Origin of the sequence: Acinetobacter sp. SM1B, assembly GCF_003289665.1 — a bacterium.
In the GTDB taxonomy this organism is placed as follows: domain Bacteria; phylum Pseudomonadota; class Gammaproteobacteria; order Pseudomonadales; family Moraxellaceae; genus Acinetobacter; species Acinetobacter schindleri.
The window spans coordinates 1,089,073-1,146,743 of record NZ_QMBM01000001.1 but is presented as its reverse complement, the minus strand read 5'-3'; the positions used below and the strand labels follow the sequence as shown (position 1 = coordinate 1,146,743).

The 57,671-nt window shown below is 42.9% G+C and carries 45 protein-coding genes, 1 tRNA gene and 3 pseudogenes (1 of these 49 running past the window's edge); 24 read left to right on the top strand and 25 right to left on the bottom strand.

Annotated elements, in window-relative coordinates; all coding sequences use genetic code 11:
• From bamA to rimO, 8 genes are all read right to left on the bottom strand, one after another.
• On the bottom strand, positions 1–2,481 hold the 5' portion of the coding sequence (gene bamA / locus C8322_RS05410; RefSeq protein ID WP_034592579.1) for an outer membrane protein assembly factor BamA. 27 nt of this gene lie to the left of the window's left edge; only the first 2,481 of its 2,508 coding nucleotides appear in the window; its start codon is at positions 2,479–2,481; the stop codon falls past the left edge of the window.
• A gap of 40 nt (positions 2,482–2,521) precedes the next feature.
• Positions 2,522–3,877, bottom strand: coding sequence for an RIP metalloprotease RseP (gene rseP / locus C8322_RS05405; RefSeq protein ID WP_004812654.1), 1,356 nt, complete (start codon positions 3,875–3,877; stop codon positions 2,522–2,524).
• A 3-nt stretch (positions 3,878–3,880) separates the two neighbouring features.
• Positions 3,881–5,077, bottom strand: a complete 1,197-nt coding sequence (gene ispC, locus C8322_RS05400; RefSeq protein WP_004812652.1) for a 1-deoxy-D-xylulose-5-phosphate reductoisomerase — start codon at positions 5,075–5,077, stop codon at positions 3,881–3,883.
• Entirely contained in the window at positions 5,078–5,902 is an 825-nt protein-coding gene (locus tag C8322_RS05395; protein ID WP_004812650.1) for a phosphatidate cytidylyltransferase, read from the bottom strand.
• A gap of 3 nt (positions 5,903–5,905) precedes the next feature.
• Positions 5,906–6,658, bottom strand: coding sequence for a polyprenyl diphosphate synthase (gene uppS, locus C8322_RS05390; protein ID WP_004812649.1), 753 nt, complete (start codon positions 6,656–6,658; stop codon positions 5,906–5,908).
• A gap of 7 nt (positions 6,659–6,665) precedes the next feature.
• A complete protein-coding gene (gene frr, locus C8322_RS05385; protein ID WP_004812648.1) occupies positions 6,666–7,220 on the bottom strand; it encodes a ribosome recycling factor in 555 nt (184 codons plus the stop codon).
• 77 nt (positions 7,221–7,297) lie between these two features.
• Positions 7,298–8,026: a UMP kinase gene (gene pyrH / locus C8322_RS05380; RefSeq protein ID WP_004812647.1), complete on the bottom strand. Its 729-nt coding sequence runs from the start codon at positions 8,024–8,026 to the stop codon at positions 7,298–7,300.
• A gap of 40 nt (positions 8,027–8,066) precedes the next feature.
• Positions 8,067–9,410 (bottom strand): 30S ribosomal protein S12 methylthiotransferase RimO, encoded by a 1,344-nt coding sequence (gene rimO, locus C8322_RS05375; RefSeq protein ID WP_004812646.1) that lies wholly within the window; start codon positions 9,408–9,410, stop codon positions 8,067–8,069.
• A 351-nt stretch (positions 9,411–9,761) separates the two neighbouring features.
• Between rimO and glnL the strand changes: the two genes are divergently transcribed.
• Together glnL and glnG are read left to right on the top strand one after the other, a co-directional pair.
• A complete protein-coding gene (gene glnL / locus C8322_RS05370; RefSeq protein ID WP_004812645.1) occupies positions 9,762–10,871 on the top strand; it encodes a nitrogen regulation protein NR(II) in 1,110 nt (369 codons plus the stop codon).
• Complete coding sequence (gene glnG / locus C8322_RS05365) at positions 10,858–12,330, top strand: nitrogen regulation protein NR(I) (RefSeq protein WP_004812644.1); 1,473 nt, start codon at positions 10,858–10,860, stop codon at positions 12,328–12,330. The genes glnL and glnG overlap by 14 nt, the downstream gene beginning before the upstream one ends.
• Before the next feature lie 59 nt (positions 12,331–12,389).
• Here glnG and C8322_RS05360 read toward each other — a convergent pair whose 3' ends face one another.
• The 3 genes and pseudogenes from C8322_RS05360 to mnmG form a co-directional block, all read right to left on the bottom strand.
• On the bottom strand, positions 12,390–12,716 hold the full coding sequence (locus C8322_RS05360) for a hypothetical protein (protein ID WP_004812643.1): 327 nt from the start codon (positions 12,714–12,716) through the stop codon (positions 12,390–12,392).
• Between the two features lie 127 nt (positions 12,717–12,843).
• Positions 12,844–14,055, bottom strand: a pseudogene (mhpT, locus tag C8322_RS14710) (3-(3-hydroxy-phenyl)propionate transporter MhpT).
• 306 nt (positions 14,056–14,361) lie between these two features.
• Positions 14,362–16,242: a tRNA uridine-5-carboxymethylaminomethyl(34) synthesis enzyme MnmG gene (mnmG, locus tag C8322_RS05345; protein ID WP_004812636.1), complete on the bottom strand. Its 1,881-nt coding sequence runs from the start codon at positions 16,240–16,242 to the stop codon at positions 14,362–14,364.
• A 265-nt stretch (positions 16,243–16,507) separates the two neighbouring features.
• Between mnmG and C8322_RS05340 the strand changes: the two genes are divergently transcribed.
• From C8322_RS05340 to purD, 8 genes are all read left to right on the top strand, one after another.
• Positions 16,508–16,852 carry a hypothetical protein gene (locus C8322_RS05340; RefSeq protein ID WP_004812635.1) on the top strand — a complete coding sequence of 115 codons (345 nt, stop codon included), beginning with the start codon at positions 16,508–16,510 and terminating at the stop codon, positions 16,850–16,852.
• A 126-nt stretch (positions 16,853–16,978) separates the two neighbouring features.
• Positions 16,979–17,869, top strand: a complete 891-nt coding sequence (locus tag C8322_RS05335; RefSeq protein ID WP_004812632.1) for a bile acid:sodium symporter family protein — start codon at positions 16,979–16,981, stop codon at positions 17,867–17,869.
• Between the two features lie 81 nt (positions 17,870–17,950).
• Positions 17,951–18,838: a bile acid:sodium symporter family protein gene (locus C8322_RS05330; protein ID WP_004812629.1), complete on the top strand. Its 888-nt coding sequence runs from the start codon at positions 17,951–17,953 to the stop codon at positions 18,836–18,838.
• Between the two features lie 135 nt (positions 18,839–18,973).
• On the top strand, positions 18,974–19,876 hold the full coding sequence (prmA, locus tag C8322_RS05325) for a 50S ribosomal protein L11 methyltransferase (RefSeq protein WP_004812628.1): 903 nt from the start codon (positions 18,974–18,976) through the stop codon (positions 19,874–19,876).
• A 14-nt stretch (positions 19,877–19,890) separates the two neighbouring features.
• Entirely contained in the window at positions 19,891–20,769 is an 879-nt protein-coding gene (locus tag C8322_RS05320) for a DUF3426 domain-containing protein (protein ID WP_004812626.1), read from the top strand.
• A gap of 400 nt (positions 20,770–21,169) precedes the next feature.
• The gene (fis, locus tag C8322_RS05315; protein WP_001086304.1) at positions 21,170–21,439 is read left to right on the top strand and encodes a DNA-binding transcriptional regulator Fis; all 270 of its coding nucleotides are present in this window, start codon (positions 21,170–21,172) and stop codon (positions 21,437–21,439) included.
• A 94-nt stretch (positions 21,440–21,533) separates the two neighbouring features.
• Positions 21,534–23,108 carry a bifunctional phosphoribosylaminoimidazolecarboxamide formyltransferase/IMP cyclohydrolase gene (gene purH, locus C8322_RS05310; protein WP_004812624.1) on the top strand — a complete coding sequence of 525 codons (1,575 nt, stop codon included), beginning with the start codon at positions 21,534–21,536 and terminating at the stop codon, positions 23,106–23,108.
• A gap of 142 nt (positions 23,109–23,250) precedes the next feature.
• Positions 23,251–24,534, top strand: coding sequence for a phosphoribosylamine--glycine ligase (gene purD, locus C8322_RS05305; RefSeq protein WP_004812622.1), 1,284 nt, complete (start codon positions 23,251–23,253; stop codon positions 24,532–24,534).
• Positions 24,535–24,577: 43 nt separating this feature from the next.
• Here the strand turns inward: purD and C8322_RS05300 are convergent, their stop codons facing one another.
• Positions 24,578–25,225 (bottom strand): hypothetical protein, encoded by a 648-nt coding sequence (locus tag C8322_RS05300; RefSeq protein ID WP_004812621.1) that lies wholly within the window; start codon positions 25,223–25,225, stop codon positions 24,578–24,580.
• Positions 25,226–25,305: 80 nt separating this feature from the next.
• On the opposite strand from C8322_RS05300, the pseudogene C8322_RS05295 reads away from it, so the two are divergent.
• From C8322_RS05295 to C8322_RS05225, 14 genes and pseudogenes are all read left to right on the top strand, one after another.
• Positions 25,306–25,859: pseudogene (locus C8322_RS05295) on the top strand (GNAT family N-acetyltransferase).
• Between the two features lie 589 nt (positions 25,860–26,448).
• Positions 26,449–27,324, top strand: a complete 876-nt coding sequence (locus C8322_RS05290) for a MetQ/NlpA family ABC transporter substrate-binding protein (protein ID WP_004812617.1) — start codon at positions 26,449–26,451, stop codon at positions 27,322–27,324.
• A 76-nt stretch (positions 27,325–27,400) separates the two neighbouring features.
• Positions 27,401–28,426, top strand: a complete 1,026-nt coding sequence (locus C8322_RS05285; protein ID WP_004812616.1) for a methionine ABC transporter ATP-binding protein — start codon at positions 27,401–27,403, stop codon at positions 28,424–28,426.
• Positions 28,423–29,118 carry a methionine ABC transporter permease gene (locus C8322_RS05280; RefSeq protein WP_004812614.1) on the top strand — a complete coding sequence of 232 codons (696 nt, stop codon included), beginning with the start codon at positions 28,423–28,425 and terminating at the stop codon, positions 29,116–29,118. Before C8322_RS05285 ends, C8322_RS05280 begins: the two co-directional genes overlap by 4 nt.
• Before the next feature lie 575 nt (positions 29,119–29,693).
• The gene (gene dnaE / locus C8322_RS05275; protein ID WP_004812611.1) at positions 29,694–33,266 is read left to right on the top strand and encodes a DNA polymerase III subunit alpha; all 3,573 of its coding nucleotides are present in this window, start codon (positions 29,694–29,696) and stop codon (positions 33,264–33,266) included.
• Positions 33,267–33,301: 35 nt separating this feature from the next.
• Positions 33,302–34,150 carry an RNA methyltransferase gene (locus C8322_RS05270; RefSeq protein ID WP_004812609.1) on the top strand — a complete coding sequence of 283 codons (849 nt, stop codon included), beginning with the start codon at positions 33,302–33,304 and terminating at the stop codon, positions 34,148–34,150.
• Positions 34,150–34,959 (top strand): serine O-acetyltransferase, encoded by an 810-nt coding sequence (cysE, locus tag C8322_RS05265; RefSeq protein WP_004894357.1) that lies wholly within the window; start codon positions 34,150–34,152, stop codon positions 34,957–34,959. The genes C8322_RS05270 and cysE overlap by 1 nt, the downstream gene beginning before the upstream one ends.
• Before the next feature lie 105 nt (positions 34,960–35,064).
• Positions 35,065–35,973, top strand: a complete 909-nt coding sequence (locus tag C8322_RS05260; protein ID WP_004812606.1) for an ABUW_2363 family tetratricopeptide repeat lipoprotein — start codon at positions 35,065–35,067, stop codon at positions 35,971–35,973.
• 118 nt (positions 35,974–36,091) lie between these two features.
• On the top strand, positions 36,092–38,110 hold the full coding sequence (locus tag C8322_RS05255; RefSeq protein WP_111810443.1) for an esterase/lipase family protein: 2,019 nt from the start codon (positions 36,092–36,094) through the stop codon (positions 38,108–38,110).
• A gap of 296 nt (positions 38,111–38,406) precedes the next feature.
• Positions 38,407–39,647 (top strand): annotated as a pseudogene (locus tag C8322_RS05245) (GGDEF domain-containing protein).
• Positions 39,648–39,881: 234 nt separating this feature from the next.
• On the top strand, positions 39,882–42,515 hold the full coding sequence (gene mutS, locus C8322_RS05240) for a DNA mismatch repair protein MutS (RefSeq protein ID WP_111810441.1): 2,634 nt from the start codon (positions 39,882–39,884) through the stop codon (positions 42,513–42,515).
• A gap of 202 nt (positions 42,516–42,717) precedes the next feature.
• Positions 42,718–43,041, top strand: coding sequence for a ferredoxin FdxA (fdxA, locus tag C8322_RS05235; RefSeq protein ID WP_004812595.1), 324 nt, complete (start codon positions 42,718–42,720; stop codon positions 43,039–43,041).
• A gap of 139 nt (positions 43,042–43,180) precedes the next feature.
• Positions 43,181–43,894, top strand: coding sequence for a D-Ala-D-Ala carboxypeptidase family metallohydrolase (locus C8322_RS05230; RefSeq protein ID WP_004812593.1), 714 nt, complete (start codon positions 43,181–43,183; stop codon positions 43,892–43,894).
• 132 nt (positions 43,895–44,026) lie between these two features.
• Positions 44,027–44,692 (top strand): O-methyltransferase, encoded by a 666-nt coding sequence (locus tag C8322_RS05225; RefSeq protein ID WP_004812592.1) that lies wholly within the window; start codon positions 44,027–44,029, stop codon positions 44,690–44,692.
• Between the two features lie 201 nt (positions 44,693–44,893).
• Here C8322_RS05225 and C8322_RS05220 read toward each other — a convergent pair whose 3' ends face one another.
• The 13 genes from C8322_RS05220 to cysS form a co-directional block, all read right to left on the bottom strand.
• A complete protein-coding gene (locus tag C8322_RS05220) occupies positions 44,894–45,736 on the bottom strand; it encodes a universal stress protein (RefSeq protein ID WP_071321085.1) in 843 nt (280 codons plus the stop codon).
• A gap of 187 nt (positions 45,737–45,923) precedes the next feature.
• Entirely contained in the window at positions 45,924–46,544 is a 621-nt protein-coding gene (locus C8322_RS05215; RefSeq protein ID WP_004894343.1) for an acyltransferase, read from the bottom strand.
• Positions 46,537–47,136, bottom strand: a complete 600-nt coding sequence (locus tag C8322_RS05210; RefSeq protein WP_008305400.1) for an IMPACT family protein — start codon at positions 47,134–47,136, stop codon at positions 46,537–46,539. Before C8322_RS05210 ends, C8322_RS05215 begins: the two co-directional genes overlap by 8 nt.
• Positions 47,137–47,243: 107 nt before the next feature.
• The gene (locus C8322_RS05205; RefSeq protein ID WP_071321083.1) at positions 47,244–48,431 is read right to left on the bottom strand and encodes an HlyD family efflux transporter periplasmic adaptor subunit; all 1,188 of its coding nucleotides are present in this window, start codon (positions 48,429–48,431) and stop codon (positions 47,244–47,246) included.
• Positions 48,428–50,566 carry a type I secretion system permease/ATPase gene (locus tag C8322_RS05200; protein ID WP_111810440.1) on the bottom strand — a complete coding sequence of 713 codons (2,139 nt, stop codon included), beginning with the start codon at positions 50,564–50,566 and terminating at the stop codon, positions 48,428–48,430. The genes C8322_RS05205 and C8322_RS05200 overlap by 4 nt, the downstream gene beginning before the upstream one ends.
• On the bottom strand, positions 50,563–52,110 hold the full coding sequence (locus tag C8322_RS05195) for a TolC family outer membrane protein (protein ID WP_111810439.1): 1,548 nt from the start codon (positions 52,108–52,110) through the stop codon (positions 50,563–50,565). Before C8322_RS05195 ends, C8322_RS05200 begins: the two co-directional genes overlap by 4 nt.
• A gap of 140 nt (positions 52,111–52,250) precedes the next feature.
• Positions 52,251–52,991: an LPS export ABC transporter ATP-binding protein gene (gene lptB / locus C8322_RS05190; protein ID WP_004812578.1), complete on the bottom strand. Its 741-nt coding sequence runs from the start codon at positions 52,989–52,991 to the stop codon at positions 52,251–52,253.
• A complete protein-coding gene (gene lptA / locus C8322_RS05185; protein WP_004812577.1) occupies positions 52,991–53,557 on the bottom strand; it encodes a lipopolysaccharide transport periplasmic protein LptA in 567 nt (188 codons plus the stop codon). The genes lptB and lptA overlap by 1 nt, the downstream gene beginning before the upstream one ends.
• Positions 53,541–54,089 carry an LPS export ABC transporter periplasmic protein LptC gene (lptC, locus tag C8322_RS05180; protein ID WP_108619690.1) on the bottom strand — a complete coding sequence of 183 codons (549 nt, stop codon included), beginning with the start codon at positions 54,087–54,089 and terminating at the stop codon, positions 53,541–53,543. Before lptC ends, lptA begins: the two co-directional genes overlap by 17 nt.
• 33 nt (positions 54,090–54,122) lie before the next feature.
• Complete coding sequence (locus C8322_RS05175; RefSeq protein WP_008305404.1) at positions 54,123–54,662, bottom strand: KdsC family phosphatase; 540 nt, start codon at positions 54,660–54,662, stop codon at positions 54,123–54,125.
• A 3-nt stretch (positions 54,663–54,665) separates the two neighbouring features.
• Positions 54,666–55,643 carry a KpsF/GutQ family sugar-phosphate isomerase gene (locus C8322_RS05170; RefSeq protein ID WP_111810438.1) on the bottom strand — a complete coding sequence of 326 codons (978 nt, stop codon included), beginning with the start codon at positions 55,641–55,643 and terminating at the stop codon, positions 54,666–54,668.
• Positions 55,644–55,917: 274 nt separating this feature from the next.
• A tRNA-Gly gene (locus C8322_RS05165) sits at positions 55,918–55,993 on the bottom strand.
• Between the two features lie 65 nt (positions 55,994–56,058).
• Positions 56,059–57,480, bottom strand: coding sequence for a cysteine--tRNA ligase (cysS, locus tag C8322_RS05160; RefSeq protein WP_111810437.1), 1,422 nt, complete (start codon positions 57,478–57,480; stop codon positions 56,059–56,061).
• Positions 57,481–57,671: the final 191 nt, after the last annotated feature.

Below are 57,671 nucleotides of genomic sequence, written 5' to 3'. Positions count from 1 at the left end.
AACATTTTGAGTTTCATCACCGTCTTTATCATTCAACGGGTATGCATAGCTCAGTGATAATGGGCCAATCATGGTAATCCAGGTGAAACCAGCACCTACGCTATAACGCATATTGCCTGCATCGAAACCAAAGTTATCCTTACAGTATTGCTTTGCATCTACATCAGTATTTTGTGAATCAAGATATAAATTTCCACGAGGTACATCACACTGAGTATCAAAAACTTGTGCTCCCTCTGCAAAGAGTACTGGACGAACCTGACGTGCCCAATCTCCCTTAAATGGAACAGGCAGCACTAACTCAGTACCAAACTGAACTAAAGCATTACCGCCCACTTCTTCTGGACCATAGTCTTGTTGTCGTGATTCATTGTATGTTACACCTGGATACTTAGGGCCTAAGGTACTATTTTCATAACCACGTACTGAACCATAACCACCGGCATAGAAGTTCTTATAGAAAGGCAGGTCATTACCATAACCTAAACGACCATAACCACGCAGAACAAAGTCTTTGCCTAATGGGAAGAAAGCCTGAGCATCATAGGTGAGCTTTTGATATTCCACATCACTTCCTGGCAAGGCAATTTCTGCATTAACACGATGTGACATACCTGTGGTCGGGAACATTGGACGGTTCAAGGTATTATAAGACCAACCTAGATTCAGGTTATAGGTTAAGAAATCACCTTTAAACTCATCAGGAAAAGAGATCCATCCTTCATTATTAGGACCACAGGTGCCATCTTCGCTATTCAGCAAACCTTCTGGACAGTATCTACCTGGACTTCCTGTTTCCTTACCGCCATTTGCTAGCAAATAATCACGTACATATGTAGATACGTATGGCCCTGTGGTCACTTCAGTCTGGTCTATATTCAGACCCAGGCTTACACTTTGGTTCTCATCAATTGGATAACCGAAGTTAATACCACCACCCAAGCTGTCTGTAACATAGTTGTTTACGTTATAGTCATCATCCAGCTTGGTTTTACGGTAGTACAGGTTATAACCACGACGTACCCCATCAATAGTAAAGTATGGATCGGTTACACTCAGGTTATAGTAATCTTGAGTTTCAGAACGAGATAGATCAACCGATACACTATTCCCTGTACCCAGGAAGTTAGTTTGACTTAAACCTGCCTGGAAGGTTACACCACCACTTTGCGAGAAACCAACTGCCAAGGTACTTGTCCCGGAATGCTGCTCTTCAACTGCAACATTTAAATCGATCTGATCCGGCGAACCAGGAATACGCGCCGGTTTAATATCAACCGATTTAAAGAAACCAGTACGTTCCAGACGGACCTTAGACAGATCAATTTTTTCGTTACTAGCCAGTGCGCTTTCCATCTGACGCATTTCACGACGTAATACTTCATCCGCAGTTTTGTTATTACCAGTAAAATTAATGCGACGTACAGTCACCTGCTGACCTGGGTTGATGTAATAATTTAAGTCAACCAGTTTAGTATCTTTATTAATTTCTGGAACAACATTTACTTCAGCGAAATAATAGCCAGCATTACCATATTTACGCAGTAATAACTGTTTAACCGCATTCACTTTTTCCTGTGAATAAATTTCACCGTCTTTGTATAGTTGTAAAACTTTGAGTTCATCTGCTGAATAAAGCGCATCACCCAGGAATTTGGTCTCACCAAATTTGAATTGCTCACCTTCATCTACCGATACTTCAATAAAGACATTTTTCTTATCTTCACTCAGGTTCAGACTTGAGTTATTGATATTGAAGTTAATATAACCACGGTTCAGGTACATGGCACGCAAAGCTTCAAGGCTTGCTGCCATTTTCTCACGTGCATAACGGTCATTACGGGAAATAATCGAATTCCAAGAGCTTTCCTTGATAGCAAAAGCCTGCTTGATCTCATCTTCTTTAAAGACCGTATTCCCAATAATATTAATGTCAAAAACTTTTGCAGCCTTACCTTCCACAAATTCAATCAGAAGATCGACACGGTTATTTGGCTTCGGCGTAGTCTTTACTGTAATGTCTGCATCATAACGACCTTGCTGCATATATTGCTGTTCAAGCTCAGTTTCTACAGTTTGCAAAGCAGATTTTTTTAGAACCTCACCTTCAGCAAGACCCATTTTTTTCAAACCTTCTTCCAAAGCTTCCTTCGGAATCAGCTTGTTGCCTTTTAGTTCGATCTTGGAAATAACCGGGCGTTCAACTACCTGGAATACTAGCGTATTTTCAGCTTGAATTGCCTTGATATCATCAAACAAGCCTGAGGCATACAGACTCCGGATCGCATTGGCAATAATCGGATCATTGACACGATCACCACTATTGATTGGCACCAGGCCATACACATTTTCGGGAGTGAGACGAACCAGTCCGTCAAATTTTATATCTTGTACTACGAATTCATCTGCTGCATATACTTGTTGTGCAACTGCCATAGCACTAACGAGTGCCAAAGGCATAAATAAATGTGTGTGCTGCATGCCAGTCTTTTCCGCTTGTTAATTTATTCCATCTACGTTGTTATAAACGCATAAAATCATTAAATAGTGCAAGTAGCATCATACTACCCAGCAATACCATACCAATTTTTAAGCCAACCAATTGTATTTGTTCAGAAACAGGTTTACCACGTAATAATTCAATAAAATAGTAAACCAGATGTCCGCCATCAAGCATTGGAATTGGCAGTAAATTTAATATCCCTAAACTTACACTCATTAGCGCCATAAAGGAAATAAAAGTTTGCCATCCCATTTCCGCACTTTGACCTGCCACTTTGGCAATCGTGATTGGACCAGATAAATTATCCAGACCAATCAGACCACGAACCATCTTCACAATCGAGTTCAGAATCATCGAAGACAGTTGTGTCGTTTTGTCAAAAGCCATGACCAGTGCTTCAGTCGGACTATATTGAATTGTCTGTTTATATTCTGCCGGGATTGTAATTTTACCTGGGTCACTTTGTACACCCAGCATACCCGTCACTTTACCCATATTGTCACGTTTCGCCTGTGGCATCACCTGTAAATGCACCACCTGGTTATTACGTAATACATCTATTTTTAATAATTTTTCTGGTGATGCCTGGACAACCTGTACCACATCAAACCAGTTTTTCATCGCCACACCATCAATGGCAATGATCTTGTCACCTTCCTTCATGCCTTGGCGGATTGCAGCCCCATCGTCACTGAGCTTAGATACCACGGCAGGAATTTCTGGACGATACGGTATAAAACCTAAAGTATCCAGTGGAGACTGTGACTGATCTTTCAGAAAACTCTGAATCGGCAATTGGAAACTTTTTATCTGTCCATCACGTTCGGCCTGAATCGTAATCAGCCCGGTTTCACCAACACGATCAACCAAGGCATAATTCAGCTTTTCCCAGGTTGCGACTTCAGTGCCATCCACTGCGGTAATTTTGTCACCTTGCTGCATCTGTACAGCAGCTGCAGGTGTATTAGGCAAAACCTGACCCACACGGGTATTTAACTGCTCTTGTGCAGGTAAAAATAAAATCCAGAATAGAATCACTGCAAAGAAAAGATTAATTAAAGGACCAGCCGCAACAATCGCGATACGTTTCCATGGATGTTGACGATTAAATGCTTTAGGGAGGTCCTCTTCAGGTACATTACCTTCACGTTCATCGAGCATTTTGACATAGCCGCCAAACGGCAAAGCAGAAAGCTGATACTGGATACCAGACTTTTTTGAAGTCCATTTAATTAGCGTTGGACCAAATCCAATCGAATAAACTAAAACCTTTACGCCAAGTTTTCGAGCTACAAAGTAATGTCCAAATTCATGGATCGCAATCAGAGGACCTAATAACAGAATTGCAGCTGCGATAATAAACAAGGCGTTCATGGCTTAACTTCCTTTATTCACAACGAATTGACGGGCGATATCACGCGCCTGCCGATCAGCCTGAAGAATCACTTCCAGCTGATCTGCTGTCCGATTGTCCATCGAATTCAGCGTATATTCAACTATCTGAGGTATTTGAATGAAAGTAATTTTTTCATGCAAAAATGCTGCCACGGCAATTTCATTGGCTGCATTCAGAATAGCAGGCGCAATCCCGCCTTGCTGCATTGCCTGGCGTGCCAGTTTTAATGCAGGAAAACGCTGGGTATCCGGTTGCTGGAAATTCAGTTGTGAATGTACAAATAAATCTAATGGAGCGACATGCGTACTGATCCGCTCTGGCCATGCCAAGGCATGTGCAATCGGGGTACACATATCCGGGTTACCCATTTGCGCCAAAGTTGAACCATCTACATATTGAACCATGGAGTGAATAATACTCTGTGGATGCACGACAACTGTAACAAATTGTTCTTTTACTGCAAATAAATGACAGGCTTCAATCAGTTCCAAACCTTTATTCATCAAGGTTGCTGAATCTACTGAAATTTTTTGACCCATTGACCAGTTTGGATGTTTGCAGGCTTGTGCTGGTGTGACCGTCTGCAGCTGATCGAAAGTATGATTTAAAAATGGACCACCAGAGGCAGTTAACAGAATCTGCTGTACACCCAGTTTTGGCTGACCGTTACGCTCAGCATCGAAGTAATTCGCCGGCAAACACTGGAAAATTGCATTGTGCTCTGAGTCCACAGGTAGCAATAAAGCCCCATGATCACGAGCAGCCTGCATCATAATATCACCAGACATCACCAAAGCTTCTTTATTAGCCAACAGGACGCGTTTTCCCGCTTTGACCGCAGCCAATGTCGGCAAAAGGCCAGCTGCACCAACAATCGCCGCCATGACTATATCTACTTCTGGATGTTCAGCAACAGCAATCAAGCCTGCTTCATCTGGTAAAATTTCTATTTCGGATAACTGTTGCTGTTTCAGCAATTGTGCCAGTTCATCTACTTTAAAGGCTGGCACCACAGCGATTTTTGGTCGAAACTGCTTACAGATCTCGACCAGTTCAGCAATACGGCTTTGTGCAGTCACAGCATATACGCTGTAAGCTTCAGGATGTCGCTGCAGGATTTTTAAAGTACTTTGCCCAATAGAACCTGTAGCACCCAGTATACAAACAGCTTGTGACATTTATAAATCTACGCCAATTAGTTTTAAGACATACATGCCTGCAGCAAAAATCGGCGCTGCAGCCAGGAGAGAATCAATACGGTCCAATACACCACCATGTCCTGGCAGAATACGTCCCGAATCTTTAATACCAGCACGACGTTTGATCATCGATTCAAACAGGTCACCAAGTACAGAACTAAAGACTGTTAATACTGATAAAATCAGGAATAAAAGCAGTTCGGGAATACTGATATCGAGATAAAGTAATGTGACTGTAATGACAATCAACATGGATGTGACGATTCCGCCATACAACCCTTCAACCGATTTGTTTGGACTAACTTTCGGTGCGAGCTTTTTATTGCCGAACTTGCGTCCAATAAAATAGGCACCACTGTCTGCCCCCCAAACCAGCAAAAACAGATACATTAACCACCAAGGTGAATGCTGCCAGACTGAATAGATTGCAGTGACCGCCGCCGAGATCAGGATCACACCAATGCCATTTAAAGTAACATTGTACCAGCCATCATATTCAGGATAGGATTTAACCCAATAGATGCTGAGGATCCAGGTCAAAATCGATGCCGCCCAAAGCAGCATGGAGATGTCTGAAAAATAGAGTGCAAGTGCTGAAAGAACTGCTGTGAGTAAGCCATAACCCCAAGCAAACGGCTTAATTACTTTTTCCCCCTGATGTGGCATGAGTTTAAACCACTCATAACCTGCCACACCTGCAGCAACGACCATCAACACAAACATTGGGTAATATGCAGTAGTGGCAAACATACAACTGAGTACAACAGCCACCAAAACCAATGCGGTTATAATCCGCTCTAACATGTATTAATTCTCAAGTTTCTCTTGCTGAATCTGTTCTGATGTCTTACCAAACCGACGTTCACGCCCACCAAATACGGCAAAGGCATCGTCAAGTTCTTCCGTGGTAAATTCTGGCCATAAGGTTTCAGTAAAATACAGTTCCGCATAAGCTGCCTGCCAGAGCAGGAAGTTTGACAAGCGGAAATCTCCACCGGTACGGATTAACAGATCCACAGGTGGTAAATCACTAAGACTTACATATTGACCAAAAACATCAGCATTAATTGCATCAAGTTCTAATTTATTTGTTAAAACATCCGCAGCAATTCGCTTCGCAGCCTGCGCCATATCCCACATACCACCATAACTAATGGCAATAGTGAGCGTCATGCTATCGAACTTAGCAGTCCTTTCCTCAGCATGCAACATCAAAGCTTGCAACTCTGGAGATAAACGGCTGCAATCACCAATAAAGCGCAAGGCAATATTGAATTTTTCCATGCGCGGTAACTGTTCATGGATGGTGTCTTCGAGCAATCGCATGAGCAGATCCACTTCATACTGCGGACGATTCCAGTTTTCACTCGAAAACGCAAATACAGTTAAAGCCTGGATTTTTCTTTTTCTACAGTGTTCTACAATTGGATCAAGGACGCTTTTACCTTCACGGTGTCCTTCACCCTTTTGCATCTGATTTTTTTTGGCAAAACGATTGTTGCCATCCATGATGATGGCAACATGTTTTGGAAGACGGGAACTCTCTTCAGAAAAGGTCATTGATGAATTAGACCTTCATCAATTCAGCTTCTTTTGCAGCCAAACGTTTATCAACTTCAGCAACATATTTATCGGTAATTTTCTGGATTTCGTCAGAAGCACGACGCTCTTCATCTTCAGAAATTTCTTTTTCTTTCAATAAAGCTTTGATATCGCCTAAAACATCACGACGAATGTTACGGATCGCAACTTTAGCGTTTTCAGCTTCGTTACGCGCAACTTTCTGCATGTCACGGCGAGTTTCTTCAGTTAACGCAGCCATTGGTACACGAATTGCGTCAGCAGTAATTGGGTTAAGCCCTAAATCTGATTCACGAATGGCTTTATCAATTGCAGCAACCATTGAACGCTCAAATGGTTGAACCAGCAAGGTACGTGAATCTTCAACACCTACGTTTGCAACCTGGTTCAATGGCACGTCAGAGCCATAGTAAGGAACCATAACACCGTTCAGAATCGATGGATGTGCACGTCCAGTACGAACTTTGGCAAAACCATGCTCCAACGAGTCAAGTGACTTGTTCATACGGTCTTCTGCGTCTTTTTTAAGATCGTTAATCATATGATCTTCCTTACTTAATTCTAAAAAATGTAAAAGCTAAATTTTGACTAGTATAAAGTGCTTCAAGGTTCACGTCATCAATTGGTAACGTGAGTACCCTCTTTTTCACCCATCACAACGGACAATAAAGCACCAGACTTGTTCATGTCGAAAACTTGTAGCGGTACGTTATGATCACGGCATAGGCAAATCGCCGTTAAATCCATCACACCCAGTTTTTCATCAAGCACTTGGTCAAAGGTTAAGGTTTCGTATTTAACAGCATCTTCAAATTTGCTTGGATCTTTATTATAGACACCATCAACTTTGGTTGCTTTCAGAATCAGGTCCGCTTCAATTTCAATACCACGCAAGCAAGCTGCTGTATCAGTGGTAAAGAACGGGTTACCTGTACCTGCAACAAATACGCAGACTTCACCACGCGTCAGGTGACGAATCGCATCACGGCTTGAGTAAGATTCTACAACGGTGCCAATTGGCAATGCTGAAAGTAAACGTGTCTTGATGTTACGGCGTACCAGCGCATCACGTAATGCCAGACCGTTCATCACGGTTGCCAGCATACCCATCTGGTCACCGGTTACACGACCAACCAGACCATCTTTCTGCAACTGGCTACCACGGTACAAGTTACCACCACCGACAACAATACCGACCTGTACACCCAATCCAACCAGGTGTGCAATCGCTAAAGACATCTGGTCAAGGATTGGTGCATCAATACCCATATCCTTATTGCCGGCAAGCGCTTCACCTGAAAGTTTCAGCAAAATACGGCCAAAACGCGGCTTTTTAGAATCCAACATCATCAAACTCCAAATTATTTCATTTAATTTTATCTAGGTATTAGGCTGATTTAATCGAAATCAGTTTTGCAAACAGGTCATATTCGTCTGCATCGGTAATTTCGACTTCAAGCAAAGCACCTGTCTTAATCAGGCTCTTGTCGATATCTTCAACAAATACATTCCCATCAATCTCTGGTGCATCGGCATAAGAACGTGCTACAGCAACCGGGAATTCCTCTTCCAGATCATCGACTAGCACTGTCATTTTCTGACCGATACGCTTTTGCAGCTTGGCTGCTGAGATCGCTTGCTGCACCTGCATGAAACGTTCATAACGTTCTTGCTTGATTTCTTCCGGCACATGATCTGGCAGATCATTCGCTGCTGCACCTTCAACTGCTGAATAAGTGAAACAACCCACACGATCCAGCTGAGCTTCCTGCAACCAGTCCAACAACATTTGGAAGTCTTCTTCGGTTTCACCCGGGAAGCCCACTACAAATGTCGAACGCAGCACCAATTCAGGACATTTTTCACGCCATACTTTCAAACGTTCTAATGTATTTTCACTGTGCGCAGGACGCTTCATCAGCTTTAATACTTTAGGACTTGCATGCTGGAATGGAATATCCAGGTATGGCAGAATTTTGCCTTGTGCCATCAGATCAATCACCGCATCCACATGTGGATATGGGTAGACATAGTGCAGACGCACCCAGATGCCTAACTGACCCAGCGCTTCACACATATCATAGAATTTGGTCTTAACTGGCTGACCATTCCAGAAGTCAAGTTTGTACTTGGTATCCACGCCGTAAGCAGAAGTATCCTGGGAGATGACGAGTACTTCTTTGACACCTGAACGTTTTAGCGCTGCAGCTTCTTCAAGCACAGAACCGACTGGACGCGATACCAGATCACCACGCATGCTTGGGATAATGCAGAAAGTACAACGGTGGTTACAGCCTTCTGAAATTTTCAAGTACGCATAGTGTTTTGGAGTAAGGCGAATGCCTTGCTCAGGAACCAGATCAATAAATGGATTATGTTTTGGCGGTTCAGGGACATATTGATGAACCGCATCCATTACTTCTTCATAAGCCGCAGCACCAGTCACTTTCAGGACATTCGGATGCATTTGGCGAATCTTGTCTTCGTCTTTACCTAGACAGCCCGTCACAATCACGCGACCATTCGCGCTCATCGCTTCACCGATGGCGTCTAGAGACTCTTGTACTGCAGATTCAATAAAACCACAGGTGTTTACCACTACTAAATCAGCACCGTCATAATCCGATGCGACATCATAACCTTCAGTCTTCAACTGAGTTAAAATTCGTTCAGAATCTACCAATGCCTTAGGACAACCTAAAGAAACAAAACCGACTTTGGGGGACTTCATGAATCTGCGCTCCACTAGAATGCGCGTATTGTATGTCTTTTCGAAACATAAAAACAGTTGAAATGGAGACTGATTACATCAAGCACCAAAATAAAGCCATAAAATATTCAATATAATTATACATGCACCAAAATTGAACATTTATGATTTACATGCTGATTTTTATCAGCTATACCATTAACAAATCATGCATCTTCATGACCCCACTTCCATTTCATTGCAATAATTTAGGGATTATTTAAAAAGTTGGCGTGCATTTTGCTTAATGTGCATCAAATGAGAACTTAAGACTTTAAATTTTGCTTTATGAAGATGCCATTGCGCTATTTTAATACAGGAAAACCATCGCTAATGGATCAGCCCCTTTCCATCGACTATCGCCTTTTGGTGGACAACCTGACCACTGCTGTCATGCTGATTGATAGCAACCTGAATATCTATTACCTGAACACTGCCTGCGAGGCCATGTTCGATATCAGCTTGTTACGCGCATTTGGCACACCGGTATTAAATATCCTGCAAGCCCCTACAGATGAGTTCAATACTGAAGAGTCGCTGTATAACACCCTGCATACTGGACAACCTTATACCCGCCGTGAAGCGACCATTATTGTCAATTTTAAAGATATTCATGTGGATTACACGGTTTCGCTACTGAATGCAGGCAAACCACATCACCCCTTATTGCTGATTGAGCTGAATCAGCGTGACCGTATGTTGAAAATCTCACGTGAAGAAAACTATATTCAGCAACATCAGGTGGCGCGCCAGTTGATCCGTGGTGTAGCACATGAAATCAAGAACCCGCTTGGTGGTATTCGTGGTGCAACACAGCTTCTCGCACGTAGCCTGGATGATCCGAAATACAAAGAATTTACAGATATTATTATCAGTGAAGTGGATCGCCTGAGAAATCTGGCGGATAGTATGCTGGGTTCACGTCAGTTACCAAGCTATGAAATGGTCAACGTCCATGAGCCTTTAGAACGTGTCCGCTCACTAATTGTAAATCAGACCAAAAAGAAAATTAAAATCACTAGGGACTACGACCTGTCCCTGCCAGAAGTTTTAGCAGACCGCGATCAGCTGATTCAGGTCATGCTGAATATCTGTGTGAATGCGGTTCAGGCGATGACTGAAAACAAAGACTTCTTTGTCGAGCATCAGCCTGAACTGATTTTAAGAACCCGTATTCAGCGTCTATATACTATTAATGGTGTGATTCATCGTTCAGTGGTACGCATCGACATTGAAGATAATGGTCCGGGTGTACCAGACGATATTATTGAAGCCGTTTTCTACCCGCTTGTGACCAGCCGTGCCAAAGGAACCGGCCTGGGCCTCAGTATTGCTCAAAATATAATGCACCAACATAACGGAATGATTGAATGCCAGTCAGTTCCAGGAAAAACCGTATTTAGCTTATTTTTACCTTGGGAGTCAGATCATGTCGCGAAATAAAATATGGGTGATTGATGACGATCGTGCCATGCGTTGGGTACTCGAAAAAACATTCAAAGAAGAAGGTTTCGACGTTACCAGTTTTGAAGAAGCCCAGTCAGCACTTGATCAGCTGAGTGTGGATGCACCAGATGTGATCCTGACCGATATCCGAATGCCGGGTATTGATGGCTTAACCTTTTTAGGTAAGGTCAAGAATACTAATCCTGATCTGCCTGTCATAATTATGACGGCGCACTCGGATCTGGAATCAGCGGTATCCAGTTATCAGACCGGTGCCTTCGAGTATCTGCCAAAGCCATTTGATATTGATGAAGCGCTAGCATTGGTGAATCGTGCCATCCTGCACATCACCAAGTTACAGCAACAGGAATCTGCAAAAGCGACTCCAACAATTCAATCGACTGAAATTATCGGTGAATCTCCTGCAATGCAGGAAGTATTCCGCGCTATCGGCCGTCTATCTCAGTCGCATATTACTGTTTTGATTAATGGTGAATCAGGTACAGGTAAAGAATTGGTGGCACATGCTTTGCACCGCCATTCACCACGTAGCAATAAGCCATTTATTGCCCTGAACATGGCCGCGATTCCGAAAGACCTGATTGAGACTGAATTGTTTGGTCATGAAAAAGGCGCTTTTACCGGTGCAAATACGCAACGTCAGGGCCGTTTTGAACAGGCCAACGGCGGTACGCTGTTCCTGGATGAAATTGGTGACATGCCATTTGAAACACAAACTCGTTTGTTACGTGTCCTAGCTGATGGTGAATTTTACCGTGTAGGTGGTCATATTCCAGTCAAGGTTGATGTGCGTATCGTGGCAGCAACTCACCAGGATCTGGAAAAACTGGTACACGATGGCCGCTTCCGTGAAGACTTGTATCACCGCCTGAATGTAATTCGTATTCATATTCCTAAACTGGCACACCGTTCTGAAGATATTCCAATGCTGGCACAGCATTTCCTGGCACGTGCAGGCAAAGAGCTTGGTGTCAATCCGAAGATTCTGCGTCCTGAAACTCAGGAATATATGCAAAAGCTGCCTTGGCAAGGAAACGTGCGTCAGCTGGAAAATACCTGTCGCTGGTTAACGGTTATGATCACAGGTCGTGAAGTTTATCCAGAAGACTTGCCACCTGAACTGAAACAGATTCCTATCCAGCAGGACAATGGTGCACCAATTCCAAATCTGAATCAGGTTGCTCCGCATCATTGGGATGAATTACTGAACCAATGGGCAATTCAAAAGCTAAAAAATGGTGAGATGAAGATTCTCGACATCGCAACACCAATGTTTGAACGCACTCTGATTAATGCAGCCCTTCAGCAAACTCGTGGCCGTAAACGCCATGCTGCTGAGCTTTTAGGTTGGGGTCGAAATACATTGACGCGCAAACTTAAAGAGCTGGGTATGGACAGTGCAGATGATGATGTTGAAGAAGAAGTTGAAGGTTAATTTTTAAAGTTAGCCACAAAAAAGCGCCAATTGATTTGGCGCTTTTTTCATTCTGAGATTTAAGCAGTAAGGCCAATATAACGTGAATAACCTTCCACACCCAGATCCGATTTTAAAATTATAAATTCCGGATAAGTACTTGCAGTCAACTCTGCGAACATATTGACCTGATCATCATTGGCATGTAAATCATCCACAGTATGTTGCATGGTCTGTTCAAACTCATCAGTGATGTATTCAAAACCAATATCCATGGCAATAAACAGGGTATGTTCACAAGGCTGGACATATTGCTCTTCTTGCCAGTTAATAATCTGTTGCTGGCAATGTAGGCAGGTAATATTGTCGGTCGCGTCTATATCCAGCTCAATTAACTGATAGCTCATATCTCAATTTCGTTTTTTAGTTCAACTTATATTAACAAAAACTACCTGTTAAATAATCTGTCTAAATATCTTCAAATAAAAAAAGCCAGCCATCAGACCAACTTTTTTCATAGATAGATCACTTAAATTAATGCTTGTTTTTTGTCTTATAACGGGACAGAGCAGTGACTGCCACAGCAGAAATCACCACAGCCGGCAAGCTGGCCCACAGAATACCTGTTGTTCCCAAGCCCAATGCCAGAATCTTGCCAGATAAAAGTGGACCAGTCATGGCACCCAAACGCCCGAGTGAAATCGCACTTCCCACTCCCGTAACTTTACCTGCCCCTGAGTAGAAGATTGGAGAAATACCATACAGGATAGATTGGCCACCGGTAGAGAAAATTCCACCCATTAAACCGGCCAGGATCAGCAATGGAATCACTTTACTGGTAAAGAGCAGAATCAATACAATTGCCAGGCCTACATAAATGATAGCAGCCACTTGCCAGAGTTTCAGGCGATCTAATAAATAACCTAGCCCTAAAGTACCAATTACAGCACCAACCTGGAAGATCAGCATGATACTAAAAGCTTCCTGCTTGGAAAGCCCCTGTTCCATCAGTAAATTTGGTAACCAGCTGATCAGGATATAGTTAATCATTAAGGTAAAGAAAAAGCCGAACCACAATGGCACAGTACGTTTATATTGTTCCTGTTTAAACAGTACTTCAGCCATATTGGGTACTGCGATCTGTTGCTCAGTCGTTTAGGCTTTAACAGCACTCGGTTTATCTATTAAAATCAAAGCTATGAAAGGCAGCAGGACCAATGGTGTCAAACCACCGATCAGGAATAGTGTTTGCCAGCTAATGTCCTTAAAATAGATTGCCAGCCCGGCAACAAAAATCGCACCTACAGGCAAACCACAATACATTAAGCTATTCAGCTTACCCCGGTTAAGTTCAGTCGCCTCATCCCCCACTACTGAAATCATGGTGGGCATCGCAGCCCCTAAGCCCAACCCCGTCAGGAAACGTGCCGCATATAAAATTTCAATACTTGGTGCGATCGCTGTAAGTGCAAAGAACACCCCGAAAATAGCCACTGACAGCATTAAGACTCGTTTCTGACCTAAATAGTCCGCGATTCGCCCACCAAAGAAAGCGCCGAACAACATACCAAAAACGCCGAGACTAAATACATAGCCCATTTGCACCTGATCAAGTGCAAACGTTTCTGCAATACCTTTGGCTGCAATTCCAGGGGCTTGTAAATCAAAGCCTTCAAAAAATGCGACCTAGAAACACAAAAATATCACCAGAAATTTTTGTATTTTTTCCTTTTGTGTCAACATCATGATTCATCTTCCTCAATTCCAGGCTTTTTTTGGCCTAGCCCACTGCCTAATTGTTAATCTAATCCTTTCGAATAAATAGCACTACAATGGTAGGATTTGAAATGTAAGGATTTGCTTTTTCACCTCCAAATAAGACTTAAAAACAATGACAGTGATTCTATTTTTAGATGAAAAATTATCAATATTATTATTTTTCAATGATTTATTTTATTGGTAGCTTTTAACTATGGAATCATTCATCTCGGTGATTATTAACTTTTATTTATAAAAAAACCCGCATTACACGGGCTTCTTTAATTCAAAATCTTAAGCAGATTTTTTTGTTTGTGCATTCTTGCGAATCGTAATCATCACCAGTTGAACTGCAGCAGGGGTTACACCCGGAATACGGCTTGCTTGTGCAAGCGTTTCAGGACGAACATCTTTTAACTTCAAGGTAATTTCACGAGAAAGACCTGAAACGATGTCATAGTTAAAATCAGTAGGAATCTTGGTTTCTTCCAAACGCTTCATTTGCGCTACATCTTGGTGCTGACGGTTAATATAACCTTCGTATTTCACCGCAATCTCAATTTGGTCGCCTACTTGAGCTGACACGTCAGAACCAGTAAGTTCTGCAATTTGAGCAAAGCTAATATTAGGACGTTTTAATAAATCAATTGCAGAACATTCTTTAGAAAGATCTGCACCTGTCATCTCAACGAATTTTTTACCCATTGGATTGTTTGGCGCTGCCCAAAGATGTTGCAAACGACCTGTCTCACGCTCAACCGCTTCCATTTTCTCGCAGTAAGCCGCCCAACGCTCATCATCCACCAGACCCATTTCACGACCGATTGGTGTTAAACGTTGATCCGCATTGTCTTCACGTAACATCAAACGGTATTCCGCACGTGAAGTGAACATACGATACGGTTCTTTAGTACCTAAAGTAATTAGGTCATCAACTAGTACGCCCATGTATGCTTCATCACGTTTTGGTGTCCATTGCTCTTGATCCCACGCACGACGTGCTGCGTTCAAGCCTGCAAGTAAACCTTGCGCACCTGCTTCTTCATAACCTGTTGTACCGTTGATTTGACCTGCAAAGTACAAGTTATTAATCGCTTTGGTTTCCAAAGTGAATTTCAACGCTTGCGGGTTGAAGTAATCGTATTCAATCGCATACCCTGGACGAAGAATGTGTGCATTCTCCATACCACGGATTGAGCGCACCAATTCAAACTGCACATCAAATGGCAATGATGTTGAAATACCATTTGGATACAACTCGTGCGTATCTAAACCTTCAGGCTCAAGGAATACTTGGTGAGAGTCTTTATCGGCAAAACGATGAATCTTGTCTTCAATCGATGGGCAATAACGTGGACCCACACCTTCGATTACACCAGTATACATTGGTGAACGGTCTAAACCGCCACGGATAATGTCATGAGTTTTTTCATTGGTATGTGTAATCCAGCAGTTCACTTGTTCAGGGTGCATTGAAGCATCACCCATGAATGACATGGTCGGAGATGGGAAATCACCCGGCTGTGGTGTCATTACAGAGAAATCAACTGAACGTGCATCAATACGTGGGGGCGTGCCTGTTTTTAAACGACCGACTGGAAGTTGAAGTTCACGTAAACGATGCGCCAATGAAATTGATGGTGGATCGCCTGCACGACCACCGCTTGATTTTTCAAGACCGACGTGAATCACACCACCTAAGAATGTACCTGCAGTTAACACCACAGTTTTCGCATCAAAGCGAATACCCATTTGGGTTACTACACCTTTAACGGTATCGCCTTCAACAATCAGGTCATCCGCTGCTTGTTGAAAAATATCAAGATTCGCTTGGTTTTCTAATGTTTCACGAATCGCAGCTTTATAACGTACACGGTCAGCCTGCGCGCGCGTCGCACGAACCGCAGCACCTTTACGTGAGTTTAAAATTCGGAATTGGATACCGCCTTTGTCAGCAGCAAGTGCCATTGCACCGCCCAAGGCATCAATTTCACGCACCAAGTGCGATTTACCAATACCACCGATGGCTGGGTTACAGCTCATCTGCCCTAAAGTCTCAATATTGTGAGTTAAGAGTAAAGTCTGTCGACCCATACGCGCCGCAGCCAATGCTGCTTCCGTACCTGCGTGACCGCCACCGATCACAATGACATCGTATACTTTAGGATAGTGCATAGTGGTATTTGAGAGATTAAAAAAGGATAGCCGAAGATTATAGCAAAAATTGCAGAATAGTTGACAAATTCAGTGGAATTAATTCAAGGTCACCCTATCGTATTTTTATAAACCTTCTTAATTGTCACTTAATCTTTCATTTTTTAGCAAAACACCGATAAATCAATACATAGAGCTTGTATTGGTTACCTGATCGCAATTGTATGCAGCTGAGTATTTTCTAAGATGTAAATTTGACGCCACACGAAGAAAAAAGGTGAAATAAATGGATAAGAAAATATTATTTTCAATAATGCTCGGTGCACTATCAGTAACAGGCATGGCAACTGCAAATGATAAGGTTGCTAAAGTTTACAATCCAGATTTGTATCAAAAAGTCTGTAAAGGCAAATCAGCTGGTGATGCCGTAACTTTTGCTCATCGTGGTATTATCTGGAACGGAACCTGTGAACCACAGTTTTTTTCCAACTCTAAAACAACCTTAATGGGTGATGAAGCTGAAATTTACAGTGCTTGTCAAGACGCTTCTGGAAACACCACAACCACCGTTAATGGTCAGGAAATTAGTGGTAAATGTGCCTTGGGCTTCACTCCTCCTCGACCTAAATAAAGCTCTTTGAAGTGATACAAGAATAAATGGGCAAAATTGAGGTTTTGCCCATTTTCTATTGATTATTTAATAATTTACGTTAAACTTAATTTAAAAATGAAGATCCAATAATAAAAAGGACATTCTATGGATTCGGTATTTTTTGTTTTTTTATTGCCGGTACTGCTGGCAATTTTAATGATGGGGTTAGGACTTGAATTACGCGTCAAGGATTTTATTCGTGTACTCAACTATCCTAAGGTCATTTTTATTGCCTTATTTATCCAGCTGATCCTGTTGACCAGTCTGGCTTTTCTGATTTGTATCATATTGGATTTGCCGCCGCTACTGGCAGTGGGTTTAATGCTGCTGGCAGCCTCTCCGGGTGGACCAACTGCCAATCTTTTCAGCTACCTATATAAAGGTGATTTAGCGCTTAACTTCACCCTCACTACAATTAATACTTTTATATCGATCTTCACCCTGCCTTTTATTATTAATTTATCCTTACATTTTTTCCTGGGCAGTGACGATACCATTACCATGCCAGCCATGAAGATGGTTCAGGTATTTTTTATCATATTACTTCCTGTTATCTTCGGTATGGCATTACGGGCTAAATTCCCAAGGCTCACAATCACTGTCAATCGCTCAATGCGTATTTTCGCAATTGGCTTCCTCATTGCATTATTTGTATTTGCAGTCGTACGCGAACGCCATAATCTGATGGAATATTTCAATAGCATCGGAATCGCAACCGTAATTTTTGGCTTTTCCAGCCTGTTTATTGGTTATTGCCTACCTTTACTGCTTGGTATTCCAGACCGTCAGGCACGTGCTTGTACCTTTGAGGTGGGCATTCATAATACCGCTGTTGCCATAACTATCGCTATTACCGTATTAGGCAATAATACTATTGCCATCCCTGCGGGTATCTATACTATTGTCATGTACACTCTTGCCACCTTTTTTGGCATTATCCTGAGCCGTCAACGCATCATTTATCAGAAATCTAAGCATCGTTTATCAGATTTGTAAACACGCTATGTAAACCATAATTTCCTCTGTATGCTGGACTTAAAAATAGATAAAAAAGACATTTAAATAAGGAGTATACAGATGGATTCTGGCTTTATTACCATATTGTTACCACTGGCTTTAGCGATCATTATGATGGGGCTTGGACTTGAACTTACCCCACGTGACTTTAGCCGAGTTACCCGCCATCCCAAAGCTGTACTCATCGCACTTTTCTGTCAGCTGATTATCCTAGTGGGAATCGCCTTTGCACTATGTAAACTACTAGCTTTACCACCACTGTTATCAGTCGGTTTGATGCTCTTGGCTGCTTCTCCAGGCGGTGCCACAGCCAACCTGTTTAGCTACCTATTCAAAGGTGATCTAGCACTGAATATTACTTTGACAGCAATCAACTCAGTCATTGCTGCAATTACCCTGCCTTTAATTATTAACTTCTCGATCTTGCACTTCATGCAGGATGGTCAGCAAGTTGGCCTGCAATTTGGCAAAATTCTGCAGGTCTTTGCGATTATTCTGATTCCAGTTGGGATTGGCATGCTGATTCGTCATTATGCACCAGGTGTGACAGCAAAATTGAATCGACCACTGCGGATTTTTGCTATTACTTTTCTGGTTCTTATTATTGTCGCAACCATTGTGAAGGAACGTGCCAATATCAGTGAATATCTGACTCAAGTCGGACTGGCAACTGCCTTATTCTGTATCCTCAGCCTTGGCATCGGCTATCTGGTTCCACGACTCCTTAACATTAATAGCGCTCAAGCACGCGCCAGTGCTTTTGAAATCGGTATTCATAACAGCACTCTTGCCATGACCATTGCCCTGACCGTAATTGGCAGCTCAGCAGTAGCAATGCCAGCGGCAGTTTATTCGATTTTTATGTATATATTTGCTGCAATTTTTGGCACTTTACTGAATCGACTTGCACCGCTTCAGGTACAAAAACCCCTGACAAATCTAGATTAGATAAAGTCTAAAACCTTTAAAAGGATGTCTCAGGCATCCTTTTTTTTATTTACACCTGCACAGCAATCTAGCCGCACAAAAACCGGAACTTCCGTTACAATAGCTTTTTGAAAAGATATACATAAGGTTATTTCTGTGAAGTGGTTACAAATTCATATTACGGTTGATCAGGCTCAGGTTGATTTCACTGAAACATTACTCAGCTCGCTGGGTGCGGTGAGCGTGACGCTGGATGATGCTGAAAATCAGGATTTACTTGAACCACTTCCAGGTGAAACACCGTTGTGGAATAAAGTGATTGTTACCGGTATTTATGCACAAGAAGAAGGCGAAGAAATCGATGTCGATGCACTCGAAACCTTTATTCGTGCACAAATGCCTGAAGCGCCTATCCGTCATGAATTTCTGGAAGATCAAGCTTGGGAACGCACCTGGATGGATGCTTATGAACCAATTCAGATTTCTGACAAGTTCTGGATTGTGCCAGAATGGATGGAACCACCTGAAGCAGATGCAGTAAATATCAAGCTCGATCCTGGTCTAGCTTTTGGTACAGGCAATCATGCTTCTACTTTCCTCTGCCTGCAATGGCTGGGAAAAACAGATCTCAAAGACAAAATCGTCATTGACTATGGCTGTGGTTCAGGCATTTTAGCGGTTGCTGCCCTGCTACTTGGCGCGAAAAAAGCATATGCAACCGATATTGATCCACAAGCAGTCTTAGCCACCCAACAAAATGCTGAACTTAATGGTGTACTTGATCGGCTTTATGTAGGCTTACCGGAAGAGTTTAACGAAGAGCTTGGTGCAATAAAGGCAGATGTTTTCGTTGCCAATATCCTGGCAGGTCCACTGATGATGCTTGAACCGCACTTTGCAGAATTGGTAAAAGCTGAGGGCGAATTCGCACTTGCGGGTGTTATTGAAGAACAAGTTACTGATGTTACTAGCATTTACTCTAATCATTTTGATATATTAGAAGTAGCGAAGCGTGATGAATACTGGTGTCGAATTTCTGGTAAACGCCATAAGAATTAAATAAGCGTGAATGTATGAGTGATAAACGAACCCTCTGCCCGACTTGTTCCACAATCTACAAAGTAACGGTTGCTCAGTTAACCATTGCTCAGGGTATGGTTTGTTGTCCCAAATGCACCACCTCATTTAATGCACTTTCTCATCTGGTGACCGAACCTCAGCCTTCGACCACTGGCACCCCCCCTGAAGCTAATGTTGAGTCTCTTAGTCCAGCTCAACCTACATCACAATTTGATGCAGACTTATATAACAGCAAGATTTCTTCTCGCCTCAACAATCTTTTACATATTTTTGATGAAAAAGTTGAAAACTCGAATATTGATCTCAAAACCTATTTGAATAATCTAAACTATTTTAGTACCGAGCCCATCAGTGCCCTTCCAGCCATGAACTGGGAAGAAGATACACATGACAGAAGTCAGCGCTCTATCTTGCAATATATTGGCTGGACAGCAATAAATGTATTATTACTCGGCATATTGGTTTTTCAGTTCTTCTGGTTTAATCCACAGTACTTAAAGAATAGTCATGTGATGGGTACAGCGTTTAATGCTGTTTGTGATGTATTCAATTGTTCTAATATGGAAGAACATTACGACCTGATTAATACCAGGAATGTTAAAGTCACGGCATCAGATTCAAAACAAACCCGATTTACAGGTGAACTGATCAATTATCATGATCGCAGCCTGGCCATGCCAGTTTTGCGTCTCGACTTAAAAGATAATGGGGTGATTACTGCTTCCTATACGCTTTCACCTTCAGAATACCTGATTGAAAGTTTAGTGAGCATCCAGCGTATTCCAAAAAATAGTCCTTTTAAATTCGACTTTCAGGTTCCAGTCAAGCGAAAAAGTTTCGATAGCTATAGTTTAGAAATAATTCGTCCTTGATATTGAAAAAAACTATCAAAAAAGATAAAAAAACTAAAAAAAAATGCAGTTTTCTTGCTCACTTTTTTGTAGACAATGGTATTATACGCGCCACGAAAGCTATGTGCTGCCAACTCTTCGCTAATTTTTCACAACAAATACAGTCTTGCTAATGCGCTCTAACACTTATTGCGTATCATGCAGATTTTTTTGTTTGATTTTTGGTCGGTAACAAAAATTTAACAATTGTTACGCTTATATTTCGACCAACTGGCTGAGATGTGTCAAGCTACATGCTCAATGTAATGACCATGTTTTAGAGCTTCTGTTTTAGGATCTAAAACAGAAGCTCATTTAATTTATAGACCACTTTTATATATCACTTTACCCAAGTGGTATTTGATTTTTCGGATTAATTCGCATGAATAGCAAATCTCCTATTTTTACTGCACAATCTGATGTCGCTCTTCGTATTCACGTAGATCGCGCAGTTCGCCACTATTTTGCACAACTGCAAGGCGAGCAACCTTCTCAGGTGTATGACATGGTGCTGGCAGAAATGGAGAAGCCTCTTCTATCTGTAGTTCTAGAATATACGCGTGGTAACCAGACCCGCGCTGCTGAAATTCTCGGCTTAAACCGCGGTACTTTGCGTAAAAAGTTAAAAGCACACGGTTTAATGAGTGAATAAATGATAAAATGCTTGCGTTAATCGCAGGCATTTTTTTTGACTGTAAATTAGCTATTTAGATTTAATCTGTTCCTTGGTAACTGTGACGAAGATCATGACTATTAAACGCGCTTTAATCTCTGTTTCCGACAAAACCGGTATTGTCGAATTTGCACAAAACCTTGCTGCTCTAGGGGTAGAAATTTTATCTACTGGCGGTACATATAAATTGTTGAAAGACAATAATATCGCTGTAGTTGAAGTTTCAGAGCACACTGGTTTCCCAGAGATGATGGACGGCCGTGTTAAAACACTACATCCAAAAATTCATGGCGGCATTCTGGCCCGTCGTGGTCTAGACGAAGCAGTGATGGCTGAACACAACATCGATGCGATCGATCTTGTTGTTGTTAACCTGTATCCATTTGCTGCGACTGTAGCAAAACCAAACTGTTCACTGGCCGATGCGATCGAAAATATCGACATCGGTGGTCCAACTATGGTTCGTGCTGCTGCAAAAAACCATGCTTCTGTCGGTATCGTAGTGAATGCATCTGATTACGCAACGGTAATTGCTGAGCTTAAAGCTGAGGGTGCTTTATCATATGCAACCCGTTTTGACCTGGCAGTGAAAGCATTTGAACATACTGCGCAATACGATGGTATGATCGCATCTTACTTAGGCGCTCGCGTAGGTGTCGAGGAAGGTCAGGCTGACAAATTCGCGCGTACTTTCAATACACAATTGAACAAAGCTCAAGACTTACGTTACGGTGAAAATCCGCATCAGTCTGCTGCATTCTATGTAGATCCAGCTGCAACTGAAGCTTCTGTTTCAACTGCAAAACAGTTACAAGGTAAAGAACTCTCTTATAACAACATTGCGGACACAGACGCTGCACTTGAATGTGTTAAATCATTTGCGAAGCCTGCTTGTGTGATCGTTAAACATGCCAACCCATGTGGCGTTGCAGTATCTTTAGACGGTATCAAAACTGCTTATGACTTGGCTTATGCAACTGACCCTGAATCTGCATTCGGTGGCATTATTGCATTCAACCGTGAATTAGATGTTGAAACTGCGCAAGCAATTGTTGACCGTCAATTTGTTGAAGTAATCATCGCTCCTAGCGTTGCTGAAGGCGTGCTTGAAGTCACTGGTGCGAAGAAGAATGTACGCGTACTCGTATGTGGCGAACTTCCGAAGATTGACGAACGTGCTGCACAACTTGACTACAAACGCGTAAACGGCGGTTTGTTAGTTCAAGATCAAGACTTAGGCATGATTACGAAAGATGATCTTAAAGTTGTGACTAAACGCGCACCAACTGAACAAGAAATTGACGACATGATCTTTGCCTGGAAAGTAGCGAAATACGTGAAGTCTAATGCAATTGTTTATGCGAAAAACCGTCAAACCATCGGTGTGGGGGCAGGTCAAATGAGCCGCGTGAACTCGGCTCGTATTGCAGCAATTAAAGCAGAACATGCAGGTTTAGTGGTTGAAGGTGCAGTAATGGCATCTGATGCATTCTTCCCATTCCGCGATGGTATTGATAACGCTGCAAAAGCAGGTATCAAATGCATTATTCAGCCGGGTGGTTCTATGCGTGACGAAGAAACGATTGCAGCAGCTGACGAAGCTGGTATTGCAATGGTGTTCACTGGCATGCGTCATTTCCGCCACTAAGTTGTAAAATTTAAAAATAAGCCCTCCTTTCTATAAGGGGGGTTTATTATGTCTGTATTGATTTGCATCTTGCGTTAAGATGTTAATGATTTTTAAGCCGAATTAGGCTTTGGGAATTTCATTTTCGAGGATTATTCTAAAGATGAACATTTTAGTTTTGGGTAGTGGCGGTCGTGAGCATGCATTAGCGTGGAAAATCGCACAAGACGATCAAGTTACAAAAGTTTTTGTAGCGCCAGGTAATGCAGGTACTGCAACTGAAAATAAATGTGAAAATGTCGCTTTAGACATTCTCGACAACCCTGCGATTATTGATTTTGCCAAAAACAATGCAGTTGAACTGATTATTGTCGGCCCTGAAGCACCGCTTGTAAATGGTGTGGTTGATGCTTGTCGTGAAGCGGGTGTAAAAATTTGGGGTCCAACGCAATTTGCTGCACAACTGGAAGGCTCTAAAGCATTTGCGAAGCACTTCTTAAAACGCCATAACATTCCAACGGCTTTCTATGACGTGTTCACGGAAGTTGATGCAGCGAAAGCATTTGTTGAGAAAAATGGTGCGCCAATCGTGATCAAGGCGGATGGGCTTGCTGCAGGTAAAGGCGTGATCGTTGCAATGACCAATCAAGAAGCATTCGATGCCATTGATGACATGTTGGCTGGCAACAAATTTGGTGATGCAGGTTCTCGTGTTGTGATTGAGGAATTCCTTGCAGGTGAAGAAGCATCTTTCATTTGTATGATTGATGGTGACAACATCTTGCCGATGGCCACTTCACAAGACCACAAGCGTATTTTTGAAGGCGACCAAGGTCCAAACACTGGCGGTATGGGTGCTTACTCTCCTGCTCCTGTTGTAACTTCAGACGTTTTTGAAAAAGCAATGAATGAAGTGATGCGTCCAACTGTTGAAGGCATGAAGAAAGACGGTCATGTATATACAGGTTTCTTATACGCTGGTTTGATGATTGATGAACAAGGTCAACCTAAAGTGATCGAGTTTAACTGTCGTTTTGGTGACCCTGAAACTCAGCCAATCATGATGCGTTTAAAATCATCATTAGTTGATTTGGTTCAAGCAGGTATCGAAGGTAATCTTCCTACGGAAGCTGAATGGGATGAACGTAAAACTGTCGGTATCGTGCTTGCATCTCGTGGCTACCCTGAAACGTCTAGTAATGGCGATGTGATTTCAGGTTTAGACACTGAAATGGCAGATGCGAAAGTCTTCCATGCAGGTACAAAAGCGCTTGAGAATGGTGACATCGTCACTGCTGGTGGTCGTGTTCTTTGTGTGACTGCATTAGGTAATACCATTGGTGAAGCTCAAGCCAAAGCATTAGAGCTGTGCCAAAAAGTAACGTTTGACGGCGTTCAATACCGTAAAGATATTGGTTACCGCGCAATTGCACGTGAAAATGCTTAATTCATTTAAGCATTAAAAAAACCCCGCTGAGTGCGGGTTTTTTTTATTTTGCAATTAGATAATCTTTAGCTAACTGTTCATAGTTTTCTTTCTTTTTAAGAAGTTCATGGTAGTAATCATACAGATATGGAAATTTCTCGTTATAAGCCCTAATATCGACTTGAATTTTTTTATTTTTCATATCTAAAACATAGATAATTTCATCGTGCAGTTTATTCAAAATTTTATACAAATCATTAAATTCTTTCGATTTCTCTTCCTCTAATACCCTCAGCGCAACCTTATGAAACTTCCCTAAAGTTTTCACAAAAATCGTATGCTCATCCATAATAAATTTATATAAATCCACAGGTATATTTTTTTCATTATATGGATAAAAATAGCTCTTAGTTTCATTTATGTAAATTAACCAATATATTTGACCTATTGCCCTAAATGCCTCATCTAGATATTCCAATGCATCAATCATTAAATCTCTTTTAACAATGAAATTGTTTTGTTCTTTCCATGCATTAAGTAAAACAAAAGCTGATAACGGTGCAAAAATTCCTGCCGACCAACCAAACATGGTAGCTATTGCTGTACCCTTATCAACTGCTAATGGATAGATTAAAAAATAGGTTATAAGTGTCATGATAACAATAATAACTAGATAACCTATGGTTAAGTCTTTTATGATCTTAGTCTTCATTCGTACAATTGTTATAATTAGGAATTGAATTAATTTTAAATCAATTACTTAAATAGAGAAACCACAACTTTAAAAGTAATATGTGTAAAATATCGACCCCTCGCCTGATCCTCCGCCAATGGCAGACTCCGACACTGCCCCATTTATCCAGATGTGCACAGACGATGAAGTCATGCGTTATTTTCTTAAAAAATTCGATGCTTCCGAAGCCACTGCATTTATGCAACGCTTAAAAGATGCCATCGAAACACGTGGTTGGAGTTTATATGCAGTAGAGCTTAAAAGCTCTGGCGAATTCATTGGATTTATTGGTCTGAATGTTCATCCACCTGAATTGGAAATTGCCGATGCCCCTGAAATTGGCTGGCGCTTGTTACCGCAATACTGGAATCAAGGCTATGCAACTGAAGGTGCAAAAGCTGTACTGAAATATGCCTTTAGAACCCTGCGTCTAGAGAAAGTCATTTCTTTTACTGCTCGCATCAACACACCATCAGAACGTGTCATGCAAAATATTGGCTTAGAAAAAGTAGGAGAATTTGACCATCCGCTTGTATCTTCCGATCATATCTTGTGTAGACACGTACTCTATGAAAAACAGCGTTCGGATTATCTGCATATCCCCTTCTGTTAAAACATGCTTGCAGTATCATGAACTAAGAAAACCAAGATCAGATTCTGCCTCGCTTGATTGACATGAAGGAAAGATTTATGTCGTTAAGATAGAGTTTTCTTAATTTTCCAAAAATCAGATATTTTTCTTATATTTATCTATATGCATTTTTATGCTTAATATCGGCAAAAATATTATAAAGATCATCTTTTCATCGAAATGAATATTCAACTTATTTAAAGTAAAAATAATATATTGTAATTACTAATATTTTTATGAATTAGCTATTCACTTAATCAGATAAGCAATCATTGTTTATTCACTATATTGAATAAACAATGATTGGTATGATTGCGCCGATCCAGAGCATCATTTACGACTATATCTTTAAATAATCTCTATTTACTTTCTCCAAATAGAAAAAGTATATAGCGTTTGGTGAACTCTAAACCGATCAAACTAACGTGAACTATTGCAGTACATTTGCATTTTCCCTGCCGGAGCCACATGCGACATCGATCTAGAGTCAGATGAAAGTGTAATAAAACTCCACTTTAACATGACCTTAAAATGCATATACTTTAGGCAACACGAGAATTAGGATATCTTTATGAAAAAGCTACTTGGCGTTTTACTCAGTGCATCTGTATTGACTTTAACTGCATGCGGAAAACAAGAAGCCCCTGCAACGGATGCAGCACAAAACAAAGATTCAGGTGAACTGCAAACAGTGACTATGGCTTCTACAGGTTCAGATGCTGATATCTGGCGCTACATTGCCACTTTACCTGAAACTGAGCAAGCTGGCATTAAGCTGGATGTAAAAAACTTCACTGACTATGTGTCGATGAACACTGCTGTTGCCAATAAAGAAATTGATGTTAACGCATTCCAGTCTTATGCCTATATGGTGGCTTATAACGACGCTAATACACAAAAGATTGCTCCACTTTCTACGACTTATCTTGAGCCAATGGGGATTTACTCAAGCAAAGTAAAAAAAGTAGAAAACTTTAAAACTGGCGCTACGATTGCCATTCCAAATGACGGCGCAAATGAATCACGTGCACTGTTATTATTGCAATCTGCGGGTCTGGTAAAACTTAAACCAAACTTTGATCTGGTTAAAGGTACGCCTGCTGACATCACTGAAAATGCGAAACAGATCGTGATCAAGCCGATTCAAATGGCAACAGCGGTACGTGTGAAAGACGAAGTCGATGCGATTGTTTTAGGTAATACCCTGGCAATGGAAGGTGGTCTGAACGTATTGAAAGATGCGATCTACTATGAGGCCATCGATCAAAGCACTAAAATGAACGTGAACGTTTTAGCCGTTGCAGCCGATCGTCAAAATGATCCTGTACTTCAAAAAGTTGGCCAGTTGTATCATACTCCTGCTGTGAAAGCCTATGTTGATGAACACTTTGGCGGTACAAAGGTTGCGGTAAACAAACCTGTGACGTATTTAACTGAATCAAAATAGTACTATAATAGACTTTTAGAACAGGCAAGGACGATTTCTTGCCTGTTTTTTTATCCGTGATGCAGTTTTTGACACTATGATTGAATTTAAAGATATTTCAAAACAGTATGAGCTTAAGGGTCAAACCTTGCATGCCTTGAATCAGATTAATCTTCAGATTCCAACCGGCAGTATTTTTGGCATCATCGGTTATAGTGGTGCCGGTAAAAGCACCCTCATCCGTCTGATCAACCTGCTTGAGCGCCCAAGCTCAGGCCGGATTATCATTAACGGAACAGACTTTACCGCACTCGATGCCAAAGCATTGCGTCAAGAACGTGCCAGCATCGGCATGATTTTTCAGCATTTCAATTTAATGCAAGCTAAAACTGTGGCGGCCAATATCGAAATGCCAATGAAACTCCTCGGCTGGAGCAAGGCAGAACGGGAAAAGCGCCTCGAAGAATTATTAGACTTTATTGACCTGAAACATAAACGCCATGCGTTTCCAGATGAATTGTCTGGCGGTCAAAAGCAGCGTGTCGGTATTGCCCGTGCCCTTGCCAATCATCCAAAAATTTTACTCTGTGATGAAGCGACTTCTGCACTTGATCCACAAACCACCAAATCTGTTCTACAGCTACTTAAAAAAATTAACGAAGAACAAGGCATTACGATTGTGATGGTCACCCATGAAATGGATGTAATTGAAACTGTGTGTGATTATGTTGCCGTGATGGAAAAAGGTGACGTGATTGAAACTGGCTCTACCTTACAGATTTTCAGTCAGCCTCAGCATCCGACCACGAAAAACTTTATCCAGACGGTGCTCCAGCAAAACCTGCCCGTAAATATTCTGACGAATCTGGAAAATCAGAATCATCACAGTATTTATTGTTTAAAGTTCCTGGGTAGCTCAGCGCAGGAAACTGTGATTCAGGGCGTTATCAAACAGTTTGATATCAGTTTGAATATCCTGTTTGCCAATATGACTGAAATTAATGGTTCGGTGATTGGACAGATGTTTATCCAGCTTCTCGGTGATCCCGCGCAAATTACAGCTGCAATACAATATCTCCGAGATAACGGCGTACAGGTAGATCAGGCAGGAGTACAGGAATGAGAGACTTAATTGTACAGTGGCTTACTACGATCACTGCGCCTTTCTGGAAAAGCTCGCTGTCGATGGACCAGTTCGTGACTGCACTGCAAGAAACTTTCCATATGGTGTTCTTCGCGATGCTGTTTGGTTGTATCTGGGGTTTTATTCAGGCGATTACTCTATTAGTTACTCGTCCAAATGGAATTTTGCCAAACCGTGTGATTTATCATGGTCTAAATCCGATTGTAAATGCACTGCGTTCCCTGCCATTTATTATCTTGCTGATTGCTGTTATTCCACTGACTAAATTTCTGGTTGGAACATCAATTGGTACTTGGGCAGCGATTGTGCCTTTGACCATTTATGTGGGGCCTTATATCGGCCGCTTGGTGGAAACCTCTCTGCTTGAAGTAAATGAAGGCATTATCGAATCTGCCCAAGCCATGGGTGCAACACCAATGCAAATTATTTTCAAGTTTATTCTGCCGGAAGCGCGTAGTTCGCTGATTCTGAATCTTACGACTGCCACCATCAGTCTGATTGGAGCTACCGCGATGGCAGGTGCTGTCGGTGCTGGCGGTATTGGTGATCTGGCGATTTCTTATGGTTATCAGCGTTTTGATACCTCAGTGGTGATCATGACTGTCATTGTATTATTGATTCTGGTACAGATTGTACAGAGTGTGGGTGACTGGTTATCACGGCTTCGTTAAGTTGATTCTCCGAATAACTAAAGCCCTCTTTTTGAGGGTTTTATTTTCTACCCATAAAATATCTGCATCTTAAACATCGAAGCGAACACATGGATGCTGCCGTTGATCTGTCTTACACAAGCTTTAAAGCAATGCTTAAAGCTTGATCAGGAAGTGCCATCAGATCAACAAAGGGGTTTTGTTACTTTTGGCCCGTCACTAGTAAGACATAACTACTCAAAATTTAAATTAAAGTAAAAATAATGAAGTTCTAATTTTCAAATAACTTCAGGAATAAGCTTACTGACACTTGAAATTTTTCTTTTACTTTTGAAAGATGAATAGCACTCCTATGCAAGGTAAAAAACCTTCTGTTGGCTTGATGATACTTCCCTGTATCACAAGCCAACGGCAACATCCATGTCGCCTAATACAAATTCAATTTAGGGAGAATAGTTCTATCCCAATACAGTGATGAACATAGCCTTAAGTCAATTCTCAATTACAATCTAAAAGTTCAGCATTTCCCCTCAATTTCAAACTGAAACAATAAATCCCGTGCTAAACTATCGAGTGGTTTTTGCAGGGACTCATTTATGCACTTTGTTCATCTTGGTATTCATACAGAATTTTCGATTACTGAATCCATCGTACGGATACCGGACCTGGTCAAAGCTGCCGCAAATGACGAGATGCCAGCACTCGCGCTAACCGATTTATCTAATCTCCATGCTGCGGTCAAATTCTATAAAAAATGCCTAGATAAAGGCATCAAGCCAATTCTCGGTTCTGAAATTCGCCTGAATGATGCCGAGCATCGTGTCACCCTGCTTTCCATGACCAATAAAGGCTGGCGCAACCTGACCGAACTGGTCTCTGAAGGTTTTATTAGCGGCCAACAACTGGATATTCCTTGTGTACAAAAAGATTGGATTTTAAAGCAGCACGATGACATGATCGTATTGCTGGGTATGCAATCTGATGTCGGCAAAATGCTGATTACTTCAAATCCCGATAAGGCTGAACCTTTACTACAAGAATGGGTAGAGAAATTTGGTAATCGCGTATATTTAGCGCTTACTCGTACCAGTCGTCCTAATGAAGACCTTTTCATTGAAGAGGCGGTCAAACTCGCCAAAAAATATAATATCGGTGTAGTCGCACATAATGACGTGCACTTTCTTGCACGTGAAGACTTTGAAGCACACGAAGCACGTGTCTGTATCGCCGATGGTTATGTACTTGGTGATAATCGCCGTCCTAAAACCTATAGTCCTGAACAGTATTTTAAAAGTTCAGCAGAAATGTCAGAGCTTTTCTCGGATATTCCAACCGCGATTGAAAATACGTTTCATATCGCAAGACGCTGCAATGTCACCTTGCGTTTAGGCTTTAATGACCTGCCAGACTATCCGATTCCGGAAGGTCATACCATAGGCAGTTATTTTACCCATTTATGTGAAGTCGGTCTGGAAGAACGCCTAGATTTTCTGTATCCCCCTGAACAACGTGGTGAGGACTGGCCGGAAATCCGTCAGCCTTATGATGAACGTCTGGCCTTTGAAATCAAGATTATTCTGGACATGGGCTTCCCGGGTTACTTCCTGATCGTAATGGACTTCATTCAGTGGTCCAAAGGGAATGGTGTGCCGGTAGGTCCGGGCCGTGGTTCAGGTGCCGGTTCTCTTGTAGCCTACAGTTTAAAAATTACTGACCTTGATCCACTGCGTTATGACCTGCTATTCGAACGTTTCTTAAACCCGGAACGTGTTTCGATGCCTGACTTTGACGTCGATTTCTGTATCGCTGGTCGTGACCGCGTAATTGATTATGTAGCGCGTACTTATGGCCGAGAAGCAGTTTCCCAGATTGCGACCTTCGGTACCATGGCGGCCAAAGGGGCAATTCGTGACGTGGCACGTGTCCTCGGTAAATCCTATGGTCTGGCTGATCGCATTTCCAAACTGATTCCCACCAAACCTTTGGGTTTAAGCCTGGAAGAGTCTCTGGAAGCCGAGCCACAACTGAAAGACGTCGTTACCAATCCCTCCAATCCGGATTATGACGATGCTTCTGAAATCTGGGAAATGGCGCTCAAGCTTGAAGGTATTACCCGGAATACCGGTAAACATGCCGGTGGTGTAGTAATTGCACCAACCAAGCTGACAGACTACTCAGCTGTGATGTGTGATGCTGATGGTACTGCGCGTGTTGCCCAATTCGATAAGGACGATGTTGAAGCAGCCGGCCTGGTGAAGTTCGACTTCCTGGGTTTGCGTAACCTGACCGTAATTGAAGATGCGGTTAAGAATATCAATAAACGAATTCAGAGCGATAAACCGCTGGATATTGCTTATATCCCGCTAGATGACAAAGATGCCTATCTGGTCTTTGCTGAAGCCAATACCACGGCAGTGTTCCAGTTTGAATCCGTGGGCATGAAAAAGATGCTGAAAGAAGCTCGCCCAAGCAAATTTGAAGAGATTATCGCTTTCGTATCGTTGTACCGTCCGGGTCCAATGGACCTGATTCCTGACTTTATCCATCGTATGCACGGCGGTGAGTTTGAATATCTGCATCCCCTGCTTGAAGGCGTATTAGAGCCAACTTACGGGATTATGGTCTATCAGGAACAGGTAATGCAGGCTGCACAGTTCTGTGCCGGCTATACCCTCGGTGGCGCGGACTTGCTGCGTCGTGCCATGGGTAAGAAAAAGCCTGAGGAAATGGTCAAGCAGCGTAAAATCTTCATTGAAGGTGCTGCGAAAAAAGATATTGATGAAGCCACGGCTAACCATATCTTCGACTATATGGAAAAGTTTGCCGGCTATGGTTTTAACAAATCGCATGCGGCAGCTTATGCTCTTGTTGCTTACCAGACGGCGTGGCTGAAAGCCCATTATCCGGCTGAGTTCCTGGCAGCGGTGATGTCTTCGGAAATGCAGAATACAGATAACGTGGTATTCCTGATTGATGACTGCCGCAAGAATAATCTGGAAGTATTACCACCATCCGTCAATATGTCGATCTACCAGTTCCATGCTACTGATGAAAAAACCATTGTCTATGGCCTAGGAGCGATTAAAGGCGTTGGTGAAGCGGCTATGCAGTCGGTAATTGAATCCCGTCAGAAAGAAGGTCCCTATAAAGACCTGTTTGACTTCTGCCATCGTATTGACCTGAAAAAAATCAATAAACGGACTTTGGAAGCCTTGATTCGTGCCGGTGCTTTGGATTGCTTGGGCATCGAGCGTGCTGACCTGATGGCACAACTCCCTGAAGCGGTACAGGCTGCGGATCAGGCTCGCCAAAACCGTGAAACTGGTATTATGGATCTGTTTGGTGAAGTTGAAGAAGTTCAACGCAAACCTTCTAAGCCAGTCAAACCGTGGTCCGATGAAGTCCGCCTTAAAGGCGAAAAAGATACGCTTGGTCTATATCTGACTGGTCACCCGATTGATGTTTACCGTAATGAGCTGAAAGCTTTTGTACCGTGTCAGATCAATGAACTGACCCCAACCCGCCGTGGTGTGACGACAGTATTTGCAGGTCTGGTAGTGGATGTAGCCAACTTCCCGAACCGGATGATGGTGACGCTGGATGATGGTACGGCACGGATTGAAGTATCCACCAATCATGAACGTTTTAACCGCTTTAAAGACATCGTTCAGGTGGATCAAGTGGTGGTAATTGAAGGCGAAATTTATGAGCGCGAAGGTTTTGACCGTCCAATGGGTCGTCTGACTAAAGCCTTTAGCCTGAACGAAATCCGCCAGAAACGAGCCAATAGCATCAAGATTACTCTGCAAGCGGAACATTACAGTAAAACCCTCAGCCGTGATCTGCAACAGATTCTCATGCCATATACCAATGTGGATATGAGTACGCATATTCCAGTCATTCTTTATCTGGATTATGACTATGCAACGACTGAGCTGCATCTGGGCCTGAACTGGAAAGTTGCTCCGCTGGATGAGCTGCTGGTCAAATTACGGGACTACTTTGGTAAAGCTGCCTTGCATATTGAATATCAGGTTAAATCTAAAGCTGCCCGTGCGGTATCTTATGAAGAGGCCAAGCCGGTTGAAGTGCCGCCTCCCCCTGCAGATATGAGTATGGATGATGCCCTGGCGCAATATGAAGCCGAGTCTCAGCCGCAATATTCATAAATTCTGACCTTTAAAATATTTATATTGGAATCATCATGAGTCAAATTGACAATGCTGCTGTTTCAGCACATCTCTCCCATGTGCGTATTGTCATGGTCAATACCACTTTACCTGCCAATATCGGCAGTGCCTTACGTGCCATGAAAACCATGGGCTTGTCCAAGCTGGTTCTGGTGGCACCAAAAACCTATCCGCATCCGGATATCGACGCGCTGGCTGCGGGTGCAACTGATCTGATCGAGCAGATCGAGATTGTCGAAACCCTTGAAGATGCCATTAAAGACTGCCAGATTGTATTCGGTACCAGCGCACGCAGCCGTACCATTCCCTGGCCTCTTCTGGATGTGCGTCCTGCGGCTGAAAAAGCGCTGTCTGCGGTCGTGCAAGAGCAACAGGAAATTGCGATTCTGTTTGGTCGTGAAGACCGTGGCCTGACCAATGAAGAACTGGCAATGGCAAATTATCACCTCACTATTCCAGTGAATACCGACTACGGTGTACTCAATGTCGCACAAGCAATTCAGGTCATCTGCTATGAACTGCGTATGGCTGCATTGGATCAGGTAGAACATCCACGTGATGCTAAAGCCACCATGCAGGTCATTGATGGCATTGAAATGGAATGGGATGAACCGCTGGTGAATCATGAACAGATGGAACAGTTCTATCCACATTTAGAAAAAATGCTGGCAGAAATTGAGTTTATGGATCCTAAAAATCCACGATTGCTACCTTTACGCTTGCGTCGCCTATTTGGACGTATACAATTAGATCGTATGGAATATCATTTACTCCGTGGTATTTTCAGCCGGGTTCAGGCCTTGAATAATGGCACCTGGAAGAAATCTTCACACACTACCCAACAGGACAAGGATCAAATCTAATGTTTAAACAGCTCAAAGAGGATATACAGGCTGTCTTCGCGCGCGATCCTGCTGCACGCAACACCCTGGAAGTCTTGACCACATATCCTGGTATTCATGCGCTGATGATGCATCGTGTGGCACATGAACTGTGGAACAAAGACTGTAAAGGCACAGCACGTGCTTTATCCTCATTCAGCCGTTTTGCTACAGGAATTGAAATCCATCCGGGTGCCAAGATTGGCCGCCGTTTCTTTATTGACCATGGTATGGGTGTGGTGATTGGTGAGACAGCTGAAATTGGTGATGATGTTACTCTTTATCACGGTGTGACCTTGGGTGGTACGACCTGGAATAAAGGCAAACGTCATCCAACCCTGGAAGATGGTGTGGTTGTGGGCGCTGGCGCAAAAATTCTCGGTCCGTTCACAGTTGGTAAAAATGCCAAGGTCGGTTCCAATGCTGTTGTAACCAAAGCCGTACCGGCCAATACCACAGCGGTCGGTAACCCTGCGCGGTTTATTACCAAAGATCAGCCGAAAGATGAAGCTGAAGCACGTCGTCGCGATTATGCAGAAAGTATTGGTTTCCAGCCATATGCAACGACACAAGATCAGTCTGATCCGATTATTGAAGGTATGCGGGTTCTACTTGACCGTATTCAGCAAAATGAAAAACGCATGAATATGCTTTGTAACCGTTTATCTATGCTTGACCCTACTTTCAAGAAAAACCAGCTGAATGAACATCCGCTCAGCAAGGAAGATCTAAAGATTCTGGAAGAAGCTCGCCGTGAGTGCGAAGCACAGACTTCTCAGTCTAAGGCCTGATCAAAAACGGTAACACGCCGTAACTTGCATGTTCGTTACAGTTTTCTTAGACTGACGAACATGCAATCTCACAATTTTTCAAAATAACATAAATGGATGTATACCATGACATTTAAGCCTTTGGCACTTGCCTGCTTCGCAGCGCTGGCATTGACCGCATGTTCAACTCCATCTTCAAAGCAAGACACACCTAAAAATGCAATGGTGTTCGCTGAGCCGGAACTGACCCCACCCTTTTATGCATTAAATCCATTCAATTATAACGAACCACCTCCATTTGAAGTGCACTTACAGAAAGCTGCTGCTGCGCCTGTCACCAAAATGGTGGTGAACCGTGCTGATAACCCATCAGAAAAAATTACCCTTGATGTGAATCGTCTGATCATTCCAACAGTAAACAGCAATACGCGTTCTATGCGTTATGCGACTTTAGCTGGGCCGAATGAAATTGATATCACTGAGATTGATGATTTCTTGCAATTAGTTGAAGGTAAGGCACGACACTATCCACCACGTTTCAGCGACCGTCAGGAACGTAGAGGCTTTGAACTGAAACTGAAACGTGTCACTCAGGAACTCGATACTTTAGCTGCCAACAATAATGCCTCTTTCGATATTTTAATGCGTGCATTTAAAGCCAGCGTTATGGCGCGTAACCTGGACCTAGGTTCAGTCTATACTACTAAATCATTGGCTTATGCACAGCGTATTCTGAAATTGAACCAGGATGATGCTGAAGCCAACTTCTGGTTCGGTTTTGGTCTGTCTGAGGGTGGCGGTCAGCGTGAAGCAATTCCATATCTGGAAAAAGCTATGAAAGCTGGTGTTCAGGAAGCCTACTTATCTGCGGCAAACAACTACATTGCCATGGAAAATAAAAAGAATGCAGTTCAGGTGCTGAAAAATTACAAGGTGAAATACCCACAAGAAGCACAAGTAGCAGACCAGCTGATTCAGGAAATTGAAAAGCAAGGTCGCTGGAATGTATGGCAAGTGCTGACACCCAAAAATTAAAGTGAAAATGGTCGTGATCTGAGTTACAAAATAGACTGCTTCGGCAGTCTTTTTTCTGATAAAAATAAGTAAAATACAAAACATTATTTCAATATTTAACTGAGCATTCAGATTTCATATGCACTATAAAATGAATAAAGCATTCGTCCTCTGTTCACTCTTATTCACCACAGTTCTGACCGGCTGTCAGGTGGTCAGTGTGAAAGAACAAGCCTTCAATGTCACCATCAGTAATGAACGTGACAGCATTTTAACCAGAGATAAACTGAGTGAAGCCAGCCTGGATGTTCTGTCCATGACTGGGCGTGAAGCACGCATCTGTACTGAACAACCCCAGGAATGCGTAGAGGCGCTCAAGGAGATCCCGCAGATTCTGGACGAACAGCTTCTGTCTACTGCCAGTGAGTTATATCTGGCCAAATCGCTGCAATTGGGTAAAGGTTCAGAATGCAAAAGCAGCGTTCTGACCAAGACCCAGTCTGAAGAAAAAAAGCAGCTACAAAAACAGAATATCCAGAAATGCCAAGATCAGCAGCTGGCGATGCTGGACCAAAGTATTCGTTATAGCTATGCCTATCTGTTCAAAACCCAGCGTGCGCCACAAGATCGTATCTTTGACAACCGTCAGGTACAGATTCGTGACTTTTATAACCTGGCGATCTCGCATTTGATCCATGTTTATTCCGAGCGTCATCAGGCCAAAGAAGGCAGCCGCAAGATTCAGGTCGGCAACAGCATTTACACAGTAGATTTTGAAAACTATCCTGAAATCAAAGACCAGCCTTTTGAGAAGCTCATGTCGACCTATAACATGAATTTCTCTGGTCTACGTTCAATTACCCGTCGAGACGGTTTTGGTTCGGAATTTGTAGTGGTCCTTCCCGAAGAAAAACGTATCACACCAAATAAAAAATATATTGTCGATCCACTGAATTTCAAATATGCAGAAGGCAGCAATCCGAATATTCATTCGGCGCGTTATCTGGCCACTACTATTACCGCAGTTCCTAAATCTGCGACCAGTATTGATCAGATTATTAACGGTCCGGAATTCCAGCTCAAACTGCATGATCCTTACAAACATGAAAAAGTAACTGTTGCAGGTAAACAATATGCGCTGGCTGCAAATTTCTCGGCACCCTATGGCCTATGGCTGGCTGAAAATAACTTAGGACGTGCTGCCTATCTGGTGCTGATTGACCGGGATGACAACCTGATCATGCCGCATCTTTATATGCTTGAACCCTACAATCCGAAGAAAAAAGTGATTGTCCTGATCCATGGCCTAGCCAGTAGTCCTGAAGCCTGGATTCGTCTGACCAACGACATTATGGGTGATCCGGTATTAAGGGAAAATTTCCAGGTCTGGCAGGTATTTTATTCTACCAATATGCCGATTCTGGAAAGCCGTTTTCAAATTAATGCCCTGGTTCAGCAAGGCTTTGCCCGGGTTGCGAACAATGCACCAGCCAAAAAAGATGCGGTACTGGTCGGACATAGTATGGGAGGCGTGATTGCCCGTTTAATGGTCAGTCAGGCTGATATTACTCAAGATGCATTCAAGCTGGTACAAAATACCCGCATTGCACAATTTAAGGATAACCCGCTCTTTAAAGCACGCCTGCAAATGCAACCTATTCCGAATTTCACCCGGGCCATTTTCTTAGCGACACCGCATCGTGGGACGGAATATGCCGATCGCTGGCATACTAAACTGGCCCGTAAAATTATCCGCATACCAGGCGCATTTTTGGGTGCCTTTGCCGATACCTTACAAGGCGAAATCGGATTAAAGGACTTTGTCAAAGAACTGGGACATGACCTGATTCAGAATGGTCCAAGCGATCTGAGTGAAAATTCGAAATTTACTGCATTAACTAAGGATATTCAGCCTTCTAAAAATATCAAATTTCATTCTATTATCGGCAATACCGTAGATACGCAAGATACCAAGCTCATGAGCGATGATATCGTTTCATACGAAAGTGCTTACTTGGAAGGTGCTGTATCTAGCAAAGTCATTAAGGGTGGCCACTCGATTCAGGAAACGCCTGAAGCTGTACTCGAGTTACGTCGTATCTTGAGGTTGCACCTGACTGAACTCGGTTTATATCAGCCGCAAAAAGTACTGAAATAAGTATAAAAAACCGAAGTTAAAACTTCGGTTTTTTATTTTCTCTCTTGCGAAATAGCTATAAATCTAAAGTTACTTAATTTAAGAGCATGTAAATTGATAAGCACTTCTAAGAGATGATAAAGATAGTTAGGCAATCAAATTACTTTTTTATGATATATATGAAATATAATTTTTTTATATATAAAAGGATATTTCTTGAGCAGGATACTTTATCTGTGCTATCAATAGTTTAACCATTCGATACAATCTACAGTATCAGTAGTTAAACGACTTTATTTGCTTAGTAATGGTATTTTATGAAATTAGCTGGCTCTAAACAGATTAGCCATGAAAAAGTAAATGAGCTGATTGCACATGGACTGAACTATGTGTATTTCAGAAAAGAACTCGAGCCAATCTATCGCCAGCAATACCGTGACGAAGCTGCTTATGAATTTCGTTTTCGGGGCAGCATTATTCTGGTTCTGTATTTTGTGCTCAGTTACGGGATTTTTCAGACCATTTCAATCGATGAAAAACTGATTCATTGGCTTTCTCTGTATGCCTGGGTTGGGGTAATTACCATCGCAGTTTGGTTAATGTCGTTTAGCAAGCCGTTTAATCGTTTTTTTGACCTGTATACCACGTTAGGTGCGACCAGTGCGGTCGCGATTTCTTTTGTGATTATTCCCGTGATTGGCCAGGATATTGATAATGTGACGCCCTGCTGCACGTGGCCATGATGTATGTAGTCGTCATTAACTATAGCTTTGTCGGTATGCGCTTTTATTCAGCACTCATTGCGGGTTGGGGCGGTGGACTGATTGGTTATCTGGTCACGGTTTCTCTCAACTACGATATTGACTGGACCTTCTTACATCGTACCTATACGTTTAGCAGTCTCCTTGGGATGATTATTGCCTATGCGATTGACCGTCAGCATCGTGAGAACTATTTGCAAAATTGTATTATCGAACTGCATAAAGAGGAACTGACCCAACAGGCACAAGAACTGGAACGGCTGACCCAACTTGATGCGCTCACTGGCCTGGCCAATCGACGTTATCTGACAGAATATCTGGACACACAATGGCGCCACGCACTACGACATCAAGCGCCTTTGAGTATTATGATGGTGGATATCGATTATTTTAAAAACTATAACGACCATTTTGGACATATTGCCGGTGACACATGTCTACAATTGGTAGCCCAACAGTTACAAGGCATTTCTTCCCGCAGTATGGAACTGGCAGCACGTTATGGTGGAGAAGAATTTTTACTGGTCTATCCTTATATCGATGAAGTAGAAATACAGAAAATTGCCCAGGAGCTGATCCAACGCATCAATGCTTTGCAGCTGTTCCATCCTGCCAGTCAGGTCTCGGGTCATGTCACGGTGAGTATTGGCTGTGCCAGTATCAAGCCTCAGGAAAATGATCGCCTGGCTGATTTTATTGCTCAGGCTGATGAAGCGCTGTATGCTGCAAAAGCAGAGGGCCGTAATCGTTTTAAGATCGCTCCGCATCAATCAAAAAACAATGCATATATGATTTAGACCTGACTCCGATCCATATTTTTTGTGTTTAAAACCGGCAGTTTTTCAATAGACTCGACAGAAGTCATCGAATCCATTTCTTTCTAAAAATTAATTTTGCTAGACTTAGCTCAATACACATTTTGCATGGCTGTTTTGATGTTTTCTGCTTTGGTAAATGAATAGCGACTATATTGCCTTCAGCTCATCAGCCTTAACCAGTCTGCCCATTATTTTTTAAAGGATTTCTTCTTAATGACCAGTTCAGAACTCATGACTGATCTTTCTACCCTAACACCTATGATGCAGCAATACATGTCTGTAAAGATGCAGCATCCGCATTCATTGATGTTCTATCGCATGGGTGATTTCTACGAACTGTTCTTTGAAGATGCCCATAAAGCAGCCAAAATTCTTGGCATTACCCTGACCCATCGCGGCAAGGCCAATGGTCAGCCGATTCCAATGGCAGGTGTGCCTTTCCATGCGGCAGAAGGATATTTGGCCCGTCTGGTAAAAAAAGGCGAAACGGTAGTAATCTGCGAGCAGATCGGTGAAGTTACAGGTAAAGGTCCGGTTGAACGTGGTGTGGTTCGGATTATTACTCCAGGAACATTAACCGATGATGCCCTGCTGGGTGCACATCAAACTTCTAATCTGGTTGCGCTATGCATTCAGCAAAATAAAATTGGTATCGCTTTACTGGATTTAAGTGCCGGTATTTTCAAAGTTCAACAAATTGATTATGACCTGAACCAACTGGCAATTGAGCTGGCACGTCTGATGCCAAGCGAAATTGTCGTGGACGAAAATCTGCAAGAGCAGGATCTGGTTGAACATTTGAAACGCCAACTGGATGTTCCGGTCAGCAAACGCCCAAATGTCGACTTTAACCTGAACAATGCCCAAAAGACTTTATGTGACCAGTTTGCTGTGAGTACACTGGCAGGTTTTGGGATTGATCATCTGCCACTCGCCAAAGCCGCAGCGGCTGCATTGATTCACTATGCCAAAGAAACCCAGAAAACTGCGCTGCCGCATATTCGTACCATTCAGCTAGAACAAAGTTCAGACTTTATTGCGCTAGATCCAGTGACTAGACGCAATTTAGAGTTGATTGAACCATTATTTGAACATGGTACTTCGCTGTTCCAGTTAATCAATGATTGTCAGACAGCAATGGGTGGCCGCCTGCTGAGTCGCACCTTGATGCAGCCCTTACGCGATACTGCCATTCTAGATGAGCGTCTGGATGCTACTCAAGTATTATTAGACGGCTTTCATGAATCGCCAGTACGTCTGATCTTAAAAGAAATCAGTGATATTGAACGTGTATTAAGCCGTATTGCATTGGGCAGTGCACGTCCACGGGATCTGGTTCAGCTGCGTCAGGCCTGTGCTCAGATCCCGTTCCTGCGTCATGCACTACAACCGATGGTCAGCCAGCAGCAGTCCAAATTACTCATTCGACTGAATGAAGAACTTGGTGATTTCCATGGTCTGCATGAACGTTTGATGTCAGCCATTGTGGAAAATCCACCAGTTCTGTTACGTGATGGGAATGTTATTGCCGAAGGCTTCGATGCAGAACTGGATGAGTTACGCAAAATTCGCGATCATGCCGGGCAATTCCTGATTGATCTGGAAATCAAGGAACGTGAGCAGAGTGGCATTCCAACCCTGAAAATCGGCTATAACCGTGTCAGTGGCTACTATATTGAATTGACCCGTGCACAGGCTGAACAGGCACCAGAACATTATATTCGTCGCCAGACCTTAAAAAATGCTGAACGTTACATTACGCCAGAGCTGAAAGCCTTTGAAGATAAAGTCCTTTCCAGCGAATCCCGTGCACTGGCACGTGAAAAATTGCTCTTTGAAATGCTGCTGGATGAATTGCGTAAGGACATTGGCAACCTGCAAATGATGAGCAGTGCCATCGCACAGATCGACCTGCTGTGTAACTTTGCGCATCAGGCACGCCTACGCAACTGGTCACGCCCGAAATATAGTCCGGAAATTGGCTTGAAAATCCAGGCAGGCCGTCATCCTGTTGTGGAAGCTTTAAGCAAAACTGCCTTCACTCCAAATGATACACAACTCGATTATCAGCACCGGATGGCCATTATCACCGGTCCAAACATGGGCGGTAAATCTACCTTTATGCGTCAGACTGCACTGATTGCCCTGCTGGCCTATTGTGGTAGCTATGTTCCGGCGCAGGCTGTAACCTTGGGGCCAATTGACCGCATTTTTACTCGGATCGGTTCGGCAGATGACCTGTCTACAGGTAAATCCACCTTCATGGTAGAAATGACCGAAACTTCACAGATTCTGCATCATGCGACTAGTCAATCACTCGTGCTGATGGATGAAGTCGGTCGTGGTACCAGCACTTATGATGGTCTGTCCCTAGCTTGGGCATGCGTACTTGATCTCACCCGACGTATTCAATGTTTATGTCTGTTTGCTACGCATTATTTTGAGTTAACTGAACTGGCCAGCGAATCAGGTATTGATAACTATCATGTGACTGCCCGTGAAGTGAATGGTAACCTGATTTTGCTGCATAAAGTGCAACAAGGTCCAGCCAGCCAGAGTCATGGCCTACAGGTCGCCAAACTTGCCGGTATTCCAGCAAGCGTAATCCGGGAAGCACAAAACCGACTGCGTATTCTGGAAAAGCAGCATCACACCAAGCCTCAAAGTCCACAACCTGATCTGTTTGCGATTGAACAGGTCGAAACAGTCGTTGAGCAGATTATTGAGGTGGAAAAACCATCAGCTGCACTTGAACTGCTGGAAGACATTGATGTCGACAGCCTCAGTCCGCGTGAAGCCTTACAGCAGCTTTATGCACTGAAAGATCTACTGAAACTACCAGGCTAAACTCTTCAACCGCTTCATTCAGTATGAGGCGGTTTTGTTTTAGGTAGCTATAATCTCTGAATTTGATATCTGTATCGGTTTTTTTGCAAAAATAACAGCCCTATATATAACAAATATCAATAAAAGGAATTGTTAGTTGCTGCGGTTTTTGCCTAAAATACACATTAGTTATTAGAACCATATTTTTTAGGTAGCTGTCGCCATGACCTTCGTTGTCACTGAAAATTGTATTAAATGTAAATATCAAGACTGTGTTGAAGTTTGCCCTGTAGATTGTTTCTATGAAGGTCCGAACTTCCTTGTAATTAACCCGGACGAATGTATCGACTGCGCGTTATGTGAACCAGAATGTCCTGCAAATGCAATTTTCTCTGAAGATGAGTTACCTGAGGGTCAGGAGGTATTCATCGAATTGAATGCTGAGCTGTCTCAAAAATGGCCGAATATCACCCAAATTGGTGATCAGCCAGCTGACCGTGAAGAATGGAACGGTAAGGCAGATAAACTGCAATATCTTGAAAAGTAATTTTCAAACCTCCAAAAAAGATCAGCATAGTCTGGTCTTTTTTTGTACCTGATGCACACATTTCATTGCAATTTATCCTGAATTCCTTCGCAAAAGTGGACTAAAATAGCGCTATTTTATAAATACCTGATTTCTAATAATGAAGCATTTTTACAAGGGATTATTGGGTCTCAGCATGATCCCTTTTGTCATGGTGGGCTGTACCACTGCGACAAAGAAACCAATGACCTTGCCAGATGGAAAACGGATTTACATTCCTCAGGAACAGGTTAAGGTTGACCGTAAGGTGCTGCCTAAGAGTATTCCTTTTGCCTATACCAACTGGGCAGCCGTAGCAAATAACCTCTCTCGTGTACGCGAGTATGAAGTATTTTTAGAACGTAATTCGGTAGGCAATATCATTCCAAGTTTTGAATTGATGCGTACTGCACGTGACTGGTCGCGTTGTGGTGGACCGCAGTATATGGTGCCAAGCCGTGAGCTGTGGAGCAATCAGTTGCCAACGTTACGTGTATTTAAATATCTGGTTGCAGCCAATGTCCTCAATGATTTCGAAGTAACCTCAGTTTATCGTGATCTGCCACTCAATAAATGTGCTGGTGGTGCTAACTCTTCACGTCACTTGTATAACTCTGCGATTGATTTCCGTATTGGCCCGGAATTTCCGCAGCCTGAAGATTATGCCTATATTGAGAATACCAAGTTCAAACTTTGCCAGTTCTGGATACAGCATGGTCAAAGCCTGAATATGGGCTTAGGTCTATATGCTTCAGGTCAGATCCATATTGATACCCAAGGTTACCGCACCTGGGGCCCGGATTTAAGCCGTAGATCTTCAATGTGTAATTACTAAGTCATTCCACCTACAATACAGAATCTGTAAATCGTTCTGTATTGTTCATTTTCAAAGCAAATATAAAACAATAAATTGCGCTCCACTGCGAAAGGTTTAAAATGCCTGCATCGCAACAAAGGTGCTCAAGCTATGCAACAAATGTGGACAGATCTCGACAATTATATTGATTCACATTTAATCCCAGATGATCCTATTCTGAAACAGACTCTTGAAAATACAGCTGCGCATGGATTTCCTGATCATCTGGCGGTAGCTGCCAATCAGGGCATGCTGTTACAGATGCTGATTCAGATGAATGGCTGCAAGCGTGTACTTGAACTCGGAACTTTTGCTGCATATAGCACCATGTGGCTGGCACGTGCCCTGCCTGAAGATGGTTATATCCTGACTATTGAAGGTCGTGATACGCATGCCGCGATGGGTCAGGAAAATATCGAGCGTGCCAACCTCAAACAGACAGTCGAACTTAAATGTGGCCGTGCCGCAGATATTCTAAAAGCCCTACCAGAAGATACAGAACCGTTCGATTTTATCTTTATTGATGCGGATAAACAGAGCTATCCTGAATATCTGGAGCTCAGCCTGAAACTATCTCGTTCAGGTACAGTAATCTTTTTAGACAATGTTATTCGTGCTGGGGCAATTATTGATTTGGACAATAATAAGCCAAGTATTGAAGGTATTCGCAGCATGTTTGAAGCAATGCAGAATCACCCGCGCCTACTTTCCAGTACTGCTCTACAGACCGTGGGCAGCAAAGGTCATGACGGTTTTGCACTGGCTATTGTCAAATAACAGTCTGAGAGCAAAAAACACCCAATAAAGTATTTTAAATATATAACAATAACTTATGGAATGTAACCACAGAGTTATCCACAATATATGAGGATAACTCTGATTATTTTTAAATCAAACTGTAACAATTTCCAACTTCAAGCTTTTTAATTTCGTGGAATTGTTATTTTAACTTTATAACGCTTTTTCCAATATTTTCCTTTACTTGGCAACCAGAAGCGGTACTTTGGAATTGCGGAAGATGGTGGTCGCGATACTACCCAGGAAGAACTGGTGGATTTTGCTGTGACTGAATGCACCCAGCACAATCAGCTGAATTCCCTGCTCCTGCTGATAAGACAGAATGTTCTCTGCCACATCACCATAGCGGTATTCAGGAACAACATCCAGTCCAGCTTCTTTCAGATAATTTAACGGTTCATTCAGGATTTCAGCATGATCTCCGACATACAACAAATGACACTGTAGCAGTTTCAGCAAATCACTTTCTGCAATGCGTCTCATCATCTGGATACAGGTTGGTGAATATTCGTAGGCAAAGATAAAGCGTGTTGGCGGTTTAAAGTTTTCACCCACTGTCATCACCGTACAATTGGCACCACGGATAAAGTTTTCCACATTGGTGCCCATCGGCTTGTTTTTCTCAGCAGAGCGTTCACCCAAACGTCCAATAACGACAATATCATCAGGTCTGAGTAACTGAAAGCTTTGTTCCAGGAAATCCCCTTTTTCCTGAATATGGATGGTGTTGATATTGTGTTTTTCTTTGATCTGGTCAGAAATGTGTCGCAGCAGATTATTGCTATAGTCTAAAGCCAGTTCACTCTGTTTCTGTTCAAGCTCGGCCAGTTCTTTTAGTAGCATGGCATTGCTTTCAAAACCAATCACACCACTAATTTCCCCCAAATGATAACTTGCAGGGTAATAATCCAAAACTTGCAATAACACCAGCTCGCGATGGGTCTGCTTGGCAATCCATGCAGCCGCTTCTGCGAGGGCATTAATGCATGGAGAAGAATCAATGCAGGCAATGACACGTTTCATGTTTAGCCTCTCTCATTATAATAAAAGTTCTTAGATATTTTTAAGTTAGCATAGCCTTCGGCAAATGTGCAGCAAATTCTGTAGCACAGGATTTGAATTATGTTATTTTTTATGTGACGTTCTAGTGGCTTATACATTTTTGAACTACTCGAACAATCCTTGTATCGTCTGAAACTCTAAACATGTATTAATCCCGGTAGCGAATCAGTTTGGCCGGATTACCTGCAACGATCATGCGTTCATCCAAATCTTTGGTTACCATACTATTCATACCAACAATGGCCTGATCCGCAATTTTCACTCCGTCTTTAATACCGACATGAGCACCAAGCCAGACATCACGGCCAATTTCAATCCCTTTGGAACGCACCGGCTGTTTATAAATGGGCTGTTCCAGTTCCATCCCATGATCAAAAGCGTACAGGTGACAATAGGCTGCCATACGCACCTGATCATGTAACTTAATTCCTACCCGTCCACCATCCAGAATACAGTGGTGATTAATCGCAACTTCATTGCCAATTTCTAGTGGCCCATGCAAGGTACAGTCCGCTGCGATAAAGCTATGATCACCAATCACTATTTTTCGGCCCGGTTCAGCGAAGATATGGGCCAGTGGTGAAATAAAGCAGTTCTCCCCAATCTCAACTGTTTCCATTTCACGCAGATAGTCCTGATATTCGCGCTGCCACTGTTCTGCCCAGCCCCGGTTTTTAGGCTTGAGTGACCAGTATAGCCACGGCATATAATTAAGACGATGCTTATGCTGCTCGCGGTATTTCAGTAGAGGGTCCTGCTGCTCAGTCATCTTGGGGCTCATCTATAATTTTTAAGGCTTCACGTCCGCGGCTGATATCCTGAATCTTCAAAGCAAATGGCTCAATCTGATGTTTCTGCATTTGCGCAATAACCTCGACGCCTTCTGCGGTATAATCTTCCTGATAGTCAATCTGTTGCTGATTCAGCTCATACTGAAAAATAGCCCATTCACTAAAATTACAGCGAAAGAATACCTTTTTCTTTTCAATCAGTTCAATCTTTTCAGCTAAGATTAGGCATTGCCCCGCACAGCCCCCATAAGCACGAACCAAACCACCCGTACCTAGCTTGATTCCTCCATACCAGCGATTCACTAGCACCAATACATTGGTCAGCTCATTGCCTTCAATGGTCGCTAAAATCGGTCGACCTGCGGTGCCAGAAGGCTCGCCATCATCATTAAAACGCACATTATGTCCAATTTTCCATGCCCAGCACTGATGCGTCGTGGTGGTATCACGATAAGCTTCCAGAAAATCCTTTATCTCCTGTTCGGATTCCACCGGCGTAGCAAAGGCCTGAAAGCGGCTCTTCTTGATCTCTTCTTCAAAACTGACAAGGCTGGCAATAGTAAAAGACATTGGATTCAAACAATAACATCACTGTGTTGCAGTATAACGTGTTTGCTGGCACAAACAAAAAAGCCCCTATACATAGAGGCTTGATTTTGTACAACTACTATGAAGGATTAGCGTTCGCGTAATGCTTCTTTAGCCTTATTAAACGGTTTAACCAAATAATCCAGTACGGTTTTTTCACCCGTACGGATATCCACGGTTGCTACCATACCCGGCGTGATATTAAATTCCTGTCCGGCTTTATTGGTCAGCTTGTCATTTTCGGTACGGATATACACACGATAGTAAAATTGGTCCTGTTTGACTTCATCACGTAGAGTATCGGGGGAAATCACAGTGACTTTACCTTTCAGGCCGCCATAAATCGAGTAATCATAAGCGGTAATTTTGACCAGCGCTTCCTGATCCGGACGGATAAAGGCAATATCACGTGGTGAAATACGTGCCTCGACCAGCAATTTTTCATCCAGCGGTACAATCGTCATCAACTTGCCGTTTTGTGGAATGACGCCTCCCAAGGTCATGACATCAATTTCCTTCACCACGCCACGTACTGGCGATTTGAAAATAGTCCGGTTCAGCGTATCGGATTTACCACGTACCACCTGTTGCTGAGTTTCCACATCAGTATTAGCTTTGGCAAGTTCTTCACGCGCTTTCACAAAATACTGGTTCCGCACATCATTCATCTGGTTTTGCAGGTCATTGGCTTCACGCTTTAAACGCAGAACTTCCACTTCGCTTGCAGCACCTTTTGCAACTAATGGTTCAGTCATCGCCAGTTCTTGCTGTACCAGTATCAATGCCTGCTGTAACCCTGCTAAAGATTGTTCCAGATTAGCACGACGCGATTTATATAATGCAGTTTCCTCTGCCACCAGTTTTGGCTCTTTGAGTACCTCTGGCGGGAAGGACAACGGCGCACCAGTGACTTCAGCACGTAAGCGTGCCGCAGTTGCACGCGAAGAAATTAACAGAGAAGCCGATTCACCCACATTGGATTCAAAACGGGTGGGATCCAGCTGCGCCAATACCTGACCCTGCTCGACAATTTCACCTTCTTTGACGTTCAGTTTGGTGAGGATACCACCTTCCAGAGACTGAATAACCTGTTCCTTGGAAGAGGGAATCACTTTACCGGTGCCTGTCGAAACTTCTTCCAGCTTGAACAACCATGCCCATGTCAGCAGAATCAGTAAGCCTATGCCAATGATCCAGATGATCACACTTGATTTTGGCAAAGGTGGTTCCTGAAAGCTGACTTTGGTTGAACGCTTGATTTCCTGTTTTGCACTCATGCGCTTGCTCCCGTAACACGCTTCGCTCCACCTTGTGATTGATTCAGGATCTGGTCCCGCGGACCATCCATCACAATCTTGCCGTCATTTACGACAATGATGCGATCTACCAATTCAAGTACCGCACGACGATGGGTAGCCACCACCATGGTTCGGCCAATCAGATAAGTTTTTAAATTATCAATCAGCTGTTTCTCAGAAACATCATCAATGGCAGCAGTGGGTTCATCCAGCAATAAAATTCGTGGTTGGCGAATCAGTAAACGAGAAAGTAACAAGGCTTGACGCTGACCACCAGAGAAGCCCACACCACCTTCGAGAATGATATGGTCCAGGCCTTCTTTCTTTTCCTGAACAAAGCCCAATGCACCTGTGAGTTGCAAAGCTTCCAGAATCTGCTGATCCGTAGCGAGCGGTGCACCCAAAGTCAGGTTTTCACGGATACTGCCGTAAAAGAGTTGTGAATTCTGATTAAGTAAGCCCATATCACGGCGTACATCTGAAGGATCTATCAGGGTCAGATCAATCCCATCAAGTTTGACCTTGCCTTGTGCTGGAGTTTGCATACCCGACAACAGTTGTAAAAGAGTCGATTTACCAGCACCGTTACGGCCCAGAATTGCAATTTTTTCACCGGGCTTGATTTCGAGTTTTGGAATGACCAGACTCGGTTTGGGATCATCATCGCCATATTTGAACACCACGCCACTCAAGTCATAATGACCATCCAATACAGGACGGTGAATCAGATGTGAATAGTCCGGCTGATCCACCGATTTTTTCATCAACTCATCCAGACCGCCCTTGGCAACTTTGGCTTGCTGTAAACGGCCCAAGACACCGGTGATTTGTGAAATGGGTGCGAGCATCCGTGATGATAAAATCGAACAGGCAACTAAAGCACCCGTGGTCATCTCACCATCCATTACCGCAAATGCACCGACCAAGACCACAATTGCAAAGGTGAGTCCCTGAATTTTTTGGGTCCATGCTGTCATTAAGCCAACAATTTTACGTTGCTGCATGCTGACATCGGCGGACACTTCATTCATATGGTTCCACTGGTTCTGGAAACGCGATTCAGCACGCAGTAGCTTGATGTCTTCAATTCCTTGTACTGCTTCCACCAGCAATGCATTACGGATTGCAGATTCACGCATTCCTAACTGTGCCAACTTGGCCAGTTTTTTCTGCGCCAGAATTCCCGGAAGAATCATGAGTGGTACTACCAGTAGCATGACCCAGAACAGGTTGCCGCCAATAATCCAGAAGATTCCCAGGAACAGGAAGAAGAATGGTAAATCTGCAATTGCCGTCACGGTAGTGGAAGTGACCAATTCACGCACACCTTCGAGTTCACGAATCTGTGAAATAAAAGTACCTGTAGATTTTGAACGCTCTTTATTTTTAATGCGTAAGGCATGACCAAAAACCTGGTCAGAAATACGTAAATCAGCGCGCTTGCCGATAATATCAGACAGATAGATCCGGGAGACGCGTAAGGTAAATTCGAAGATTGCCGCAATCAATACACCGCCTGCCAGTACCCATAAGGTCGGGATAGACTGTGAAGGAATGACCCGGTCATACACGTTCATGGAAAAGACAATGGTAGCCAGTGCGAGGATGTTCGCGATTAAAGAAGCAAACATCACATCGATATAACGCTTCCAGTCATTCAGGACAATTGACCAGAACCAGTTCTTTTCGAAAGGCTTGATATATTCATCGACCCGGGCATCGGGTACTGAAGACTCAGGACGTAAGATATAAAGGCTTTTAGCACCCTGCTTCAGATGTTCCAGGTTAAAAACCTGAGACAACCCCTGATCGCCACTGAGCTGTACACTAGCTTTGCCTTCACTATCAATGCGCTCGATGACACCCACTTCGCCATTTTCAAATTCTACCAATATTGGCAATTTCCATGGACTGAGCAGACTGGCATCAAACTTGTTTTTACGTACATTTAAACCGATCTGACGCGTGACAACTTTGAGCAGCTCGTCAACATCATGATGCTGGTTCCAGTCGAGTTGTAAGCGGATTCTTTCCTCAGATGGCTCGATACGATAATGCTTGGCGATATTAAGTATCGCCTGAAGCCACGGCTGATAATTTATTGTATTACTCATGGCTGTACTTCAAACCCCTGAATAGAAATACGGTTAAGGTCATAAAGATCGCGTGTACGACCAGTGACCTGAATGTACTGAACAATAGCGGTATAAATATCGTAACGCGCAGTTTCGATTTCTTGGGCTGCGCTGTGAATTGCCTGCTCTGCATTAAGCAGATCGACTACGGTTCGAGTACCGAGTTTATATTGTTCCTGATACAGCTCTCTGGTGCGCACAGTGGTTGCACGGCGCTGTGCCAGAATGTCCATTTGTCGCTGTTTATTTTCAATCTGTTCGCGAATCAAGCGGACCTGATCGACTACATCCAGATAGGCAGTATTGACCTGAGCACGTGCTGCTTCTTCAGCAAAACTGGCTGCACGGGTCTGTGATCTGGTCGCCCCACCTTGATAGAAATTACTGGTGGCTTCAATCATCACAGAGTTATAAAAGCCATCATCTTCATTATTATTCGGATTGCGACCATTAATGGCCTGACTCATACTCCCTTTGATATTAATGGTAGGATAAGTATTTAACCTGGCTTGCTCTTTTTGCGAACGTGCCACTTCCACGCCAGCATGTGCCAACATCAACGTCGGAATACTGGTAAATTCAGGCTCCTGGTAAAGTCCGGCCTGTTGAATCAGACTATCTGGAATTTCCCACTCTACATTGGATATATCAAAGCCGAGTAAAGTGCGCAGTTTTTGTTGATACTGACGTAACTGGGTTTGTTGCACAATCAGGTTATTCTCTGCAGCTTCCAGATTGGATTGGGCCTGAATCGGATCGGCCTGACTGCTGATCCCGGCTTTGGCTCGCAGATTGGCAATTTCCGCAATTCGTGCAATCCCTTGTTTCTGCTGCTCGGCAATCTTGGTGATTTCCTGATAGCGCTTGATATTGACAATGGCATCTGCCACTTCAAGTGCAATCTGATCCAGGCTGACTAGAACCCGTGCCTGCGCTTCGGCAAGCTTGGCTTCTTCAGTGGTTACGCTGGATTTTACCTTGCCAAAATCATATAGCATTTGGGTCGCATTCAGGGAAACTACCTGACGACCGCGTTCGCCCTTGGTTAAATCTGCTGTTCCAAATCCACCCGAAATCTGTGGATAGTATTGTGCCTTTGCCACATCAATATTGGCAGCCTGAGAGGACAGCGAAGATATACTTTGTGAAATCTCGGGACGACGCTGAACTGCTGTAAGTACAGCCTCCTTAAGATTAATTCGTCTGGGAATTCCCATGGCTGGAATATTATTCTGGGAACGAGTACCATTCTGAAAGCCGCCTACTTGGGGCAACTCCTGAACACGTGAGGTATTCAGCTGATAATTACTCAAATCCCGCAGATCAACCGTATGTGAGGATTTTACAGGTTCAGGGGAGAATAGTTTACTGACCCCTTGTTTGAATCCCTGAAAATATCCCTTTTCCGTATCTGCCGCATAAACCTGAGACATTTGCAAAGGCAATAAAAGGGCGATCAATACCCTTTTTTTTCCCTGTAAATTACCCCGAAGTTTATTATTTTTTTTTGCTTTCAATAGCATGATTATTGGTGTCGTTTTTAAACTAACTATATACCAAAAATATTTTAAAATTGATGATACTAAAATATTTTCGACGAAAAAATCCCACACAACAACGTTAAAGTTGACTGTGTGGGCTTGATTAAGGTAATAAAGCCGAATTACACGGTAAAGTCATCACCCAGATACACTTTTCTAACAGTTTCATTATTCAGGATTTCTTGTGGTGTACCTTCTGCAATCACTGCACCTTCACTGACAATATACGCATGCTCACAGATTGCCAAAGTTTCACGCACATTATGATCAGTAATTAATACCCCAATACCGCGATCTTTCAAGGTTGTGATAATGTCTTTAATATCTCCGACAGAAATCGGATCGACCCCGGCAAAAGGTTCATCAAGTAGCATGAATTTTGGATCAGCTGCCAGCGCACGGGCAATTTCCGCACGACGACGCTCACCACCAGAGACACTCATGCCCAGAGAATCTTTGATATGGGTAATCTTAAAGTCTGCCAGCAATTCTGCCAGGCGCTGCTGACGCTGGGCTTTGGTCAATTCCTTACGGGTTTCAAGAATCGCCATGATATTTTCAGCAATGGTCAGCTTCCGGAAAATAGAAGCTTCCTGCGGCAGATAACCAATCCCTTTGCGGGCACGTTCATGCATGGCCAAATCTGACAGATCCAGATCATCCAGATATATTTCACCTTTATCCATACGCACCAGACCAACCACCATATAGAAGCTGGTGGTCTTACCTGCACCATTCGGACCAAGTAAACCAACGATCTGACCACTTTCCATGCTGAAGGATACATCCTTCACCACCCAACGTTTACTATAGTTTTTCGCCAGATGTTTAATGGTTAAGGTTTGAACCTTTGATTCAGCCATTAGTCACGTGCTCCCGGGAAGGATTTAGAACTGGATGGTGGAATCACAATCTGTACACGACCTGAAGAGGAACCGGTTTTATTTGGCGTACCGACAGCTTCAATATCCCCCTTATTCATACTATATCGAAGCGTATTACCACGGATACTGGCTCCATCCTGTTCCAGGAAGGCATTACCTGTCAGGGTAATAATACCGGTATCAGCATTGTAGACAATCTTCTGTGCCTGACCTTTCGCGATTCCTTTAGCAGCATCGATTTGTTGCTGGAAACGTGCAGGACTGCCATTTGCTGTAATCGTGCTGATTTGCTTCTTGCTGTTCAGGTTTGCCACAATTGAGTTTGCCTGAAGTTTCATAGTCCCTTGCTCAATAATGACATTACCGGTATAAGTCGTGATACCGGTACGCTCATTAAAAGTTGCACGGTCAGCTACCAGCGAAATAGGCTGCTGGCGGTCTGAAGGAATTGCCAATGCTGCGAGTGAAGTAAACCCGAGCACAGCAGCAAGCGCAGTACGCTTCAGGAAAGTAGTCGTCATTTTAGGTTTAAGAATTTGGTTCATACTTTCCTCGAATATTAAAAAATTCGTATTGCCCGTCATTTAGATTTGCCTTCAAGCCCTGACTGATAAACTCAGCTTGTGGATTCGTTACTTCTACAGCTTTATCCGTTTCAATTTCTCGTGTTTTAGGGAAACCTGTTAACTCTTCTGTCTTGAACTGAAGCTGACCATCTTGCAGAATCTTGGTTGCTACCACCTGCTGAGAAAGGATCACTTTAGTATTATCCTCGTACCCATTCACAAGTTTGGCATAAAAAGTAGAATCTACTTTGCCATCCTTGTACATAGAAGCATTCATATTTTCCAGCTTCGAGGTTTTTTTCTGCATATCCTGCTCGAGTCGATCGACTTGAGCACGAACAGCCAGCTCACCTTTTTCATCGGTCTGCGTCAAATTAATATTTTCAGCCGTGGATTTCATACTGCGTGCAGCATCTACCTGAAGCTTATTGCCACTTCCACTGAAATAATAATAACCACCACTTATGGCTGCGAGAATAATCGCGGTTACGTATAAAACTTTAGTATCCATAAGCAGTGTACTTAATCCAGAACGTATAGTTGATTAATATGGCGCACGAGTAAACTTTTCAAGTAATTCTTGGTAAACACCTTTAGACATTAAAAGCATGTCACAGATCTCGCGCACTGCACCACGACCACCCATCGCCTGAGTCACCAGATCGGCACGACGACGTACTTCGACATGACCATTTGGAACTGTCACTTTCATGCCAGCAATCGCAAAAGCTGAGAGGTCAGGCCAGTCATCGCCCATATACAGGCAATCTTCAGGATCGATATTCAACTGAGCGCAAGCTTCTTTGAGGGCAACGCCTTTGTCTTCACGTCCCTGATAGACTAGGTCTACCCCTAAATCAGACATACGTTTTTGTACAATATTACTTTGACGTCCAGTGATGATAATCACTTTAATTCCAGCCTGCTGAACCAGCTTCATACCCAGACCATCACGAATATCAAAGGATTTGATCTCATCTCCCGTATTGGTCAGCGTAACAAAACCGTCACTTAGAATCCCATCAACATCAAGCACCAGTGCTTCAATATGACGTGCCTGCTCTAATAATACATAAGATGCCATCTATTAATTTACCCCAGCCTGAATCAGGTCATGCATACTAATTACACCAATGACTTTATTGGCATCATCAACAACTACAAATTGATTAATTTTATGTTCATTCATACGTTCCAGCGCTGCTACAGCACGTGCTTCCTGAGAAATCGTCAGAGGATTTTTGATCATCACTTCCTGGATCGGCAGATTGACATCAAAACCTTGCTGCTTATCAATCAATCGGCGCAAGTCCCCATCCGTGAAAATACCCAACAGAACATCATTTTGATCGACAATTGTGGTTAAACCTAGGCGTTTATTTGAAATTTCGTATAAAACTTGATTCATCGGTGTATCTGGTGACACTTTCGGCAGTTCTGCACCAGTATGCATCAGGTGTTTAACATGCAGTAATAAGCGTTTACCAAGTGCTCCGGCCGGATGTGAAAGGGCAAAATCGTCAGCAGTAAAACCACGTGCATCTAGCAGCGCTACAGCCAGAGCATCGCCTAACACCAGAGTCGCTGTAGTACTTGAAGTTGGTGCCAGACCCAGTGGACAAGCCTCTTGCAGATTACCCAAAGTTAAAGCGACATCGGCATTTTGTGGCATAGGGCCTTTGTCGTCACCACTAATGGTAATTAAAGGAATTTCCAGACGCTTGATCAGAGGCATCAGCATCATGATTTCATCACTTTTGCCTGAGTTTGAAATGGCAATCAGTACGTCACCCGGTACCAGCATCCCAAGATCACCATGCCCTGCCTCGCCCGGATGCATGAAGAATGAAGGCGTACCCGTAGATGCAAAAGTCGCGGCCATTTTGCGGCCAATATGCCCGGATTTCCCCATCCCGGTAATCACCAGACGCCCCTTACACTGCAGGATAATTTCACATGCCTGACTAAAACGCTCATCGATTTGGTCAGCTAAAATCTGTAATGCATGTTCTTCGATACGCAAGGTTTCAAGTGCAACTTTCTGGAAGTCTATTTGATTTGGCATATTTGGTGGGTTCAAAGTAGGTTTACCTTAACTCTATACAGAGTTGACTCAGTCTAGCAAAAAATAATTTTCGCAATTTTATCATATCTATGCAAATGTCAGGTTTCAAAATGTAGAGCTTTTCATAAAACTTAGACAGAATGTTTTGAAATTTTTTCTTCAATTAGCCTGTAATTGCTCCTATTTAAATCATGTAATTTAATAAAGAATTTATTTTTATATTTTGATTAGGCAATAAAAAACCCTAATCTTTCGATCAGGGTTTTTTGAATTTTGGAGCGGGAAACGAGACTCGAACTCGCGACCCCAACCTTGGCAAGGTTGTGCTCTACCAACTGAGCTATTCCCGCAATATGGGAGTGAATTATAGAGAGTTTCTGCTAACTGTCAACTCTCTATTGATTCAACTGCCGAATTAATCAGCACGACGCCATACAGTTCCTTGACGGGTATCTTCCAGCACCACCCCTTGGTCTAATAAAGACTGGCGGATTTCATCGGCACGAGCAAAGTTTTTCTCTTTTTTGGCATCTTTACGTTGCTGGATCAGATCTTCAATCTGCTCTTCAGACAAGCCTAAAGCTTCCTGACCAATATCAGACTTCAGGAATTCATCGACATTGTGCTGTACCAGACCCAGAATATTGGTGAGATGGCGCAGAGTAGAATAATAAACAGTAGCCTGCTCCTGATTCTGATCTTTTACTGCACGGTTTAGCTCTTTATTCAGTTCAAATAATACAGCAATGGCTTCTGGCGTATTGAAGTCATCACACATGGCTGCATTGAAACGCTCAACAAAACTTTGATCTAGTGTTTCAACCATTTGCTCGCCATATACTGCCTGATAAGCTTTAAAAGAATGATAGAAACGCATCAGCGTATTTTTCGCTTCTTTTAAGGCCACATCAGAATAGTTCACCGGGCTACGGTAGTGTGAAGATACGATAAAGTAACGCACTACTTCTGGATGGAATTTTTCAATCACATCACGGATAGTGAAGAAGTTACCCAAAGACTTCGACATCTTTTCACCATCGACATTGATGAAGCCGGCGTGCATCCAGTAGTTCACATACTGTTCACCTGTCGCTGCTTCAGATTGTGCAATCTCGTTTTCATGATGAGGGAAGCTTAAGTCAGCACCACCACCATGAATATCAAAATGGTTGCCGAGGCAGCAGGTTGACATCGCAGAACATTCAATATGCCATCCTGGACGACCATTGCCCCATGGTGAAGCCCAAGAAGGTTCATTTTCTTTTGCATGTTTCCACAGCACAAAGTCAAAAGGATGTTTTTTCTCAACTTCCACATCTACACGTTCAGAAGCACCTACTTGCATATCTTCCAGTTTACGGCCTGAAAGACGGCCATATTTGGCAAATTTTTCAACTTCGAAATACACATCCCCATTATTGGCTGGATATGCTGTGCCATTATTGACTAGTGTATCAATCATATTTTGCATTTGATCGATATAGTCGGTGGCTTTTGGTGCAGCATCTGGTGCAAGACAGCCTAACTTGGCAAAGTCTTCATTCATCGCATCAATAAAACGGCTGGTCAGTGATGAAATGCTTTCACCATTTTCATTGGCACGTTTAATGATTTTATCGTCAATATCGGTGATATTACGGACGTATTTCACCTGCCAGCCCTGACTGCGCAGGAAACGGATAATATAGTCGAATGCAACCACTGTACGTGCATGTCCGATATGACAGTAGTCATAGACCGTCATCCCACAAACATACAAATCAATCTGACCTTCTTTACGAGGCACAAATTCTACTTTTTTACGTTGCTCTGAGTTATATAGAACAAATGGTTGCATAGGTCTTCTAGAATGCTTTTACAAATGATGGCTCATCTTAACCTAAGCATTATTTTTCATAAAGTTTTAAGATATGTTTTTATAAAATTAGCAAATTCATTAATAGATCTCTTTCATAAATCAAAAAACGATCTTCTTTTGGGTTAATATTTGCACTCCGGATTTCTTAGCATTCGTGCATAATCTGCGGA

Bases quoted from the DNA above. Each gene is read 5' to 3' on its own strand.
- rseP (WP_004812654.1), bottom strand. From the start codon at position 3,877: ATGAACGCCTTGTTTATTATCGCAGCTGCAATTCTGTTATTAGGTCCT.
- ispC (WP_004812652.1), bottom strand. From the start codon at position 5,077: ATGTCACAAGCTGTTTGTATACTGGGTGCTACAGGTTCTATTGGGCAA.
- C8322_RS05395 (WP_004812650.1), bottom strand. From the start codon at position 5,902: ATGTTAGAGCGGATTATAACCGCATTGGTTTTGGTGGCTGTTGTACTC.
- uppS (WP_004812649.1), bottom strand. From the start codon at position 6,658: ATGACCTTTTCTGAAGAGAGTTCCCGTCTTCCAAAACATGTTGCCATC.
- frr (WP_004812648.1), bottom strand. From the start codon at position 7,220: ATGATTAACGATCTTAAAAAAGACGCAGAAGACCGTATGAACAAGTCA.
- pyrH (WP_004812647.1), bottom strand. From the start codon at position 8,026: ATGTTGGATTCTAAAAAGCCGCGTTTTGGCCGTATTTTGCTGAAACTT.
- rimO (WP_004812646.1), bottom strand. From the start codon at position 9,410: ATGAAGTCCCCCAAAGTCGGTTTTGTTTCTTTAGGTTGTCCTAAGGCA.
- glnL (WP_004812645.1), top strand. From the start codon at position 9,762: ATGGATCAGCCCCTTTCCATCGACTATCGCCTTTTGGTGGACAACCTG.
- glnG (WP_004812644.1), top strand. From the start codon at position 10,858: ATGTCGCGAAATAAAATATGGGTGATTGATGACGATCGTGCCATGCGT.
- C8322_RS05360 (WP_004812643.1), bottom strand. From the start codon at position 12,716: ATGAGCTATCAGTTAATTGAGCTGGATATAGACGCGACCGACAATATT.
- mnmG (WP_004812636.1), bottom strand. From the start codon at position 16,242: ATGCACTATCCTAAAGTATACGATGTCATTGTGATCGGTGGCGGTCAC.
- C8322_RS05340 (WP_004812635.1), top strand. From the start codon at position 16,508: ATGGATAAGAAAATATTATTTTCAATAATGCTCGGTGCACTATCAGTA.
- C8322_RS05335 (WP_004812632.1), top strand. From the start codon at position 16,979: ATGGATTCGGTATTTTTTGTTTTTTTATTGCCGGTACTGCTGGCAATT.
- C8322_RS05330 (WP_004812629.1), top strand. From the start codon at position 17,951: ATGGATTCTGGCTTTATTACCATATTGTTACCACTGGCTTTAGCGATC.
- C8322_RS05320 (WP_004812626.1), top strand. From the start codon at position 19,891: ATGAGTGATAAACGAACCCTCTGCCCGACTTGTTCCACAATCTACAAA.
- fis (WP_001086304.1), top strand. From the start codon at position 21,170: ATGAATAGCAAATCTCCTATTTTTACTGCACAATCTGATGTCGCTCTT.
- purH (WP_004812624.1), top strand. From the start codon at position 21,534: ATGACTATTAAACGCGCTTTAATCTCTGTTTCCGACAAAACCGGTATT.
- purD (WP_004812622.1), top strand. From the start codon at position 23,251: ATGAACATTTTAGTTTTGGGTAGTGGCGGTCGTGAGCATGCATTAGCG.
- C8322_RS05300 (WP_004812621.1), bottom strand. From the start codon at position 25,225: ATGAAGACTAAGATCATAAAAGACTTAACCATAGGTTATCTAGTTATT.
- C8322_RS05290 (WP_004812617.1), top strand. From the start codon at position 26,449: ATGAAAAAGCTACTTGGCGTTTTACTCAGTGCATCTGTATTGACTTTA.
- C8322_RS05285 (WP_004812616.1), top strand. From the start codon at position 27,401: ATGATTGAATTTAAAGATATTTCAAAACAGTATGAGCTTAAGGGTCAA.
- C8322_RS05280 (WP_004812614.1), top strand. From the start codon at position 28,423: ATGAGAGACTTAATTGTACAGTGGCTTACTACGATCACTGCGCCTTTC.
- dnaE (WP_004812611.1), top strand. From the start codon at position 29,694: ATGCACTTTGTTCATCTTGGTATTCATACAGAATTTTCGATTACTGAA.
- C8322_RS05270 (WP_004812609.1), top strand. From the start codon at position 33,302: ATGAGTCAAATTGACAATGCTGCTGTTTCAGCACATCTCTCCCATGTG.
- cysE (WP_004894357.1), top strand. From the start codon at position 34,150: ATGTTTAAACAGCTCAAAGAGGATATACAGGCTGTCTTCGCGCGCGAT.
- C8322_RS05260 (WP_004812606.1), top strand. From the start codon at position 35,065: ATGACATTTAAGCCTTTGGCACTTGCCTGCTTCGCAGCGCTGGCATTG.
- C8322_RS05255 (WP_111810443.1), top strand. From the start codon at position 36,092: ATGCACTATAAAATGAATAAAGCATTCGTCCTCTGTTCACTCTTATTC.
- mutS (WP_111810441.1), top strand. From the start codon at position 39,882: ATGACCAGTTCAGAACTCATGACTGATCTTTCTACCCTAACACCTATG.
- fdxA (WP_004812595.1), top strand. From the start codon at position 42,718: ATGACCTTCGTTGTCACTGAAAATTGTATTAAATGTAAATATCAAGAC.
- C8322_RS05230 (WP_004812593.1), top strand. From the start codon at position 43,181: ATGAAGCATTTTTACAAGGGATTATTGGGTCTCAGCATGATCCCTTTT.
- C8322_RS05225 (WP_004812592.1), top strand. From the start codon at position 44,027: ATGCAACAAATGTGGACAGATCTCGACAATTATATTGATTCACATTTA.
- C8322_RS05220 (WP_071321085.1), bottom strand. From the start codon at position 45,736: ATGAAACGTGTCATTGCCTGCATTGATTCTTCTCCATGCATTAATGCC.
- C8322_RS05215 (WP_004894343.1), bottom strand. From the start codon at position 46,544: ATGACTGAGCAGCAGGACCCTCTACTGAAATACCGCGAGCAGCATAAG.
- C8322_RS05210 (WP_008305400.1), bottom strand. From the start codon at position 47,136: ATGTCTTTTACTATTGCCAGCCTTGTCAGTTTTGAAGAAGAGATCAAG.
- C8322_RS05205 (WP_071321083.1), bottom strand. From the start codon at position 48,431: ATGAGTGCAAAACAGGAAATCAAGCGTTCAACCAAAGTCAGCTTTCAG.
- C8322_RS05200 (WP_111810440.1), bottom strand. From the start codon at position 50,566: ATGAGTAATACAATAAATTATCAGCCGTGGCTTCAGGCGATACTTAAT.
- C8322_RS05195 (WP_111810439.1), bottom strand. From the start codon at position 52,110: ATGCTATTGAAAGCAAAAAAAAATAATAAACTTCGGGGTAATTTACAG.
- lptB (WP_004812578.1), bottom strand. From the start codon at position 52,991: ATGGCTGAATCAAAGGTTCAAACCTTAACCATTAAACATCTGGCGAAA.
- lptA (WP_004812577.1), bottom strand. From the start codon at position 53,557: ATGAACCAAATTCTTAAACCTAAAATGACGACTACTTTCCTGAAGCGT.
- lptC (WP_108619690.1), bottom strand. From the start codon at position 54,089: ATGGATACTAAAGTTTTATACGTAACCGCGATTATTCTCGCAGCCATA.
- C8322_RS05175 (WP_008305404.1), bottom strand. From the start codon at position 54,662: ATGGCATCTTATGTATTATTAGAGCAGGCACGTCATATTGAAGCACTG.
- C8322_RS05170 (WP_111810438.1), bottom strand. From the start codon at position 55,643: ATGCCAAATCAAATAGACTTCCAGAAAGTTGCACTTGAAACCTTGCGT.
- cysS (WP_111810437.1), bottom strand. From the start codon at position 57,480: ATGCAACCATTTGTTCTATATAACTCAGAGCAACGTAAAAAAGTAGAA.